The organism is Bacillus sp. YC2 (genome assembly GCF_019891195.1).
Lineage (GTDB): Bacteria > Bacillota > Bacilli > Bacillales > Bacillaceae > Bacillus.
This window is the reverse complement of the sequence record NZ_JAHXDO010000008.1, coordinates 1-57480: the sequence shown is the minus strand read 5'-3', so window position 1 is coordinate 57480 and position 57480 is coordinate 1. Positions and strand designations below refer to the sequence as shown.

General features: G+C 43.2%; 61 protein-coding genes and 1 pseudogene (1 of these 62 only partly in view). 22 read left to right on the top strand and 40 right to left on the bottom strand.

All coding sequences use genetic code 11. The features are described from left to right. The 14 genes from KY305_RS13785 to KY305_RS13720 all read right to left on the bottom strand — a co-directional run. On the bottom strand, window positions 1–232 hold the 5' portion of the coding sequence (locus KY305_RS13785) for a DUF3599 family protein (protein WP_223063021.1). It extends 125 nt beyond the left edge of the window; 232 of the gene's 357 nt are visible here — the first part of the coding sequence; its start codon is at window positions 230–232; the stop codon falls past the left edge of the window. Continuing rightward, window positions 229–612, bottom strand: coding sequence for a protein YqbG (gene yqbG / locus KY305_RS13780; protein ID WP_223063020.1), 384 nt, complete (start codon window positions 610–612; stop codon window positions 229–231). Before yqbG ends, KY305_RS13785 begins: the two co-directional genes overlap by 4 nt. A gap of 20 nt (window positions 613–632) precedes the next feature. Then, window positions 633–1568: a phage major capsid protein gene (locus KY305_RS13775; protein ID WP_223063019.1), complete on the bottom strand. Its 936-nt coding sequence runs from the start codon at window positions 1566–1568 to the stop codon at window positions 633–635. Window positions 1569–1594: 26 nt separating this feature from the next. Further along, complete coding sequence (locus tag KY305_RS13770) at window positions 1595–2437, bottom strand: XkdF-like putative serine protease domain-containing protein (RefSeq protein ID WP_223063018.1); 843 nt, start codon at window positions 2435–2437, stop codon at window positions 1595–1597. A gap of 33 nt (window positions 2438–2470) precedes the next feature. Further along, entirely contained in the window at window positions 2471–3871 is a 1401-nt protein-coding gene (locus KY305_RS13765; RefSeq protein WP_223063112.1) for a phage portal protein, read from the bottom strand. Between the two features lie 48 nt (window positions 3872–3919). Then, window positions 3920–5218: a PBSX family phage terminase large subunit gene (locus KY305_RS13760; protein ID WP_223063017.1), complete on the bottom strand. Its 1299-nt coding sequence runs from the start codon at window positions 5216–5218 to the stop codon at window positions 3920–3922. Next, the gene (locus tag KY305_RS13755; protein ID WP_223063016.1) at window positions 5215–6012 is read right to left on the bottom strand and encodes a terminase small subunit; all 798 of its coding nucleotides are present in this window, start codon (window positions 6010–6012) and stop codon (window positions 5215–5217) included. Before KY305_RS13755 ends, KY305_RS13760 begins: the two co-directional genes overlap by 4 nt. A gap of 114 nt (window positions 6013–6126) precedes the next feature. Next, the gene (locus tag KY305_RS13750) at window positions 6127–6636 is read right to left on the bottom strand and encodes a sigma factor-like helix-turn-helix DNA-binding protein (protein ID WP_223063015.1); all 510 of its coding nucleotides are present in this window, start codon (window positions 6634–6636) and stop codon (window positions 6127–6129) included. A gap of 115 nt (window positions 6637–6751) precedes the next feature. Then, window positions 6752–6958: an XtrA/YqaO family protein gene (locus KY305_RS13745; protein ID WP_223063111.1), complete on the bottom strand. Its 207-nt coding sequence runs from the start codon at window positions 6956–6958 to the stop codon at window positions 6752–6754. Further along, on the bottom strand, window positions 6945–7286 hold the full coding sequence (locus tag KY305_RS13740) for a phage portal protein (protein WP_223063014.1): 342 nt from the start codon (window positions 7284–7286) through the stop codon (window positions 6945–6947). The genes KY305_RS13745 and KY305_RS13740 overlap by 14 nt, the downstream gene beginning before the upstream one ends. A 97-nt stretch (window positions 7287–7383) precedes the next feature. After that, window positions 7384–7551: a hypothetical protein gene (locus tag KY305_RS13735; protein ID WP_223063013.1), complete on the bottom strand. Its 168-nt coding sequence runs from the start codon at window positions 7549–7551 to the stop codon at window positions 7384–7386. Next, window positions 7551–8351 (bottom strand): ATP-binding protein, encoded by an 801-nt coding sequence (locus tag KY305_RS13730; protein WP_223063012.1) that lies wholly within the window; start codon window positions 8349–8351, stop codon window positions 7551–7553. The genes KY305_RS13735 and KY305_RS13730 overlap by 1 nt, the downstream gene beginning before the upstream one ends. After that, window positions 8251–9081, bottom strand: coding sequence for a FaeA/PapI family transcriptional regulator (locus KY305_RS13725; RefSeq protein ID WP_223063011.1), 831 nt, complete (start codon window positions 9079–9081; stop codon window positions 8251–8253). Before KY305_RS13725 ends, KY305_RS13730 begins: the two co-directional genes overlap by 101 nt. Continuing rightward, entirely contained in the window at window positions 9071–9250 is a 180-nt protein-coding gene (locus KY305_RS13720) for a hypothetical protein (protein WP_223063010.1), read from the bottom strand. The genes KY305_RS13725 and KY305_RS13720 overlap by 11 nt, the downstream gene beginning before the upstream one ends. A 188-nt stretch (window positions 9251–9438) precedes the next feature. Here KY305_RS13720 and xre point away from each other — a divergent pair, with 188 nt between their 5' ends. Continuing rightward, a complete protein-coding gene (gene xre, locus KY305_RS13715; protein WP_214801247.1) occupies window positions 9439–9780 on the top strand; it encodes an HTH-type transcriptional regulator Xre in 342 nt (113 codons plus the stop codon). Window positions 9781–9928: 148 nt separating this feature from the next. Beyond that, window positions 9929–10525: an ImmA/IrrE family metallo-endopeptidase gene (locus KY305_RS13710; RefSeq protein WP_396021526.1), complete on the top strand. Its 597-nt coding sequence runs from the start codon at window positions 9929–9931 to the stop codon at window positions 10523–10525. Between the two features lie 38 nt (window positions 10526–10563). On the opposite strand, the gene KY305_RS13705 is transcribed toward KY305_RS13710, so the two are convergent. From KY305_RS13705 to KY305_RS13690, 4 genes are all read right to left on the bottom strand, one after another. Continuing rightward, the gene (locus KY305_RS13705) at window positions 10564–11172 is read right to left on the bottom strand and encodes a poly-gamma-glutamate hydrolase family protein (protein ID WP_223063009.1); all 609 of its coding nucleotides are present in this window, start codon (window positions 11170–11172) and stop codon (window positions 10564–10566) included. A gap of 80 nt (window positions 11173–11252) precedes the next feature. After that, complete coding sequence (locus KY305_RS13700; RefSeq protein WP_223063008.1) at window positions 11253–12203, bottom strand: N-acetylmuramoyl-L-alanine amidase; 951 nt, start codon at window positions 12201–12203, stop codon at window positions 11253–11255. Between the two features lie 156 nt (window positions 12204–12359). Continuing rightward, window positions 12360–12494 carry a PhrA family phosphatase inhibitor gene (locus KY305_RS13695; protein ID WP_223063007.1) on the bottom strand — a complete coding sequence of 45 codons (135 nt, stop codon included), beginning with the start codon at window positions 12492–12494 and terminating at the stop codon, window positions 12360–12362. Beyond that, complete coding sequence (locus KY305_RS13690; RefSeq protein ID WP_223063006.1) at window positions 12484–13620, bottom strand: response regulator aspartate phosphatase; 1137 nt, start codon at window positions 13618–13620, stop codon at window positions 12484–12486. The genes KY305_RS13695 and KY305_RS13690 overlap by 11 nt, the downstream gene beginning before the upstream one ends. A gap of 217 nt (window positions 13621–13837) precedes the next feature. Here KY305_RS13690 and KY305_RS13685 point away from each other — a divergent pair, with 217 nt between their 5' ends. Together KY305_RS13685 and KY305_RS13680 are read left to right on the top strand one after the other, a co-directional pair. After that, complete coding sequence (locus KY305_RS13685) at window positions 13838–14302, top strand: DinB family protein (protein ID WP_223063005.1); 465 nt, start codon at window positions 13838–13840, stop codon at window positions 14300–14302. A 145-nt stretch (window positions 14303–14447) separates the two neighbouring features. Then, on the top strand, window positions 14448–15212 hold the full coding sequence (locus KY305_RS13680) for a sulfite exporter TauE/SafE family protein (RefSeq protein WP_223063004.1): 765 nt from the start codon (window positions 14448–14450) through the stop codon (window positions 15210–15212). Between the two features lie 45 nt (window positions 15213–15257). Here KY305_RS13680 and KY305_RS13675 read toward each other — a convergent pair whose 3' ends face one another. From KY305_RS13675 to KY305_RS13635, 9 genes are all read right to left on the bottom strand, one after another. Then, window positions 15258–15455: a Mas-related G-protein coupled receptor member D gene (locus KY305_RS13675; protein WP_223063003.1), complete on the bottom strand. Its 198-nt coding sequence runs from the start codon at window positions 15453–15455 to the stop codon at window positions 15258–15260. A gap of 118 nt (window positions 15456–15573) precedes the next feature. Further along, window positions 15574–17067 carry a UxaA family hydrolase gene (locus KY305_RS13670; RefSeq protein WP_223063002.1) on the bottom strand — a complete coding sequence of 498 codons (1494 nt, stop codon included), beginning with the start codon at window positions 17065–17067 and terminating at the stop codon, window positions 15574–15576. Then, window positions 17033–18508: a tagaturonate reductase gene (locus KY305_RS13665; protein WP_223063001.1), complete on the bottom strand. Its 1476-nt coding sequence runs from the start codon at window positions 18506–18508 to the stop codon at window positions 17033–17035. Before KY305_RS13665 ends, KY305_RS13670 begins: the two co-directional genes overlap by 35 nt. Window positions 18509–18582: 74 nt before the next feature. Beyond that, window positions 18583–19584, bottom strand: a complete 1002-nt coding sequence (locus KY305_RS13660; protein ID WP_223063110.1) for a LacI family DNA-binding transcriptional regulator — start codon at window positions 19582–19584, stop codon at window positions 18583–18585. Window positions 19585–19652: 68 nt separating this feature from the next. Then, the gene (locus tag KY305_RS13655) at window positions 19653–21047 is read right to left on the bottom strand and encodes a glycoside-pentoside-hexuronide (GPH):cation symporter (RefSeq protein WP_223063000.1); all 1395 of its coding nucleotides are present in this window, start codon (window positions 21045–21047) and stop codon (window positions 19653–19655) included. A 22-nt stretch (window positions 21048–21069) separates the two neighbouring features. After that, window positions 21070–22467 carry a glucuronate isomerase gene (uxaC, locus tag KY305_RS13650; RefSeq protein ID WP_223062999.1) on the bottom strand — a complete coding sequence of 466 codons (1398 nt, stop codon included), beginning with the start codon at window positions 22465–22467 and terminating at the stop codon, window positions 21070–21072. A gap of 193 nt (window positions 22468–22660) precedes the next feature. Further along, complete coding sequence (locus tag KY305_RS13645) at window positions 22661–23839, bottom strand: NAD(P)/FAD-dependent oxidoreductase (RefSeq protein ID WP_223062998.1); 1179 nt, start codon at window positions 23837–23839, stop codon at window positions 22661–22663. A gap of 42 nt (window positions 23840–23881) precedes the next feature. Beyond that, complete coding sequence (locus tag KY305_RS13640; protein ID WP_061523191.1) at window positions 23882–24298, bottom strand: helical membrane plugin domain-containing protein; 417 nt, start codon at window positions 24296–24298, stop codon at window positions 23882–23884. A 385-nt stretch (window positions 24299–24683) separates the two neighbouring features. Next, window positions 24684–25181, bottom strand: a complete 498-nt coding sequence (locus tag KY305_RS13635; protein WP_223062997.1) for a cupin domain-containing protein — start codon at window positions 25179–25181, stop codon at window positions 24684–24686. A 132-nt stretch (window positions 25182–25313) separates the two neighbouring features. On the opposite strand from KY305_RS13635, the gene KY305_RS13630 reads away from it, so the two are divergent. The 3 genes from KY305_RS13630 to KY305_RS13620 are packed head-to-tail and all read left to right on the top strand — an operon-like array spanning window position 25314 to window position 27846. Continuing rightward, window positions 25314–26297 carry a DMT family transporter gene (locus KY305_RS13630; RefSeq protein WP_223062996.1) on the top strand — a complete coding sequence of 328 codons (984 nt, stop codon included), beginning with the start codon at window positions 25314–25316 and terminating at the stop codon, window positions 26295–26297. 54 nt (window positions 26298–26351) lie between these two features. Next, window positions 26352–27092 carry an ABC transporter ATP-binding protein gene (locus KY305_RS13625; RefSeq protein ID WP_223062995.1) on the top strand — a complete coding sequence of 247 codons (741 nt, stop codon included), beginning with the start codon at window positions 26352–26354 and terminating at the stop codon, window positions 27090–27092. A 1-nt stretch (window position 27093) separates the two neighbouring features. Then, window positions 27094–27846, top strand: a complete 753-nt coding sequence (locus tag KY305_RS13620) for an ABC transporter permease (RefSeq protein WP_223062994.1) — start codon at window positions 27094–27096, stop codon at window positions 27844–27846. 31 nt (window positions 27847–27877) lie between these two features. Here the strand turns inward: KY305_RS13620 and KY305_RS13615 are convergent, their stop codons facing one another. Beyond that, window positions 27878–28693 (bottom strand): uroporphyrinogen-III synthase, encoded by an 816-nt coding sequence (locus KY305_RS13615; RefSeq protein WP_223062993.1) that lies wholly within the window; start codon window positions 28691–28693, stop codon window positions 27878–27880. A gap of 220 nt (window positions 28694–28913) precedes the next feature. On the opposite strand from KY305_RS13615, the gene KY305_RS13610 reads away from it, so the two are divergent. After that, on the top strand, window positions 28914–29099 hold the full coding sequence (locus tag KY305_RS13610) for a DUF8096 family protein (protein WP_053573476.1): 186 nt from the start codon (window positions 28914–28916) through the stop codon (window positions 29097–29099). A 40-nt stretch (window positions 29100–29139) separates the two neighbouring features. Here KY305_RS13610 and KY305_RS13605 read toward each other — a convergent pair whose 3' ends face one another. The 4 genes from KY305_RS13605 to fdhF all read right to left on the bottom strand — a co-directional run bounded on the left by KY305_RS13605 (window position 29140) and on the right by fdhF (window position 35223). Then, window positions 29140–30324 carry a macrolide family glycosyltransferase gene (locus tag KY305_RS13605; protein ID WP_223062992.1) on the bottom strand — a complete coding sequence of 395 codons (1185 nt, stop codon included), beginning with the start codon at window positions 30322–30324 and terminating at the stop codon, window positions 29140–29142. 19 nt (window positions 30325–30343) lie between these two features. Continuing rightward, complete coding sequence (locus KY305_RS13600; RefSeq protein ID WP_223062991.1) at window positions 30344–31534, bottom strand: cytochrome P450; 1191 nt, start codon at window positions 31532–31534, stop codon at window positions 30344–30346. 205 nt (window positions 31535–31739) lie between these two features. After that, window positions 31740–32270 (bottom strand): helical membrane plugin domain-containing protein, encoded by a 531-nt coding sequence (locus KY305_RS13595; RefSeq protein WP_223062990.1) that lies wholly within the window; start codon window positions 32268–32270, stop codon window positions 31740–31742. Then, on the bottom strand, window positions 32263–35223 hold the full coding sequence (gene fdhF, locus KY305_RS13590; protein WP_223062989.1) for a formate dehydrogenase subunit alpha: 2961 nt from the start codon (window positions 35221–35223) through the stop codon (window positions 32263–32265). Before fdhF ends, KY305_RS13595 begins: the two co-directional genes overlap by 8 nt. 125 nt (window positions 35224–35348) lie before the next feature. On the opposite strand from fdhF, the gene KY305_RS13585 reads away from it, so the two are divergent. From KY305_RS13585 to KY305_RS13565, 5 genes and pseudogenes are all read left to right on the top strand, one after another. Further along, window positions 35349–35918, top strand: coding sequence for a YjgB family protein (locus tag KY305_RS13585; protein WP_223062988.1), 570 nt, complete (start codon window positions 35349–35351; stop codon window positions 35916–35918). A gap of 102 nt (window positions 35919–36020) precedes the next feature. Further along, window positions 36021–36428, top strand: a complete 408-nt coding sequence (locus tag KY305_RS13580) for a ribosomal maturation YjgA family protein (protein ID WP_223062987.1) — start codon at window positions 36021–36023, stop codon at window positions 36426–36428. Between the two features lie 43 nt (window positions 36429–36471). Then, window positions 36472–36645: a YjfB family protein gene (locus tag KY305_RS13575; protein WP_214801142.1), complete on the top strand. Its 174-nt coding sequence runs from the start codon at window positions 36472–36474 to the stop codon at window positions 36643–36645. Between the two features lie 121 nt (window positions 36646–36766). Beyond that, entirely contained in the window at window positions 36767–36940 is a 174-nt protein-coding gene (locus KY305_RS13570; RefSeq protein ID WP_223062986.1) for a hypothetical protein, read from the top strand. Window positions 36941–37032: 92 nt separating this feature from the next. Continuing rightward, window positions 37033–37107: pseudogene (locus tag KY305_RS13565) on the top strand (hypothetical protein); the annotation flags it as partial. Window positions 37108–37156: 49 nt separating this feature from the next. On the opposite strand, the gene KY305_RS13560 reads toward KY305_RS13565, so the two are convergent. The 6 genes from KY305_RS13560 to KY305_RS13535 all read right to left on the bottom strand — a co-directional run bounded on the left by KY305_RS13560 (window position 37157) and on the right by KY305_RS13535 (window position 44944). Beyond that, the gene (locus KY305_RS13560; protein ID WP_214801136.1) at window positions 37157–37792 is read right to left on the bottom strand and encodes an MgtC/SapB family protein; all 636 of its coding nucleotides are present in this window, start codon (window positions 37790–37792) and stop codon (window positions 37157–37159) included. Window positions 37793–38230: 438 nt separating this feature from the next. Further along, entirely contained in the window at window positions 38231–38524 is a 294-nt protein-coding gene (locus KY305_RS13555) for a hypothetical protein (RefSeq protein WP_223062985.1), read from the bottom strand. Between the two features lie 34 nt (window positions 38525–38558). Beyond that, window positions 38559–38708, bottom strand: coding sequence for a hypothetical protein (locus KY305_RS13550; RefSeq protein ID WP_223062984.1), 150 nt, complete (start codon window positions 38706–38708; stop codon window positions 38559–38561). A gap of 212 nt (window positions 38709–38920) precedes the next feature. Beyond that, window positions 38921–42703 (bottom strand): AAA domain-containing protein, encoded by a 3783-nt coding sequence (locus KY305_RS13545; RefSeq protein WP_223062983.1) that lies wholly within the window; start codon window positions 42701–42703, stop codon window positions 38921–38923. 773 nt (window positions 42704–43476) lie between these two features. Continuing rightward, window positions 43477–44160, bottom strand: coding sequence for an HAD family hydrolase (locus KY305_RS13540; protein WP_223062982.1), 684 nt, complete (start codon window positions 44158–44160; stop codon window positions 43477–43479). A gap of 22 nt (window positions 44161–44182) precedes the next feature. Next, the gene (locus KY305_RS13535) at window positions 44183–44944 is read right to left on the bottom strand and encodes a DeoR/GlpR family DNA-binding transcription regulator (RefSeq protein ID WP_223062981.1); all 762 of its coding nucleotides are present in this window, start codon (window positions 44942–44944) and stop codon (window positions 44183–44185) included. A gap of 254 nt (window positions 44945–45198) precedes the next feature. On the opposite strand from KY305_RS13535, the gene lacG reads away from it, so the two are divergent. The 9 genes from lacG (at window position 45199) to KY305_RS13490 (ending at window position 55716) form a co-directional block, all read left to right on the top strand. After that, window positions 45199–46599 (top strand): 6-phospho-beta-galactosidase, encoded by a 1401-nt coding sequence (gene lacG / locus KY305_RS13530; protein WP_223062980.1) that lies wholly within the window; start codon window positions 45199–45201, stop codon window positions 46597–46599. Between the two features lie 60 nt (window positions 46600–46659). Further along, a complete protein-coding gene (locus tag KY305_RS13525) occupies window positions 46660–46974 on the top strand; it encodes a PTS sugar transporter subunit IIA (RefSeq protein ID WP_223062979.1) in 315 nt (104 codons plus the stop codon). Window positions 46975–46985: 11 nt separating this feature from the next. Further along, window positions 46986–48683 (top strand): PTS lactose transporter subunit IIBC, encoded by a 1698-nt coding sequence (locus tag KY305_RS13520; protein ID WP_223062978.1) that lies wholly within the window; start codon window positions 46986–46988, stop codon window positions 48681–48683. A gap of 29 nt (window positions 48684–48712) precedes the next feature. Next, window positions 48713–49879, top strand: coding sequence for a galactokinase (locus tag KY305_RS13515; RefSeq protein ID WP_223062977.1), 1167 nt, complete (start codon window positions 48713–48715; stop codon window positions 49877–49879). Window positions 49880–49885: 6 nt separating this feature from the next. Further along, on the top strand, window positions 49886–50884 hold the full coding sequence (galE, locus tag KY305_RS13510) for a UDP-glucose 4-epimerase GalE (RefSeq protein WP_223063109.1): 999 nt from the start codon (window positions 49886–49888) through the stop codon (window positions 50882–50884). Between the two features lie 5 nt (window positions 50885–50889). Next, window positions 50890–52386: a UDP-glucose--hexose-1-phosphate uridylyltransferase gene (galT, locus tag KY305_RS13505; RefSeq protein ID WP_223062976.1), complete on the top strand. Its 1497-nt coding sequence runs from the start codon at window positions 50890–50892 to the stop codon at window positions 52384–52386. Further along, window positions 52383–53435, top strand: coding sequence for an aldose epimerase family protein (locus KY305_RS13500; protein WP_223062975.1), 1053 nt, complete (start codon window positions 52383–52385; stop codon window positions 53433–53435). The genes galT and KY305_RS13500 overlap by 4 nt, the downstream gene beginning before the upstream one ends. Before the next feature lie 162 nt (window positions 53436–53597). Further along, window positions 53598–54743: a glycoside hydrolase family 53 protein gene (locus KY305_RS13495; protein WP_223062974.1), complete on the top strand. Its 1146-nt coding sequence runs from the start codon at window positions 53598–53600 to the stop codon at window positions 54741–54743. Window positions 54744–55212: 469 nt separating this feature from the next. After that, window positions 55213–55716: a DinB family protein gene (locus tag KY305_RS13490; RefSeq protein ID WP_223062973.1), complete on the top strand. Its 504-nt coding sequence runs from the start codon at window positions 55213–55215 to the stop codon at window positions 55714–55716. Between the two features lie 900 nt (window positions 55717–56616). Here the strand turns inward: KY305_RS13490 and KY305_RS20065 are convergent. Together KY305_RS20065 and KY305_RS13485 are read right to left on the bottom strand one after the other, a co-directional pair. After that, window positions 56617–56742, bottom strand: a complete 126-nt coding sequence (locus KY305_RS20065; RefSeq protein ID WP_262417764.1) for a hypothetical protein — start codon at window positions 56740–56742, stop codon at window positions 56617–56619. Then, window positions 56732–57480, bottom strand: a 749-nt coding sequence (locus KY305_RS13485; RefSeq protein WP_223062972.1) for a tetratricopeptide repeat protein, incomplete at its 5' end; no start/stop codon positions are given. The genes KY305_RS20065 and KY305_RS13485, both read right to left, overlap by 11 nt.

Sequence of the window (57480 nt, the reverse complement as noted above, 5' to 3'; positions counted from 1 at the left end):
TCGGAAAATGAACGAGAAACCGCTGATATACCTTATGATCAGGCTCAAGCTGGATGAGCTGCTGCTGTTTTTCAGTGAAGCAGCACGGCACGTCTTGTTCATCAGGCGTATCAGGATAAGTGAAAACAGGCTGGAGCTTATGTGCGGGAATTCCGAAGCGTCCGCTCTCCGGAACCGACGCCGTCTCATGATAAATATCACACCTGTCAGTGAGCAGCCGTTCGTAGCTCATAACGTTCTCACCTTTACGCTTGAAGAAACCGGAGAATAGCCGGGCGTGATATAATCACTGAGCAGATGGTACACCGCGGGTTTTTCGATTCCGCCTTGTGCTGCCACTGTATAAGAGTAATCACCTATTTTTTCAGACTGATAGGCGGAAGCGGCTGCTTCATTCTGATTCAAAAGCGCAAAATACTGGGCGAGCTTTATTATCGCGAGTTTCGCTTTTTCAGGGAGCGGTGCGTACATGGGATCAGTAAACTGATGACCCGTCAGCCTTGCCGCTTCTGCCTCCGCCTCCAGAATATCCTGTACGAGCAATGGCTCAGGCCTGTTTTTGACTTGATCATAAACCGAGTACGAGGCAACGTCAGACGGCTGAATTAACATAGCTGCCCCACCTCCATTTGTTATTCTTTGACGTTAATGATTTTTGCGCTTGCATCTTCTTCTTCAAACTTGCTGTCAAGTTTAGCAGTTAAGACAATGATAAATTTCCGGCTGCGAATATCCTTATCTACTTCAATTCTGATATTTCGGGAGAAGCCGAGAATGATATTTTTCGGATGGGTTAAAATGATATCAGACGCATCATACTGAGCATCTCCTTCTCCGACTGTATACGGCTGCAGGTTGGAAACCCCTTTAACAGGGACGCCGAATGCCGAAGACAACCCGCCTTGCACCGCGAGATCCCCTAAGCCGGTTTGACGGTCAGCCACCCGGTCTTTCCATTCAATCTCCATGCCTTGAGATGTATAAAACCTGAATTCCTGAGGAAGACGCAAATATTTAGCAGGCACCGCCTTTAAGCCTTTTTTGAAGGTGGTTCTGGACAGTTCTTCCCCCTTAACGTCAATGACGTGAGAAACGGCCTGCTTGCGGATCCCGTCAAGCTGGGCAAGATATGGATCAGATGAAGATGTATCGCCGTTTACGACAAGTTCTTCAATATCCACTGCCGCCCGTTCGGCTAAAATCTGCATGATCGTCTGCTGCAAGCCGTCTTTTTCAATGTTATTTTCAAGCGTGTCATACGTAATGTTAATTTCCGCGATGACTTCCTTCGTATTCAGCTGAACCGTGCTTGTTGACGGAACGGTCAGCTCATCATTTGATAAAGCCTTTCCTTCTTCAGCGGCCCGCAGGATACGCTGGCCGAAACCGATTTTTTCAAATTTCTGCGAGTCGTTTTCCATTTGGATGACACGCGATTCACTGAAAATGGTCGGCGTGTTCTGCACCATGCGGATAAAAGCCGATGCTTGTGCAGGATTCATTAATCCGCCGCTTTTTAAAGCAGAAAGTGACATTTCCGCTTTTCTGATGATATCTTGATTTCTCACTCTAGAGTTCCTCCTTCTGACTGGGTTTAGAGCAGTCCGCTCCAAATGGATTTTTTGACCGGCTCTTGGCTGCCGCTCATGTCATCTTCCGTCTGTTTTGAAGCCCCTCTTGCTTTTTCAAGCGCTTCAATACGTTTAATAATCGGCGCAAGCATGTCCTCGACAAGCTTTTTCAGCTTTTCATCATCAGACGGCGCAGATGACCCGTCTTGTGCATCCGTGTTTTCCATATTGTCAAGGCGCTTCAACAGCGGATGCAGCGCGTGTTCAATGGATTCTCTCAAGTCTTCTTTTTTCATCTTTTTCAAGTCCTCTCCCTTGCGGTATCTGGATTTACGGTCGCGGTCCAGCAATTGCTTGACCACGCCGAACAAGCCGGCTTGTTTTTCCTCCGGCTCTTCATATACGTCAGCGGTTCCCGCCATGCTGTAGCCAGTAATGATACCGGCTTTAATTTGTTCCCATACTTCATCGGATGCTTTCGTGACAAGCACCCACGATCCTTTTCGGATCTGTGCTCCGCCGATTTGAAAATCAGCCGGTGCGACATATGACTCCACTACCTCTCCGGTGCCGCCTTCAAAGTTATGATTCGTGTCAATATTTCGGGCATCGGCCAGAAATCCATGAGCGGCCTTTTCAATTTCTTCAGCTGTCATATAGTCGCCGTGGGCATCGGGGACATCCGGCTCATAAACAATGCCGTAGACGAGCTTTTGCTCACCGGGCTCGCTTTTCGTAAACACCTGCACCTTTTTTTCAAATGACGGGAGGCCGGCTGCTTTTGTGAAAAAAAATTCCGTCTGGTTCGCCGCCTTATCCACGTAGCTCACAAAGCTGATGACGGCATTTCTCAATTCCCTCGGCACGAGATTTTTCACCCCCTTTAAAGGACTGGTTCATCATTTCGTTGCATTCTGATCTTGCGCCGCTTGTAATGGGGGACGGCTGTAAAACTCTTCCGGCCATTCCTCAAGCGTTTTGCCGAGCACTCTGCCTGCCAGATCACGCAAATCATTAGGCGAGACGGCACCGGCCGTGATGAATGGCGTGAGCACCTTCGCAATTTCAAGCGGATCACGAAAATCAGGACCCTTTAATGTCAGCTGCACATCATGAATGCCCAATTCAGGCAAAAACAAGGTGTTCAGCTTGTTGACAAGCGTTTTTCTCTCCGGCTGAAACACTTGCTCTTCCGTTATTTTCCGGGCGGTATCCGCCGTTGCCTTGTTATATTCCTGCGCCTCGCCTGTATAAAGCGGCGGAAGGCGGAAGGCGGACCGGAGTTTATTTCTGCTCTTGTCGTCATATTCAAGAAACAGCGCATCATCCTGTAAAATTTCTGCAAGCGATTTGATTTCCACGGAAACCGGTGTGATGTCTTCTCCGCCGTGAAGATCTTTTTCCTTGGCGATGCCTTCTGCCTCAATTAACAGAAACTTATGGGCGTTTTCCACCCCTTCCAAATCATTCATATAGTCTTGCAGCTCTTTATACGAGGTTTCAGACAGCATGCCGTTTTCGACTGTAATCGCAGCCGGCACGTGGCGGCCCTGCTTAAAATACATGAAGTTGAGCTCTTCTGCTTTTCGGGCGCCATATAAGTTGACGATATTGCCGACCCAGCGAGGAATGCCGTATGTGCCGCTTCCGATTTTCAGGTGAATGGCTTCGTTTGCCTGGTATTGCTCTGGCAGGGCATTCACATATTCGCCCGTCCGCATGTCCATGATGCGCGGGTCGCCGTATTCTTTGAAGAAAACTTTCCGGCCGTTTTGCATTTGAACATATTTGCGGAAGCGCTTTTGCCTTTTGATCGTTTTGGACGTGTCGTTTTCTTCATAGGAAAACGTGACTTCAACAGGATCGGTAACGCCGCACACCCGCATATTTTTCACATCCAAATATTCGATCCCCGCCGGTTTTCCCGATCCGTCCCGAAGCACCTCCATAAAACCGTTGCCCGTTTTTTCCCGGTCTTCAATCGCATACCCGAGGATCGTCTCGGCTGATTCGTCAAAGTGAAGACATTTGTAAAAACTTTCAAGCTTCGTCCAGTTTTTTTCAGCCTGTTTCTTTTTAACCGGGGCCACATCTGAGCTGTTTATATCAAAGGTGTACTCGACATCAAATCCGAAGCCCGTAATGTTGACCCGATATGCATCAATACATTGCTGAAGGATTGTAGAGTATTCGGCAATCGTTTTCAGCTCTAATATGTTATAAGGCGGAGAAATAATGTCTTCGCCGTAAAGGTCCGAAAATTGATCATCATACAGCTGCTTTGCTTGCGGCGCGCCCATATTTGATTTAAAAACAGTGGCTCTTACGCTTTGATTGTTCGGCACCGTTTACCTCCTCCTTTCTCGATTCGGGCGGGTCCGTTTTTCTGATGAACCTTTCAGATCCGCTACGTCGTAATCATCTAACGCATACCAAATCGCTGAAAGTGTATGGGGATCAATTGAAAATTCATCTTCCGACAGAGCGCCGTTTTTGTTCTTTGCATAGGTTAATGTTTGCAATTCATAAATCGTATGCTGACAGCGGTCTGAGCAATAAATATTTCTGAATCGTTTCAGCTTTTTTGTATATTGCAGCCGGGAGCCGGGAAACTTTTTCGCTGCGACCATGTGAAAGCCTTGCTGACGGAAATATTGAATGCTTTTCGGCTCGGCTGAATCCGCTTTGATCAGCTCTTTTTTGTCTGCGAATTCGCGAAGCTCTTCAGCTGTTTTGTCATCGGTCATTTTGTTTTTATAATATTCCCAGAAAATATAAAGCTCCTTGTTTTCCGGATCTACGGCAAGCCGAATAACGGCGTTGTATGACTCTTCAAAACCAAAATCCATGCCTGTCCGAAACATCGGCTGCCTGATGCCTTCGATCCGCTGTTGTAAAACCTCATGTTTCATGACTTGAAACTGCGGAAACACACGGATGCCGTTTACGCCGAACTGTCCTTTGCGGGCAATTCGGTACAGATCAGGATCATATTGTTTTAAGCTGTCCAGCTGAGCGATGTAGCTTTCAGGCAAAAACATATTGTCGCAGGCGGTGGAATGGTGGTAATACGTATCCCCTTTAATGACGGTGCCTTTTTCATACAGCTCCCGGTCATCCAATACGAACCGTTTGTTTTGCTCATCCCGAAAAAAATGCCGATACGTCCAATTGGAGGTGCCGACAGGATTAGTGGTGCATATCATGTGAAGCGAAAGCTCAGGATGGCGCAGACGGCCGATCAGCTCCTTAAAGCCCTCATACTTCACTTCAGAGCATTCTTCAATCCAAATTAAAGATATATGATGGATGGATTTTAATTTGGCCGGGTTGTCCATGCCCTTGAACATAACCCGGCTTCCGTTTGCAAATCTCAGCTGCATCGGTGAGGATACTGCCTTTACGGCATGTGCCAGCTCAAGCTCCTCGATGATATCCTCAAACAGCGCAAAGGTAGAATCCCGATGCGTATCAAACACCTCGCGCACGACAAGCGCCGTCCGCTTTTCCTGAAGCAGCTTCAAGATCAGCTTCAGCGCAGTGTGATAGCTTTTTGATGAGCCGTAGCCGCCGACGAGAAATTGGTACGTTTCATTCCAATTGAACAAATAATCCTCAAAGCGCGGGTTGACCGCTTTTTCCATCATGTCCGTGCCTCTTTCCGCGTGATCATAATATCAATCGGCTTTTGGGGGGCATCTGTTTTTTCCAGCTTCTGCTGTGCCAGCTTTAATTTTTCATTTTCGATCTTTTGTTTAAATTGATCCGGGAATAAGTCAAAATACAAGGAAAGCTTTTCGAGCGCCTTCATTTTGTCGGCAAGCTTAATGGCGATGCCTTCCTTGCCGAGTTTTGCTTCTGTCACAATCGTGCCGTCCACAAGACCCGAATCTTTTACGTCGACGTAGCTGATCTCCTGCATAATCGGATTGTCATGTTCATCAAACAGCGGCCCTGATTTTCCGAAGGCCTGAACCTCTTTTTTTCCGAAGGTCACATAATCCGTGATGTCGGCGAAAGCGATTTTCACATACACTTGAAGGACGTCCATCGCTTCGATAAACACTTTATTAACCATTTCCTTTTTCATGCGCCTGATTTCTCCGGCGACCTTTTCGTTTTTTAGCAGCCTGCTTCCCGTCACATGTGCGCTGTCCGGAGAATACCCGGCTTTAATCGCGGATTGGGTGGCGTTAAAGCTTTTCACATAATAAAGGCAAAACAGCCGCTGGCGTTCGTTTAAATCATCATTGTCATGAGAGGCGTTGTTTCCGGGGCTTCTCTGTTTTTTATGTAACGCCTCTTTCCAGCGCCCTTCTTTTTTCCATCTGCCTATCGTCCTTGCGGATACGCCGGCTTCTTCGGCTACGGCCCGGTTTGTTATGCTGCCTTTATGCGCTTTATATACTGCAAATGCTTGTTCTCGCTGTGTGTTTTTCATGTTACGGCATCACCGCCACCTCCGACATGGATGTCTATAATAAAAAGCGGCTTTATTCGGCCGCTTTCATGTTTTCGTCTATTCACTTCTAGGTGGCAAACGTATGACAAGATCTTAAGCAGGTGACTGTTTTCTTTCTTCCTGCTGCTTTTGTATTTTTAATAGCGCCCGTTTGATCGTCGTCTGTACGGTTGATTTCTTTACATTCAAAAGCGCCGCTATCCGTTCATAGGAAAAGCACTCTGCTTTGTGAAGGAGAAGCATTTCTTTTTCTCTATCTGTTAACAGGGCTAATGCTTCCCGTATTCTTATCCTGTCTTCTTCAGTGATGCTCCCGCTCGGTTCAAACATCATCGCTTGTGAATAGGATTCTATAATTCTCGGATCTTTAATCAGCATTCTTTGATAAGCATCTCTGCGGTCAATTGCTCTTCTTATGCCGGGCTGCCGGCCTTTCTCAAGCCATTCCGTGACATATTCTAAATCTGTAATGATCGTTCTGATTATTTTTTTGTCCTTCAGCTCTTCTGCCGAAAGTGCTGCTTCATCAGCTTCCTTCAGCTGCTTGTACCATTTTTTCGTTTGCTTCAGCGTGCGTTTATATTCAAATAATAAGTCTTCCATGATATGATCCTCCTCTTTTCGGGAACAAAAAAAGGACACCAATCAATGCACAAATATGCGCAATTGATCAGTGTCCGCAGGCTTTCCGTCTTGGACGTATTCTGTTTTTAAAAATCTAATTCAACTTATAGCCGATTTCGTATTCAACCCGGGCCAGATCTCCCTTTCTCGTTTCGACAAGCGTTTTGCCGTGCTCCGGCGCTTCGGCGAGCCATGCTTCCCCCTTCAGCCCGTCTACAATAATGACGCGCACCTTGCCTTCCTCCAATTGGCTTTGCAATGTCGTTGTTTCGATGTTTGCCAGTTTTTTAGGATTCATGATAAAAGTCCTCCGTCTGTTTTGTTAATTGTATGTCGTTTATGATGTGTTCGAGCTTATGAATGAACTCTTCCTTCCCCTCGGAAAGCTCTCCCTTTAACATGTGAAGAGCCGTTTCAGCCGCTTCATAAAGCTCCGGGGCTTTGGCCATCAATGCGGCGTTTATTTGCTGTGAGTATGAGCTTAAGTTGAAAACGGCTGCAATGAGCCTGCCGTTTGAATAAGGGAATCTCTCCCTGTCCGCTTCATTGTAGGCGGAATAAATGTAAATTGGTTTTTCTTCTCCGCTGTTTACGGCCCGCCATGGGGCGGGACTGTTTTCTAATTGCAATGAATGTCCTCACTTTCCGTCGGCTTCATGCCACGATTCAATTTGCTTTTCGATCCGTTTAGCCCGGAACAGCAGGCAAAAAAGCCATTTTATATATTTATACATGTGCATCCAGCCTCGCTTTACCGGCTTGAACCATTTGCTCCAGCCGGTTGATGACCGGCGTTAAATCAGCGCCTGCTTTGCAGTTTGGGCACGGGTGAAAGACAGCTCCGAAAGCAGTCGCTTTGACAATGACTTTTTTCGTTCGGCACAGTTTACACATTATCTCGCCCCCTCTAATCTGTGGTTCAGTTCATACGGATTTCCTTTAATAATGACTAAATAGTCGCTGCACATTTCATAAATCCTGGTTCCCAGCGCCTCATCAATCCGCACAAGCTCGTCACAGGCAAGCTCGCTGGAAAGAAGGATCGGCTTATGATTTAAGTAGCGGTAATTAATGACGGCATACATCTGTTCAATCTGCCAATCGGTCGCCCGCGGTTTTCCGTTTAACGGTTTAAACAAGTCATCTATAAAGAGCACATCAACCTGCTTCATGCGGGAAAGCTTTGCGTCCAGCAGGTCAAAATCATTTTTTAAATCCGTAAACCCCTCCACAAACGGAAAATACACAACCGGGGTTTGCTTTTGTTTCATGACATCATTGCTGAGAGCGGTAAGAAGATGCGTTTTTCCCGATCCCGGCCGTCCCAAAAGGGCTATGCTGTTTTTCCGGCTGTTTTTGATCCTGTCAAAGTTCTCAATAAATTCAAGCGCACAGTCATAAGCGTCGATGACGGCCTGCGGCTTTCCTGAGGTTCGAAACCCCTTGAAATTCAGCTTCCTGAAGGCATCGGTGATTTCGCTTGCGCCAAGCAAACGCTTCACTTTCCGGTCATCGGCGCAGCCGCACTTCACCCATACATCCGTTCCGTTTTGCATTCTGAGAAACCCGCCCTGATCTTTACAGAGCTGACAGTCATAGCGGCTTTCGTCTGATTCGCCCGGTCTGTCCGCCAGTAATGGACGTTTCCCGTTTTTCAGGTCGGCAAGAATCTGCTCGATTGTTCGTTTTGTCATGTATTTTATTCCTCTCTCTTCTCATTGTGATTGTCTTTTTCGCGATTCGCGCATTCAAGCGGTCTTCTATAAACTTGGCACAGTAGCTGAATGACTTAATCGTTTCAGCTGAAGAGGTGCGCCGCTGTTCAAAGGCTGTAAAGCATTCTCCGAGCCATTTGATTGCTTCGTGTGCTGAAACACCGCGGGAAACAATGCGGGCGATGGCTTGATAATCTCTTGACGATGGGTACACGCTGCGCCCCTCCTGGGCAGACCTCAATCTGATAAAATGTCTGGCAATCTCATTTATTTCATCTTCAGCAGTATAGTTTTTTGTTTTATCTATATCTGACCGGACGTTTTTGTCCTCCGGATTTACCGTAAATGTCTGATCAGAACCTTCGGGGCGGATATATGTGTCCGCTCTTTGCATAAATTTTTTCGAATGCTTAACGGAGATCATCAATCCGTAAGGCGCCCGAACGACTTTGATATATTCATGCTTTTCCAAAAGATCAAGCCATCTTCTGACGGTTTTTTCACTGACGCCGAATACCTCGGCCATCTCTCTTGCTTTTACGGGCTTATGCCCAAGAACGATGCCCCAATTGACTCCATCGTGCTGCTGTTCCCTTGTCGTTGAGCTGATGAACCATAAAAACAGCCATACAGAAGAACCGATCTTGTCGTAATGTTCTGAATTTAACAATCCCGAATAGGTAAAAAACGGATAGCTGTTACCATTCATGCCGTGAATCTCCATTTTTCTTTAAGCTTACATACAACTCATACTGCATTCGGTTCTCAAATCGGAACACCGGAAGTCCGCAAGCGGTAAACGAAATTGAACCGCCTGCTTGCCCTAAAAACTGCTGATCAGCCAAATTGCGGCTGAAGCGGATGATAATCGGCTGCATATGATAACCTCCCGATACTTTTTTTATCACTTTTGATACATTTAGTATCTATCTGATTTCGATTATATACGATACATTTCGTATCATCAAGATATTTTTGATACTTTTTTTATCTTCTCTTTATTTTGATACGTTTTGTATCTATAATCAGAAGTAAATTAGGGTGTTGAAAAAGAGAGGTCATTCGGATGATAGGCGGCAGATTGAAGAGTCTCAGAGGAAAAAAAACACAGGAAGAGATCGCTAATCATATCGGTGTCTCACGGGCCAGATACTCTCATTATGAAAACGGCCGCTCAGAACCCGATTATGAAACGCTGCAAAAGCTGGCCGATTATTTCAAAGTGTCGACAGATTACTTGTTAACCGGAAAAGAAAAGCCTTCAGATGAAGATATGTTTTCAGATCCCGACTTGCAGATCGCGTATCGGGACATGCAGGATTTTTCCCCGGAAAGCAAACAGCAGGCGATTGAATTCATTAATTATTTAAAAGAAAAAGAGAAAAACCGCAAGCCGAAAAAGAAATAATTCACTCTTTTCGTTAAATAAAACGAAAAATAAGCCGATATAAAGGCTGCATGTTTATTTTTAAAAGAAAAGGGAAATGATTCAAAGTCCGATAAGGGCTTTTCTTTCTCACTCAAAAAGGAACATACGTTCGAAAGGGTGTATTCAATTGGGCGATTTTTTAACACATCTGGAGGAATACGTAAAAAACTTATATTGCAGCTTGGGAATGACCGCCCCTCTTCATATTAATATGCAGACCATTGCGAGGGAACTTGATATTTGGATTCACTTTGAGGATACCCCCAGCATGATGCTGAAGCGTGACGGCATGTACAGCATTGTCCTTAATCAAAGAAAGTCGCCTGAAGAACAGTGGGAAGATTTTGCGCATGAGCTGTGCCACGCGCTGAAGCATACCGGAAACCATTTTCACATGAATAAGCTGTTCAGAGAGCTTCAGGAATTTCAAGCCAATCAATTTATGTACCACTTCTGTGTGCCGACCTTTATGCTGTTAAATATGGAGCTTCCCCAGTGGAGAAGCCATGCCGTCACTTTAATCGCAGCTGCCTTCCGCGTGACAAAATCATTTGCAGAAAAAAGGCTGGAGCTTTTTGAACGGCGTAAAGCAGGTATTCAATTTCAGAAGCAGCTGGCCTATCATCTGTCAGGAAAACGAAAAACAGGCGGATATCAGCCGGCGGAACACCGCCTGGCTGCCGCCGAACGCAAAGAAGCTTACAGCTTCAGCAGCTGCGAATAAAAAACGCCGGGCACCCAGCCCGGCGACAGATCCTGCAATCAATCTTCACAGTAAAACACACGTTTTACTGCTTCCACATAACGAAAAAAACAACCATTTTTAGAAAACCGCCGCCCGCCGAATGTAAAATGATCGAAAAATGCCCGGCGCTGGGCAGTGCTCAATTCAAGCTGTATGCCCAATGCTTTTTTGCTTTGATTTACGATATTGGCCGGGTGCGCCCCTTTAAACCTTCCGCTTTCAGCCGCAAGTTCGGCGCTGAATCCCGCCTCACGGAGACTTTCAACAATGGCTTTCGCACCGGCAATATTTGAACCGCCGGCAATCGTGTGCCTTTTTGTTATATCCCGATAGCCGTGAAACGCCAAAGCAGCGTCATGCTGCTTAACCATTCTAAGCGCAATCGGCTCATCAAATCGGGTGCTTGTCAGGTGCAGAAAATGATTATTGCGTTTTTTCATGCCCTCAAATAAATAGATGGAGCAGCGGTCTGAAAAAGCGTGCACGAGCTCGCTTACACCAGGTTCAATTCCTCCCCCATGAGGACTGAAAACGATACGGTCTGCCTCTTGTTTTTCCCGACACACGATGCGGTATTCCGATTCCGCCGCCTGTAACGCATGAAAATGATGATACATATCGTTCATATTCAAGTGCTCTCCTTTACATATCAGCACCAGTTTACGCTACACCGGACAAAATGAAAATAGTTTTCTTTTGCCTTTGGTTAAGAGAGCTTTGCTTCCAATTTTGCTTTTGTCTTCGACCCGTATATTCCGTCAGCTGATAAGCCGGTCACAGATTGGAACCGTTTGACAGCATTTGCCGTTTTCGCTCCGTATACACCGTCCGCTCCATGATTTTTGGCGCCTTTGTCAGGATAAAAATAAAGCGAAGAGAGCGCCTCTTGCACTTGGAGAACCGCGCTGCCTTTCGTCAGAGGGCTTGTCACCTTAAGAATGCCCGTCGGGAGCTTCCAGTGACCCGTTTGGACGGCAGATGAAGCCGCAGAACCAAGCTTGATTGCTTGGCCGATCTTAATCAGATCAGGATTTTGAATATGGTTTATACTTTGCAGCGTCTTCAAGCTGACGCCGGTGCTTTGGGCTATTCCAGAAAGCGTATCGCCTTTTTTGACGTAATAAACGGAGTCCTTATGCACAGACGAGACCGTTTTTATATCGGCACCCCCGTTTACTTTTTTTTCAATCGCAGCCTTCACTTCATCCCAGCGGCCCTCGGACAAAATACGGTGCGGGCAATATTTTCCGTTCCAGTCCTGGTGTTTTCTGATCCGATCAATCCCCCAGCCGCGCTCCTTCAGCAGCTGTGCGATAAATGTAATCGCCAGCTCCTCTGCGGCTCTGTACCGTGTACCGCCTGACTTGCTGTAGCAGATTTCTACAGCAATTGACTTCCGGTTGCCCGTACCGTTTGTGCCGTCTCCCGAGTGCCAGGCATTTCGGTCCAGAGGCACTCCTTGAATCACTTCTTTGTCGTCAACAGCAAAATGATAGCTTGTTGATTCACTGTTGCCGGTCATATAGCTGATTTCATTAGCGGCCGATGCGTCATTTGCCGTGTTATGAATGGTAATATACTCCGGCGTCATCGGATTCGGGCACTTTAATGCGTATTTATCCGCAGATACGAGCCGTTTTTTTACTGCAATACTCACTCTTCATCTCTCCTTATGCCTTTTTCACTGATAGGTGGCATTCGTAGGACGATTGTCCGAGCAGAAAGGCCTTGATATTTGGATATAAATACCGCAATGGGAAGAAGAAGAGCGGAAACTAAATAAGACCCTTCCGAAGAAGGGTCTTCACATATTTTATGTTTGGTTCCGTGCGGCAATGTGGAATGTGCCCTCCGTTTGATCCGCTGAATGGCTTTCATAGCTGATCACCTGAGTAAAGCTGAACCCGACAGCAACAAGCATCAATCCTGACAACAATTTAGATTTCATAGAGACAATCTCCTCTCTGGATTTGTTTTTGGGCGTGCACCATTTTCTCATAAAACGTGAGCGCTTTTTCAGGCTGTCCATGTTCCATGTAGAATTTGGCAGCATCATGCGCCAGTTCTTCTACATACGGATACAGCATGTGTTCTTCCAGAAAATCAAACGTGTGCTTGACGGATGCGTTATCCATTTTCTTTCCGTATAACGCATGTAAAAATTGAAACAGCTCTACAAACAATTCATCATTGTACTCGCGGGCAATGTCCAGTCCCAGGCGGTATTGCTTCTCTGCTTCTGCAGTTGTGTTTTGTTTATAAAGAACCTGTGTTAATGAGTAAATAGAATGCGGAAGATTATCGAACTTTTCTGACTTGCAAATGGAAACGGATGTCTCAAAATATTCGGCTGCTTTAGAGAGGTCTCCCATTTTTTCGTAACAGTTTCCGAGATTATATAAGGCTGAACTGATAAGACGGGGATTGCCTTCTTTTTTTGCAAGATCTAAAGCCAGTTCTAAGTGGGGCAATGCTCTTTCTGGATACTGCATGTCATCATAATTCCCTGCAATAACGAATTCACATTGGATTCTGCGGACGTTGTACGTTTCATACGATTGGTACGTTTCAAGCGCTTGAACGGCGTAACTCATGGAGACGTAGGTTTGTTTCAGATTGTAAAATATCTCGGCCATTTTAAAAGCAAACTCAGCTTTTTCGATGTCGTCAGAGACGAGGGCAAGGTTTTTTTCAGCCCGTTTGTAATACATCATGGCGTTTAAGAACATTTTTTGTTTGAATTCATACATTCCTCGAAAAAAATTAAAATAGTAATCAAGCAATCCTGTCAGCTTGTACTGATTGCCTTCAATGTCTTCCAATAATTCTGAAAACTCAGGCTGAGAAGGGTCCTCTTTTAAGGGCTTGATGTAATCCAGCATAACACGGTGTCTGAATTCCATTAATGAATAATACAGCAATAAATCCTGGTCTTCTTCCATATCCTCAATTTCTCTCTCTACTTCACGTTTGACGCGTTCCGCTTCAAGCACGTGAAACTGTCGGATATGGGTGTACCATTCATTAATTTTGAGCCCGACAAAAGAGGACGGAATAGTCTGCTTCATCCTCAATTAATCCCCCCTTTTGGAATGACCGAGATATGTCATATTTTATCATATTTGCAAGAAAAAGAAGAACGCAAAAAGACCGCAATTGTCGAATTTCGGCTAACCGCAAAGATTCAGCCGCTGTTTTTCCTGCTGAGCCGGGGCATTTTGCTTGTTTCTTACCTCCCAATTGATATAGCATGTCAGTACAGCATTTATCTTTTTAAATGGAGGAAAACACATGACAACTCAAAATCAACTGGTCAGCCACTTTTTATCACATCGAAACGTGACGATTGAATTGGCGGAAAAAATCAGCCGGGAGCATTACGATTACAAACCTGCAGAGACATCAATGTCTGCTGAAGAACTTGTGAAACACATTTTTTCTTCATTCCTCATGTTCGCAACAATCATTAAAGAAGGAAATGGATCAGCGCTCCAAAACATGCCTAAGGAAGAAGAAACAGATCTCATAAAACTGGCGAAAACGCACACAGAAAAAACGGCAAACATTTTGTCAGAGCTGACTGATGAGCAGCTGAACCGCGAAATTGACCTGACCGCTTCTTTCGGCAGATATGTAACTGGAGCCGCTCTCCTTCAGCTTGCCATGGAGCATGAGATTCATCATAAAGGGAATTTGTTTGTATATGTCAGAGAAATGGGCCATACGGACCTTCCGTTTTACCAGCAAAAATCATAACCTGATTATCCGCCAAACCAGCCATATTATGCTGGGCCGGCGGATTTTTTTTATTCATTAAAAAATTCTAAAAATTAAATTGATTATAGCCTCCGAATCATATATAATCTGATAAAAATAGTCGGATTATTCAGGAGGCTTTCAGATGAGTGTAAGCATTTTATTCATGGGTTTCATTGTCGGAACGCTGGTCGGATTGACGGGTGTCGGGGGAGCGGCGCTTTTAACTCCCTTATTGATTATTTTAGGAATCAACCCGTCTATCGCGGTCGGCACCGATCTTTTATATAACTCGATCACCAAACTGTTTGGCGTTGTTTCTCATTGGAAACAAAAGACTGTTCATTTCAAGCTTGCAGGGTACCTGGCAATCGGAAGCGTGCCCAGCGCATCCATAGCCATCGGCGTACTCCACCTGTTCCCCGCTTTTCATCAGCATCAGGAGCAGATTATTAAACACGCTCTCGGCTATGTTCTGACGCTGGTCGCGGCCTCCATTATCCTGCGCCTCTTTTTTGATAAAAAACTGCGCCCGAACCGCTGGCAGCAAAAGCCGCTTGAAGAGAAACGGACACTTATGATTATCATCGGAGTGATTTTCGGCTTCATCGTCGGGTTGACATCGATCGGTTCCGGCTCTTTATTTGCGATCGCCATGCTGTATTTGTTTCAAATGAAAACGTCAGAGATTGTAGGAACAGATATCGCGCACGCATTTTTGCTCGTAACCGCAGCCGGCCTGTTAAACGCCGGCTTTGGAAGCGTCAATTACTTGCTGGCGGCGAATCTGCTGCTCGGCTCAATTCCCGGCGTGCTCCTCGGCAGCTTCTTCTCGCCAAAATTCTCCCCGCGCCCGCTGCAGTTTGTGATGGCGACGATTATTTTGATAAGCGGGTTGAAATTAATCTAAAAAAAAGCGTCCTTTACAGGATCGCTTTTTTCCTTCTGACTGCTTTTAACTGAATGAAGAACTTACCAAAATGTAAAAAACAAATGAAACAATATACACAATAAATGACCCCATCATCAATTTCACAGGCTTTTTTGACAAATTTAAAACGCCTTTTACTCCTCCATTGAGAATTATTCCGATAAAGGTAAATAAGGTAACTCCTAAAGCGATCATTGAAACAACGAAAATGATTTGCTCCATTTGAATTTATCCCCCATTTTTTGTGCCCTATTTATTCATTATATGTATCATAAGAAATCCTTTCAACCAATTTTACCCAGAACATTCAAGGCGACCCTTTCACAGATCGCCTTTTCCCTTATAACGTCACACCTGACTTAAAAATCGCGAGCTCTCGAAAATCGTTTTTTTCGTTATTGACAAACTCACCGCTTGCGACTTGTATGATGTATTGAATAAAATCTCTTAGAATATCATCCTCTGCTGTTTGTTCTTCTGTTAATTGGCCTGCATTATAGTCAATCCAATGGGGTTTTGATTGGTAAAGGTTTGTATTCGTTGACACCTTTACAGTCGGAACAAATGTGCCGAAAGGTGTGCCTCTCCCGGTTGTAAACAGTACGATGTGGCAGCCTGCTGCGGCGAGTGCTGAGGAAGCGATTAAATCATTGCCGGGCGCACTAAGCAGTGTCAGTCCCTTTGTTTTCAGTGTTTCGCCATATGCCAGTACATCAGAAACAGGTGAAATTCCGGCTTTTTGTGTGCAGCCAAGCGACTTGTCTTCAAGCGTTGAAATACCGCCTTCCTTGTTCCCGGGTGACGGATTTTCATAAATCGGCTGCTCGTGCTTTATAAAATATTGCTTGAAATCATTGATCAAGCGGACCGTTTTATGAAACACTTCTTCGCTGGCCGCCCGCTGCATGAGAATCGTTTCAGCGCCGAACATCTCAGGCACCTCAGTCAAGACGGTGCTTCCTCCCTGTGCAATCAAGTAATTTGAAAACCTCCCTAATAAAGGGTTTGCAGTAATGCCGGAAAAACCGTCAGATCCGCCGCACTTTAAACCTATGCTCAATTCTGACAGCGGGATATCTTCCCGTTTATCCCCTTTCGCTGCTTGATGAATCTCCTTTAAGAGCGCAGCACCTGTCTCGATTTCATCTGTGACAGATTGTGATTCGAGAAATTTTACCCGTTCCCCGTCTATCTCTCGGAGCGCTTCTTTTATCGCCGACAGCTCATTATTTTCACAGCCGAGCCCCAATACAAGCACACCGCCGGCATTGGGATGGCGAATGGCGTTTATTAGGATTTGTTTCGTATTCTCATGATCATCGCCAAGCTGTGAGCATCCGTATTGATGCTTTAATACTAAAACATTATCAAATGGCGCAATATCTCCCGCTTCCTTTACGAAGCGCTGAATGATTTTCTCGGCGACGCCGTTTACACAGCCGACTGTGGGGACAATCCACAGTTCATTCCGCACGCCGGCAGTGCCGTTTTCTCTTCTGTAGCCTTTAAATGTCCGGTTTTCATTTGTAAAGGGATTGTCTTCGAAAACCGGTGTGTAGGCGTATGTCTGCACATCAGATAAATTTGTTTTTACATTATGGACATGAATATGCTCGCCGATTGAAATGCGTCTTGTCGCGTGTCCGATCGGAAAGCCGTATTTGATAATGCCGCTGTTTTCTTCTATTGTTTCAAGAGCAATTTTATGCCCCCGTTTCATATCGTCTTTCACTTCAATGACCAGACCGTCTATATGAAGCATTTCCCCTTTTTTAATATCACGCAAAGCGAGAAGCACATTATCGTTTGGATGAATTTTCATGATCTCTTTCATTTGACACTCCCCTTTTCATACAGCACTCTTTTAGCGCATATTCCATTCCCCGCTCATGAATGGTTCTGAGGAAAAAAGCAGTACGTTCGGTCAGTTCCGGAAGATCATTCAGATTCATTCCCCATAGGCGCTCCTCACCTAAAATTGCAGCAGAGGCCTGAACCATATCCTCTTTTTTGGCGGACCAAACCGCTTGAAAGAAAGCAAGGACATCCGCATCGTCCTCCGGCTCATACCGGCCGTTCCAATATGAATAAATGAGAGCGCTTAACGCAAACACCAGCCGCTCCGGAAGACGGCCCTTCTGTTTGACATAGGCCTGAAGCGTCGGAAGATTTCTCGTTTTGAATTTGGACACGGCATTGAGCGATATACTTTGTAAATAATGTTTTAGATATGGATTTTTAAATCGGTTTAAAACGTCCTCCGCATATGGTGTAAGTTCCTTCATATTTAACACAGGGAGAATTTCTTCACTTATCAGCTCTTCGACAAATCGGCCGGTCACATTATTTTCTGCAGCTTCCCGAACGGTGTGTAATCCGTATAAAGAGGCAACCGGCGCCATTGCCGTGTGGGCGCCGTTTAAAATTCTGACCTTTTTCGTCCGGTACGGAGTGAGATCACCGGTGATAATCGCGTTCAGCCCGGCGGCGGCAAAAGGGAGTTCATTTTGAATATACTCAGGCCCCTCTATCACCCATAAGTAATATTGCTCGCCCGCCACAAGCAAACGGTCTTCATATCCGAGAGAAGCTGTGAGCTCCTCCGAGGCGCCGACAGGAAAACCGGGAACAATCCGGTCTACTAAGGTATTACAAAAGAGGTTTGCATAATGAATCCAATGTGTAAAACCTTCCTCCAGCTTCCACAGCTCAGCATATTGAAGAACGGTTTCCTTCAGTTTCCGGCCGTTTTCTTCAATCAGCTCACACGGCAGCACTATACAGCCTTTTTCAGCATCGCTTGCAAAAGCCTTGTAACGAAAATAAAGAAAAGCCGTTAATTTCCCAGGGAATGTTTTTTGCGGCATATCCTCCAAACGATCCCCTTCATCAAATGTAATGCCGGCTTCTGTCGTATTTGAAATAATAAAACGCAGCTCCTCCGCCTTTGCCAGCCGTTTAAATGATGCATAATCAGAAAAAAGATCAATGCCCCGGCTGATGGATTTTACAATCGTATGTTCATTTACGGGTTTTCCATCCTTCATTCCCTGCAAAAAAAGCGTAAACAAACCGTCCTGCTCGTTTAATATTTTAATTTTTCCAGATCCCCTCGGCTGAACGGCGACAACGCTGCCGTTAAAATCCGTCAATTGATTCAATTGATCAATCTGCCAATCCGCAAAAGCCCGCAAAAAGTTGCCTTCCCCGAATTGAAGAACTTTTTCCGGATATTGAATGAATTCCTTACACAGTGTCTTATTTAAACGCTGCAAGCTGTTCGCCTCCTTCACATTTTTGCACACGTTAACATTTTTCAGTGTGGAAAACCGAGGTGTATGCATACGGGTCATTGCTCAAGCTTTCTAACAGAATCCCTTATCATAACCTCGGTATTTTCATAGATTTTTTCCGCCGCCATGCTCGGATCAGCGATCAGCGCTAAAATCTTCTCGGCGCCGAGTTTACTGATGTTTTCAACGGGCCGCTTCACTGTTGAAAGCCTTGGCGTCATGTATTGGGAAATGCCGATGTCATCAAATCCGATGATCGATATGTCTTTGGGAACCTGCATCCCTATGGCAAAAATCGCATTCATTGCCCCTATGGCCATGTCATCATTTGAACAAAAGACAGCCGAAGGAGGAGATTGAAGAGACATTAGCTTTTCCATCGCCTGATAGCCGCTTTCCATATCATAACGCCCTTTTACACTGTATTCCTGCTTGATCGGAACATGATGACGGATCAGCGATGACAAGTAGCCTTCTTTTCGCTGCTGGGACGATTTAAATCCTTCCTTTCCTTCAATAATGGCGATGTCTCTGTGGCCATTTTCGATCAGGCAGTCAACGGCCTGCATGGAGCCTTCTTTATCGTTTGATAAAATATTGGTGATGCTCCTGTCATCAATATCCCTGTTCAGCACAACGAGCGGGATATTTTTTTCGCGGATATGATAAATAAAAGAATTATCGGTATCGCTTTGGCTCATTAAAATGATGCCGTCGTATCTCATAGGGTTGATAGTGTCATAGCTTTTAAGATCATCAATGCCGCGGACGAACAAATTGTATTCCTCGCTGATGACGCGGTTTACCCCTTTTATGGTGTCGGAAAAGAAGCTGTGTGAAGTTCCGTTTGTGATGCTTGTAAAAAACAGTCCGATCGTATGAGATTTTTGCATGGCAAGGCTTTTCGCATTGACATTGGGTGTGTAATTCAGCTGTGCAGCAAGCTTTAGTATTTTCTTTTTTGTATGTTCCTTAATGTAAGGGCTTCCATTAAGCGCCCGGGAAACGGTAGTGTGGGATACATTGGCTAGTTTTGCGATATCTTTTATGGTTACCATCGGTTTTCCTTTCTCCATCGTCATCTGACATTTATTTCTATTGTACCATTAATGGAGGGCCCTTAAAATCACAAATGATGAGGTTTGGCGCTGTTTAACTCCTGAACGAGTTCTGCGTGCTGTTTGTCTGTCAGTTTATACATGAAACCGATGATCAGCATGGCGCACAGTAAAGCGGCAGCGGGATATAAAAGCAGCAGGCCTTTTATTCCTATTAAGGTGCCGGCTGTTTGGGAGACATTTGGGACGTAGCCGATTAAGCTCAGCCCAACACCTGAAAGAAAACCGGACAAAGATTGGGCCAGCTTTCTTGAGAAATTAAACAGCGAATAGGTGGTGGCTTCTTTCCGCTCGCCCGTTTTCCATTCGCCGTAATCAATAATATCTGACACAAGCGCCCACGTGATGCCGTTCGGAATGCTGATGCCGATAAAAGCAATGCTCGCTAAAATCGTAAAAACGTATACATTTGCCGGCAGACAGAAATTCACTGCATCAGCGGCGGCACTGACGGCAAAACCGATGATTACCGTTTGCTTTTTTCCAAACCGTTTGACAAGCTTCGGCAGAAACAGAACGCCCAAAAAAGAAGATCCGATAATTATAAAACTCATGTAGGACATAAGCTCTGCGTTGTGAAGATTGTACTGCGCGAAATACACAAGCATTGCTGATTTAATGTTATAAGCCGATATCGAAAAAATCGTCATAAAAACGACTGTCAATAAAGGTTTATTGCCGATAAAGCTTTTTAGAACGCCCCCCGCAGACAGCTTTTCCTTCGGGGCGTCGCGGACGATGATTCTTTCTTTACAATTTCGATAACAGATCATAAAACCTGCGATCCCGATGACGGCCATCATCCCCATGACAGCGGGGTATCCGATGTGAATGTTATCGAATTGAACGAGGATCGGGATAACGATGACACTCGTAATCAATAGCGCCCCAAGCGATCCGATCTGCCGAAATGCGGAGAGCGCGGTTCTGTCCTCCGCATCCTGTGTAATGGCGGCGCCGAGTGACCCGTACGGGATGTTGACGAAAGAATAGGCGACACCCCAAAGCATGTAGGATGCATAAGCATAGACGAGCTTCCACGTTACTGACACATCCGGTGAGACAAAAATCAATACGGTCAGGATCGCAAGAACAATACTTCCGAATAACAAATACGGCCTGAACTTCCCCCTCGGACCGATATTTTTTCTGTAATCAATAGCCGAGCCGACAATCGGATCAGTTACAGCCGCGAACAGCTTGCTGACTAAAAATATACTGCCGGCGAAGGCTGCCGGGATGCCTGCAACATCGGTGAAAAATTTCAGCAGATATATTTGCCCAAGGTCAAACATAAATCCGTTTCCGAAATCTCCGAAACCGTAGGACACTTTTTCCTTTAAGCTCAGCTTATGTCCTTTCACTTCTGCGGGTGATGCTGCAGCGACAGGCACATTATTCATAAGTCACCTCTCCGGTTAAATTTTAAAAACCGAAATATTCCTGTGCATTCCGGCAGCAAATTCCCTCGACAATTCCCCCTAAAAGCTCCATATCGTAAGGCGCTTCCCCATTCTCTGCCCAGGTGCCGATCAGGCTGCAGACAATCCGCCTGAAGTATTCGTGGCGTGTATAGGACAAGAAACTTCTTGAGTCAGTAAGCATGCCGATAAAGCTGCTGAAAAGCCCTGTATTTGATAATGCTTTCATCTGTTGCAGCATTCCGTCCTTCGTATCATTAAACCACCAAGCTGTGCCGAATTGAATTTTCCCCGGCGTTTTTCCATCCTGAAAGCTGTTCATCATGCTGGCAATAATATAGTTATCGTTAGGATTCAGTGAATATAAAATGGTTTTTGGCAATTGCTGTTTCATTTCTGCGGAGTTTAGAAGCTGTGCCAGAGGTTTTGCGATATGTTCATCATTTATCGAGTCATAGCCTGTGTCAGGACCGAGGGTATTGAACATTCTCGTATTTGTGTTTCTTAATGCGTTGATATGAAACTGCATCGCCCAGTCCAGTTCAGCGTACAGACCGCAAAGAAATTGCAGCGTCCATGTTTTAAATTTCATTTCGTCTTTAAAAGACACATGCCCTCCGCTTAATCCGGCAGCAAAAATGCCTGCCGCTTCGTCTTCGGTTGTTTCGGCATATACCATTTGATCTAAGGCGTGATCGGACACCCTTCCGCCGGCAGCATGGAAAAAACGCACACGTGATTCTAACGCTTCTAAAAACGTTTTATAGGAAGTGATGGAGATTCCCGCAGCTTTCTCAAGCGCCTTAACCCACTCGGCAAAACCCGGCCGGCTGATCTCGAGCCCTTTATCCGGGCGGAATCCCGGTAAAACTTTTACAGGGAAATCGCTTTCTTTTAACAGCATATGATATTCCAGCGAATCAACGGGATCATCTGTTGTGCAAATGACTTTTACATTCGATTTTAAAATGAGGTCCCTTGCGCCAAAACCTTCTCCTTGCAGCAAGGCGTTCGTTTTTTTCCAAATAGAGTCGGCTGTTTTTTCATTCAGCACGTCATAAATGCCGAAGAAATGCTGCAGCTCTAAATGAGTCCAGCTGTACAGCGGGTTTCCTATTGCCATCGGCACTGTTTTTGCCCAAGCCGCAAACTTCTCTTCATCTGCAGCGCTTCCGGTAATGAAGCGCTCCTCAACACCATTCGCTCTCATGAGGCGCCACTTGTAGTGATCACCGTAAAGCCATGCCTCCGTAATCGTAGCGAATGTTTTATTTTCATAGATTTCCTTGGGGCTTAAGTGACAGTGATAATCAATAATCGGCATTCCTTCCGCATATTCTTTGTACAGTTTGACAGCGGTTTCATTATCCAGTAAAAAATCGGTTCCCATAAATGCTTTCATCTTCTCACCCTTTCTAATAATGTTAACGTTAACAAAACGATTCCTTTTCATTTTATCTTTCTCTTTTTCATATATCAATCACTTTTATTTGATTTTTCAAAATAATCCATCACCTCTTATTACAGAAAAAAAAGACATTGCCGTCAGGCTCTGAATTCAGAGCGCCGGGCAATGTCTTTAAACAACTAAAGGATTAGTAAGCGAGACTGAATAACCCTTTAATATGTGTTAAGTAACGTACGTTACTAGCTTCTTTCATTAAAGATGCAGGAAGGCCTTTCAGCGGAGTAGAGTTCGCTCCAATAATGGCAACAGCGTCTTTACGGCCGAGGCTTGCAAGCGTACCAGAGTTTACAGGCTTGAATGTTTCAAGCGTTTTTCCTTCTAAGTAAGCGAATAGGTTGTAACCGATCAGCTCACCCATTTGCCAAGCGATTTGCGCTGTCGGCGGGTACGGACGGCCGTCCGGTGCGAAGTATACCGCGCTGTCTCCGGCAACAAATACATCTTCGTGAGAAGTAGATTGTAAGAAATCGTTAACTGTCGCGCGTCCGCGGTTCACTTCAAGACCTGATTCGCCGACTAATGGGTTTCCTTGTACGCCGCCTGTCCAGACAAACGTGTTAGCAACGACTTTTGATCCGTCTTTCAGATCAATTACGTTTCCTTCAACATTTGTAACAGGAAGACCTGTTAAGAACTCAACGCCGCGTTTTTCAAGGCTTGCTGTCGCGCGTTCGATAAGATCATCCGGAAGAACAGGAAGGATTTTCGGACCTGCTTCAACCAATTTCAGTTTGATTTCTTTTGGATCTACGCCGTATTTTTTCGCCAGGTTCGGCATGATGTCAGCAAGCTCACCGACAAGCTCGACGCCTGTTAAACCGCCGCCGCCGATAAGAATTGTTGCATCAGCTTCGTTTTTCGTTTTAGAGTACTCACGCACACGGTCTTCCACGTGATTGTAGACTTTATTGGCATCAGCCGCAGATTTCAGCACCATGCTGTTTTCTTCGAGGCCAGGAATGCCGAAATAAGCCGTCACTGAACCAAGACCGACAACAAGGGCGTCATATGTTAATTTAGAACCGTCACTAAGCGCAACTTCTTTCTTATCAACTGAGAAAGAGCTGACTTCCGCGATTTTAAGATCAACGTCCTTACCTTTTAAAAGTTTTTCAAGCGGCATAGCAACCGCTTGTTCAGATACGTTTCCGGCTGCAAGACGGTGCAATTCCGTAATGATTTGGTGAGTCGGGTATTTGTTCACAACGGTTACACGGGCTTCATCTTTACTGTAATGTTTGCGAACGGTTAGAGCAGAAAGAATTCCGCCGTAACCAGCGCCTAAAATGACAATATGTTTTGACATCGTATATCCTCCGTCCTTTATATCAATTTGTGCGGTAGTTGATTATTTTTGTTTTTCAGACATGATTTGCAGGTAGCTTTGAGCAAAACGGAAAAGCTTTTGCGCCTGTGGGTCTTTCAGCATTTTCAGCAGGCCGAAAATTCCGATCACTTCATTGCTTGCATCCGCGCGGTCTTTTGCTTCGATCGCAGTAGCAGCCACTTCTTTCGCTGTTTCTTTCACAGGCTCAAGAATTTCTGTAAGCGCACCCACTGTATCGCTCTTCAATACTTCGTCTGTCGCTACAGACTGTGCAAAATCGTAAGACTTCGTTAAAATATTAACTAACTCAGTCAGTTTTGGAAGCTGGTCTACTAAAGCAGTCAGTGATTCTTGAACTTCCGGTTTTAACAGCTGATCAATGAGATCGCGTTGGCCTTGGCTGACAGATTCATTTGTTTGATCGATTGTTTCTGGCATATCCGATTCTCCTTTACTATAAGCAGTATGCTGATTTTTTTGGAAAGGGTAGCCTTCCCCATTTCACGCAGAAAGCATGAAAAAACAGGATTGTGAATTCATGCACAATCATTTACAAAAATAAATGTTTACTACCCAGTTTTTCACTTTGCCATATTCAGTATTATTTTTATATCAACAAAAACAATTGAATAAGTCAAAATTCCTTTTTCCTCTCTGAAAATAGCAAACATAAAAAACCCCAATTTGATTTACTTCTATATGATAACACTTTTTGAACAAAATTTGAACGTGAATTGTTTCGTTTATGAAATTATTTATATGGAGGCAGAGTTATAACGTTTCTTTGACACTATTTTTTTACAGGCAATCCGTTTCTCTCCTGTCATTTGTCCCAAATCTCTAAAAGCGGCGCTTTATGTCCCGTAAAAGGGTCATGCTTCGGAAGCGGGACGCGGCTGATTTCTTTTACTGCGCTTTCACTTTTTTCTGTTTTTATATCATACTTCCGGCCGCCGGGATAAGCACCCATAACCGTAAAATCAGAACTTCCGGTCATTTTTTTGTGGCCGGTTCCGGCAGGAATGACCGCAGCATCTCCCGTTTGAACGCTGATATCGGTTCCGTTTTCGCCTCCGAATCTCAAAACAGCGCTGCCTTTTATCGTAATAAGAACTTCATGAGTTGTGCTGTGAAAATGATGATAAGGAAATACACCTCCCGTCCAGCTGTTTGACCAGTCATGTTGACGGAGGATTTTCTCCGCTTTCTTTACCGTATCACCATCGAAGATCCCTTTATAAATCACAAGCGGGAGCTCGGGGTTGTTCGGGATGCGTCCGTCATCTTCAAAATAAAATGTTTGGATGTCCTCTTTCTGCATGGTATCACCTCCGTACTATTTTGTATTCCACAATTCTTCGTCGGTTAAAACGCTATTTTTTGATATTCCATTGCGAAGCATTCCGGTGAATAGTATAGTATAAAAAATAATGTGCCAAAATGAGGGATTTTAATGAAAGCAATTGTGCTCGGAATATTGTCATCTCTGTTTTTTGCAGTTACTTTTATTTTAAACAGGGCAATGGAGCTGTCAGGCGGGAGCTGGATGTGGAGCTCTTCCCTGCGCTTCATTTTTATGGTTCCGTTTTTATTTATGATTGTTGCGGCAAAAGGGAAATGGGGGCCGCTTTGGCTTGAAATGCGGAGCAAGCCGTTTTTTTGGCTGAAGTGGAGCTTTATCGGTTTCGTGCTTTTTTACGCACCGATTACCTTTGCGGCAGCTTACGGCCCCGGCTGGCTCATCGCCGGCACGTGGCAGATTACGATTGTCGCCGGAGTGCTGTTATCTCCTTTTTTCTATGAGAAAAAAGATTCACCTGCCGGCCCAATTTTTGTTAGGCAAAAGATTCCTCTTATCTCACTTGTTACTTCCGTCATTATCTTGATCGGAGCCGGGCTGATTCAGCTTCAGCATGCTGGCTCACTATCGGGCCGCACGCTTTTATTCAGTGTTGTGCCAGTCGTGATCGCAGCTTTTGCCTATCCCCTCGGCAACCGCAAAATGCTTGAACAATACGGAGGAAAACTCGATACGTTTCAGCGCGTGCTCGGCATGACGCTTGCAAGCCTTCCTTTCTGGCTGCTAATCGCAGCTTTCGGATGGCATTCAGACGGTCTTCCGGCTCCGGGCCAGACGTTTCAGTCCTTTATCGTCGCTGTCAGCTCAGGAATTATCGCGACCGTTTTATTTTTCCGGGCCACTGACCTGGTAAGAAACGAGCCGCAAAAACTTGCCGCTGTCGAGGCGACGCAGTCGGGCGAGGTTCTTTTCGCTCTGATTGGCGAAATCGTCTTTTTATCCGCGGCTTTCCCGTCACTTCTTTCTTTTGCCGGGTTATTCATTATTATTGCCGGAATGGTTATGCATACTTTCGCTTCCCATCAACCAAGTCCGAAACCTGCGGAGAAACCGTCAGCCAATCTCACAGAATCCTAATTTTTTTAAAAGAGCCGTTTCCATACGGCTCTCCTATGAAAGGTGTAATACTCTATGAATGAAGAACACATTCCCGCAATTTCTTTTCTGTCAGTCAATAAAAGCTACGAACAAAACGATACCCGCTATGACGTACTGCGCGATGTAACAGGTCATATTCGAAATGGCTCGATAACGGCCATCATAGGGCCGTCGGGTTCAGGGAAAAGCACGCTGCTGTCGCTGTGCAGCCTTATGAATTCACCGGATAAGGGCGAAGTGCTTGTATTCGGAAAAGAGGTAAGGAATTGGGATATCAAAGAGCTCAGAAAAACGGCCGGGCTTGCTTTCCAGTCTGCTCCTGTCATAGAGGGTACGGTGCGGGACAACCTCCTGCTCGCGGAAAAGCTCCATCAGACACAGGCTTATACACCTGAAGAGCTTGCCGATTTTACAGATCTTCCTTACGAGCTGCTGGATCGAAACGCAAAAGAATTGTCAGGCGGACAGCGCCAAAAGCTTTCATTAGCCAGAACGCTTGCGAATCCGCCGTCCATTTTGCTGCTGGATGAAATCACGTCCGCTTTAGACCCTGCATCGGTTCTCGTGATTGAGAAACTTATTACGAGCTGGCATCAGCAAAAAAAGCTGACTGTCTTATGGATTACCCATAACCTCGAACAAGCCGAACGGATATCCGATACGATATGGTTTATGGCGGAAGGGCGGCTTTTAGAAACCGCAGACACCGAAACATTTTTTAAAGATCCGAAACACGAAGCGGCCAGAGCGCTTTTACAAGGGAGCGGCCGATAATATGGATTATCTTTCTCTTTTATTTACCAGTGTTTTTGTCATCATCGCTTTATTTTTATCTAAATCTTTTAAAGCCGGCGTAGAAAAGGATATGATCATCGCAACCGTAAGGGCGGTAATACAGCTTTTAATTATCGGTTATATCCTATCGCTGATTTTTCACGGCGATCACCCGGTGTTTATCATTTTAATGGTGCTTCTCATGCTTACTGCCGCCTCGCAAAATGTCGTGAAACGAAAAAAAATGCAGATCGGCTCATTTTGGCGTGTTTTCCTGACGCTGGCTATCGTAGAAATTGTAACACAGGGAATTTTATTGGCCCTTCACATCATTCCTTTCACCTCACGATATGTCATCCCGATAAGCGGTATGGTGATCGGAAATTCTATGGTGCTGTCGAGCTTGTTTTTAAACCGCCTCGGATCAGAGGCTGAAATGCGGAAAGAAGAGATTCAATTGGTTCTTTCTCTTGGCGGAACACCTAAGCAGGCAATCCGGCACATTTTAACGTCGAGTATGAAGCTCAGTATGATTCCGACGCTTGAAAGCCAGAAAACATTAGGCCTCGTCCAGCTTCCCGGCATGATGACGGGACAGATTTTAGCCGGCGCAGATCCTATACAGGCGGTGCGCTTTCAATTGCTGATCGTTTTTACGACCATGGCCTCCGCCCTGCTGACATGTGTCATATTAAGCACCTTGACTTACCCTTCCCTTTTCACAGCTCACTGGCAGTTAAAAAAAATTCAATAGGAAAAGAGCAGGCTCTTTCCCTATTGAATCATCAGGAGTTGAGAGATTCATAGTAACGGGACAGCTCGATAATCATCGCCCCCATCCGCTCAATTTCCGGAGCAAGGAGCCTCATTATCCCTTCATCGCGAATGGCTTCAGCGGTCACTTTTCCGACAGCCGCAGCCAGAACGCGTTCTTCGAATACTTGTTTTATTTCATTGGCTATCCCTTTCTCTCTTGCATAATCAAAAAGGGAGCGCACTTGAATGGCTGTCGTAAAACACACCGCGTCAATTTCATGGTTCATCAGCTCCCGGCACAGCTTATCAACGGTTTCCCTTTCAGGCGGAATGTGCTGATAAGGCAGGATAGGGAAAACCTGCGCTCCCTTTCCCTCAAGAAAATCTGTTAACACAGGTGCTTTCTCACCATGGAGCTGTATCATTACCTTTTGCCCTTGGAACTCAAACCGCTCCAGAGAACGGATCAGCCCTCTTGTTGTTCCGTCTTCATCTGAAGCTGACGGTGTCATGCCGAGTTTTTTCAGAGCTGCAAAGGTTTTATAGCCTCTGCAGCCTATTTTTGCTTGTTGGATGGCCAGCAGAAACTCTTCTTTCAGACCGATTTTTTCTGAAACTGATCGTAAGGTTTCCATTCCGATTCCGGTTGTAAATATGGCCCAATCTGCTTTTTCTTTAACAAATCTCCGCACATCGGGTTCAATTTGTTCTTCGGCCAGGTACACGGTCCCTTGGAGGGAGCGGATAACTGCGGTGCCGCCTTGTTTTTCAATTAATGTGCTGATTTCTTCTGTTTTCCGCGAACCGCCGATTGCAATCCGCTTACCGTTCAATCCTTTTCCCATCGCTGTACTCCTCTTCCCTTCAGATGCCGGACAGCCGCTCGGTTTTTCTGAAAACTGGCCATCCGATTCTCTCTCAATTTTGCTCATCCATTTCTATTGATGATATCATTTATTTTTACGCAATCGTGAGGGAAAATCAAGACAGCCCCCGTTGAATCCCGCATGCGGTTGCTGTATGATTAACCGCAGAACGATTAGATTGGCGGAGGGGTTTTCAATAATGGAAACGAAAAAAGAGTTTGAAACAAAAGGGTATGATACATCAGTGATTTATGAGTTTAACGAATATCCTGACGCGCATAGCGGACGCTGTGATAATTGTGACTATACACTGTTTAAAAGCTCGGTAAAAGGCGGAAAATTTTTGCGGGAATGCCGGAGATGCGGGATGAAGAAAAACATTTAACAAAACAGGCAGCGGAATCTGTCCGCTGCCTGTTTACATATCAATTTTCCACAACCGCCTCTTTTATAAAATCTTCAATTGCGGCTGCAGCCTGTTTAGCGCCGCCGGTTTCTTCAATTTTCTGCTGCATGTTTTTCACCCGGCTGAGGATGTTTTTATCTTGGTAAACCTTCTGAACGTCTTTTTGCAAACGGGACACACTGACCTCTTTCGGCGGCAGATGGACACCGAGGCCCAGTTCATCTACGCGCATGGCGGTTACCTCTTGTTCTTGCATTTGCGGAACCACAACGAGCGGGACACCCGCATTCATCGCTTCCATCGTACTGTTCATCCCGCCGTGAGAAACGAAGAGCCGGGCTTTTTCCAATATATCAAGCTGCGGGACGTGCTGGCGGATGATAAAGTGATCAGGCACATCGGTAAAGCTTTCCGGATCAATTGATGTGCCGACTGACATGACGACACGCCATTTTGAATCCCGAAATGCGTCAATGCACATTTGATAAAATTCAGGCCATGCATTAAATGCCGTTCCGAGTGAAATGAGCATAAGCGGCCGGTCATCGGCATTCTCAAGCTCCAGACTTCCTGTATTTGTGCGTTCACCAAGAGACGGGCCCACAAAACAGAAGCTGTCATCAAAGGTTTCTTGTTTCGGCTGAAATGCCCTCGGCATAAAGACGATATTCAGTTTTTCAGGCTTAAAGAATTCTTCCATGGTCATATGTTTCACTTGCTCATTTTCGACCTCTTCCTGATACTCCTCTATCGCTTGTTTTGCCGCTTCAATTATATTTTGGTCTTTTTTTATTTGAAAATGCTCATTCATCGCATAACTCGGGCAGAATTTCACAGCCGGAATGCCGCATTTGTCGGAAAACAATCTTCCGGAAAGAGCGAGAAAATCATAAAGAACGGCGTCGGGGAGATCATCTTTGTACAGTTCTTCCAGCTGCGGGAGCACATCAGCCGCTTCTTTCAAAAACATCACAAAGGCATCGCTTTTATTCACCTGCTCTTTTATTGTCTTAGGGTCAGGCTTAATGCTCGTGCGGTATAAAACCGGGACGGCGCCGGTTTGTGAAACGGCATGTGCGAAGTCCTCCGTCGTAGCATATGTAACTCTATGCCCTAGTTTGACAAGCTCCTCCGCTACCGGCAATGTGGGATTGACATGGCCGTGAGCGGCCACATTGATAATGGCAATGTGATTTTTTTTCATGGTTTTCTTCTCCCCTATTTTAATTTGTCTTAAGTTCAAATGCTGTTAAGCCGTACATGACGCTGTTTTGAATCGGCTCAATCCGGACGGGCTTCAGCTTGTGATATGTTTTTAAAAGCCCTCTCAGCGCGACTTCTGCTTCCAGCCTGGCAAGCGGCGCGCCTAAACAAAAATGAATGCCGAATCCAAAAGAAAGGTGCGGATTCGGTTGACGGCGGATATCAAACACTTCGGCATGCTCGAATTTCTTCTCATCACGATTTGCAGACGCAATATAACCAAGAACCATTTCCCCGCTCTTCAAGAGGCGGCCGCTCAGCTCAATATCGTGTTTGACCGTTCTCCGGACAAACGGAGCGGGAGCGCGAAAACGCAACGTTTCTTCAATGACCAGCGGGATGAGCGAAGGATCCTGTCTCAGCTCTTCGTAAAGTCCCGGTGTTTCTAATATGCTGTATACCGTATTGGAGATGAGATTGGTCGTTGTTTCATTTCCCGCCACCAAAAGCAAGGTGCAAAACGGGATCAGATCTTCTCCTGAGAGCTTTTCTCCTTCCGCTTTAATTAAAATAGAAATAATATCCTGGCCGGGCTGTTTTCTTTTTTCTTCTATAATCCTTGCAAAAAATGAGGCCAGTTCCCGCTCACATTGATCCCGTTCTTGCTGATTCACTTTCGCCGCTTCAGGACTGTCATCCTTAGGCGTGCTGACAAGAATGTCCGACCATTCTTTAAATTGGTCCATATGCTCGGACGGAACACCCAATAACTCCGAAATCACGATGACCGGCAAAGGATAAGATAAATCTTTCACAATATCAATGCTTCCCCTGCCCTGTGCCTGTTTCAGCAGGTCATCGGTGATTTGCTGAATTCTCGGCTCCCATTCTTTCAAAACCCGGGGAGTAAAAGCGCGATTGACGGCTGATCTGATACGGGTATGCTTTGGCGGGTCCATATTCAGAATGGAATTTCCGATCGAACTGGTCATTTGCGGCATATAGCTGGAGAATGCCTCTTTATCACCAATGACTTTTTTTACATCATCATACAAAAACACGCTCCATACCTTGTTTTCTTCATCAAAATGAACGGGGTTTTCCCGCCTCATTTCTTCGTACCACGAAAAAGGGTCATATGCGTCTAGGCCGTTCTTTCCTTTCATCAGGGTTCTCTGGATCGCTTGTCTCGGATTCTTAAGCTTGCTCATGTTTTCTCACTCCTGATTGTGTCAATTTTTGAACTTTTGACGCCTTGATTTTTATCGTAGCACATCTTTTCAATTTTTTTCTATTCATAACCTTAACTATTAACATAACACAACAAAAGTCATAACAACGGGCGTGAAATTTATCCCAAGAAACCGTTCACAGCGCACAAAAAACCCGAGCCGCCTTCAGGCTCGGGAATGATCGTTACTCATTTGTATGGTGCTTTTGATTTTCGGGAGGCTGCGTGTTTCTCTCCATATCACTTGTATCCCCGCCCATTCCCTTTAAAAAAGAAAACAGCAGGGTGACGGCCTTGTTGATGTCCGGGTCTTTCAAAGCGCGGACGATATCAAAATAACCTGTCTTCTTATCATCGTCTTTTTCTTCAACAGCCTTTGTTACGCCCGCGTTGATTTTGACGATGAAAGGCTCAAGCTGTTTAACATCAATCATGCCGAGCACGCCTGTCAGGAGCAGGAGGTTCTTTAACGTATTGGCGGTTTCTGGCGTGTCAGCTTTCTTCACCATAATGTCCATCACTTTGTCTCCCTGTCCGAAAAGCCCCCGCAGAAGGGCCAAAACGCCGCGCTCATTCATATGATGAAGAATGTGCAGGGATTCTAAAATAGCGTCCTTATTGTTTAAAAGGGCAGTCTCAATTTCTTCTAAATCCCGCCTGCGTTTCTCCTCGTCCGTTACGGTCTGTTTGCGAATGGTCTTGATCGCCTTAGCCATTGTTTTGCTTTTTCCCCCTTTTTACCGCGTCTCCCGGAAACACATAATCCTTCCGCGCCCATTTCCGCTGGACTTGAACTCCGATCTGCGGCTGCGGGTTTCCGTGGCGGAAATTGATTTTCGGCAGCGGATTGATGCCTTCTTTCTTTAAGATTTCCATCTTGGCGGATGTTTCTTTATAGGCCGGTGTATCAGTATCCTTATCAGCATAGCTGCTCGTTAACAGATTGACGGCTGCATCATTCGAATCGTTCATCGGCAAATACACTTGCTTGCCTTTGACACGGTCTGTGATGACGCATTTGACCTTCACATTCCCATACGGTGATGTCAGGCGGACGAGCGTTCCGTCTTCAAGCCCTCTTTCTTCTGCCAATTCAGGCGATACTTCTAAAAACACACTCGGTGTTTTTTCAGAAATCCCTTTTGATTTATAAGTAAGGTTGCCTTCATGAAAATGCTCAAGCAGACGGCCGTTATTTACATGGATATCGTATTGTTCATCAAATTCCTTCGGCTCCGTCCACTGAACGGGATAGAGAATCGCCTTGCCGTCAGAAAACGGAAATTTGTCCGTAAATAAAAGCGGTGAATCGGTTCCGTCAGCCCCGACCGGCCACTGCAGAGATTTATAGCCTTCAAGACGTTCATATGTGACTCCGGCATAAAGCGGTGAAAGCATCGCTGCTTCTTCCATGATGTCCGCGGGATGCTCGTAATGCCAATTTGCGCCTAACCGATTTGCGACATCCATAATGATTTTCCAATCCGGTTTTGAGTCGCCAAGCGGCTCAAATACTTCGTAAAGGCGCTGCACCCGGCGTTCCGTATTAGTAAATGTGCCTTCTTTTTCAAGGCTCGGGCTTGCGGGAAGCACCACATCGGCAAACTCAGCCGTACGTGACAGAAAGATATCCTGTACAACGAAGAAATCAAGCTTTTCAAACGCAGCGTGGACGTGATTAATATTAGAATCAACAAGCCCCATCTCTTCGCCTTTCAAGTACATTGATTTCAGCTTTCCTGAATGGATGCCCTCAATCATTTCATGGTTTGTCATGCCGATTTCTTTCGGGAGATCCGTTCCCCAGCCCCGCTCGTATTTTTTGCGGGCCTTTTCGTCCGTTACTTTTTCATACCCCGGGAAGCTGTCCGGCATACTGCCAAAATCACTGGCCCCCTGCACGTTATTATGGCCGCGCAGCGGATAAGAGCCGGAACCCGGTTTTCCGTAGTTGCCGGTCACCAGAAGCAAATTAGAAATAGCGGTGCTCGTATCACTGCCTCCGATATGCTGGGTGACACCCATCGCCCACAGTGCGCACACACTGCCGGCCTCATGAATCATATGGGCGATTTTGATCAATGTGTCCTTGGCGACGCCGGTATGTTTTTCAGCGTATTCCATCGTGTACGGCTCGAGGCTCTCCACAAACTCATCTATCCCATTAACCCGTTCACGCAAAAATTCCGAATCCGCCATATCATGATCGAGCAAGTATTTCGAAACGGCGTTGAGCCATACGATGTCAGATCCCGCGCGCGGCTGGAAGAACAGGTCTGAACGCTCAGCCATCTCATGTTTTCTCAAATCAGCGACAATCAGCTTTTGTCCGTGCAGCTTATGTGAACGTTTAATCCTGGTGGATAAGACGGGGTGCGATTCAGATGTATTTGAGCCGATAATCAGCACAAGCCCCGCTTTTTCAATGTCTTTAATGGATCCTGAATCACCGCCGTAGCCGACCGTTCTGAACAATCCGGCTGTCGCGGGAGATTGGCAGTAGCGTGAACAGTTATCGACATTGTTGGTTCCGATGACGGCCCTTGCAAGCTTTTGCATTAAGTACGATTCTTCATTGGTGCACTTCGAAGATGTAATAAAGGCAAGGGCGTCAGGGCCGAATGTTTCTTTGATATCGGTAAATTTATCGGCAATCAGCTCAAGCGCTTCCTCCCATTCCGCCTCCCGAAACGAGTCTCCTTCGCGGATCAGCGGTTTAGTGAGACGCTCTTCACTATTGACGAAATCCCAGCCGAACTTCCCTTTGACACATGTTGAAATTCCGTTGGCAGGCGCCTCCGTCTGCGGTTCAACCTTTAATATGTCTCTTCCTTTCGTCCATATATCAAAGCTGCAGCCGACACCGCAATACGTACACACGGTTTTCGTTTTTTTGATTCTTTCGTCTCGCATGGCTGATTCCATGTCTGATATGGCAAGGATGGAGCCGTATCCGGTTTCAACGCCTTTTGTGATGTCAATCATCGGACGAAGCGTCTCTTTATTGATGCCTGTTAAATACCCCGCCTCGCCTTCCATTCCTTTTTCCATCATGGCATTGCACGGACAGACCGTTGAACAGTGCCCGCAAGACACACATGAAGATTCATTGATCGGCACATCATTGTCCCAAATGACCCGCGGGCGTTTGCGCTCCCAATCTATCGTAAGGGTTTCGGTGACCTGTACGTCTTGACACGCTTCAACGCAGCGTCCGCATAAAATACACTGATCAGGATCATATCGGTAAAACGGATTTGATTCGTCTTTGTGGTACGGCTTTTGATCAAACGGAATGCTTTGGTGGTTGATTCTCATTTCTTTCACCGTGTTATGTACTTCGCATCCCCCATTGTTGTAATCGCAAACCGTACAATATAATTCATGGTTATATAAAATCTTGTCCATGCCGATAATTTGCGCTTTTTTCACATCTGACGAAAGTGTGTCAATTACATCTCCGTCCTTTATGTTCGCTGAGCAGGATCTCACCAATTCTCCATTTACATTAACGATACAGGTGTCACACGTCTCAATCGGGCCAAGGCTTGGATGATAGCATACTTGCGGCACTTCGATTGAGCTGTTGTTTAAAAGCTGCAGCACGGTTTGTCCGTCTGCCGCCTCCATCTCAACACCATTGATTGTTACCTTCTTTGTATCAGGCATTTTGATTTCCCCTTTCTGCACCCCTTTATACATCATTTATGATTCCCCAACCGGCCATTCAGTAAAACATCGCGTTTAGCCCGGAAGACCTTCGGGTACAAGAGAAAAAAAGGAGGCATTAGCATATGTTGAAGAAAAAACCGCTCATCACGGGGTTATCGGCAGTTATCCTGACAGGAACCGTTTTCGGTGCCGAAGCGTTTTCTGATTCAGAGCCCGTTCATGCCGCGGCTGCTTCAGAGACACCTGAACAAAGTGCAAAAGAGCTGGTGAACCGCCTTTATCAATCAGCCTTCAAAGGAGAAATGCCGCAAGACGTTAAAGGCTTGAAAATAAATCAAAGCACAAAGCAGGATGTGTATGATAAAATCGGCGAGCCTGAACGGAAAGCGGACGGCAGCAATCCATTTGACCTGTACAGCTGGAATATGGGACATCCCGGCTATGGATTTTCCTACCGCAAAAACGGAACAATCTCAGAAATCCGCTATTTCGGCACCGGTGTTGAACGCCGCTTTAACCTTGGCAGCGTAACACCTGACGTCTTAAGCAAACAAATCGGCAGCGCCGATAAAATCCTTGCCGTACCGGGAACTGGTGAAACGGATTATGTTTACAATACAGGGCATTACGAACTCCATTTTGTCATCGGCAGCGGACAAAAAGCCGATCATGTGAATGTAAAAGCCAGATAGCACAAATAAAACAGCGGCCTTGGAGCCGCTGTTTTTCATAGACAGCTTATCCATAATTCCTTACAATACATGGGAGAACCTGTGTAAAGGGGAACAAGTGACGTGAGAAGAAATCGATTGGCATATGGCGCTTTGACCATACTCATCATTGCGCTCGGCTTATTATCCAGAACAGCATATATGACTGCCCTGCTTCCCTATGCTGTAAACGCTTATCTGGGGGATGCTCTGTGGGCCGCGATGATCTTTACGGGATGCGGTTTCCTGTTTCGGCACACACAAACAAAAACAACCGCTGTTATAAGCCTTTCGTTTTGCTATCTGATTGAATGCAGCCAGCTGTATCACGCGGCGTGGATCGACGCCATCAGAAACAATCCGCTCGGCGGGCTCGTCCTTGGCTATGAATTTGTTTGGAGTGACATCATCGCATATACAGCCGGGGTGTGCGCTTCTGCCTTTCTAGAATGGACAATGAAAAGCAAAAGAAGCCGGGGGCTCTCTTTATAATTGGCGTAAGCTGCCGATATGAAGAAATAAGGAGGTGGAATTTGTGGACATTCCCGCATTATCAATCGCTATGCACCAGACATCTCTGGCGCAAAATGTAAACATCGCTTTAACAAAAACGGTCTTACAAAATGCTCAGACTGCTTCGGAGGAGACTGTGAAAATGCTCTCCCCCCAGCATCCGACATCCGGCCATTCTATCGATCTGAAGGTATAAAAAAAGGCTGTCAGGTATATTCTTGGCAGCCTTTTCTCCTCCCTTGGAATTGTACGTACACCATATCAGCGGAATAGGCATATGGTATAAAGAATAAAAACTTCTTAGGGAGGTTTTCCTCTTGTACGATCCTTTATTAACTGAATTTGCGCCCGGTGACGAACGGGTTCCTTATTATTATCCGAGGCCGCGCCCGCCTTATTATTACCCGAGACCCTATCCATACTATCCAAGACCGTACCCATACCCTTATTATCCGCGTCCCTATTTTCCGTACCATCCTTGGTATTATTGATGTTGAACACCCGTATTCCAAACAGAATATGACCTGTACTCCGATCCTTTTCCGCCCGGATAATGGTGTAATTTTGTCCTAAAAGAAAGAAAATGGCGGCTTCAGCAGAAAAACACGGCCTCCCCCATCCGGATACGATCAAATTGAGCACGGCTTTAGACAAATGTCTGAATCGGTATGATAATCGCAGAAAAGGGGATTGCCCCCTTTTTTTTGCTATTCAACCTTTACAGACACCATGTATGGGACGGATTGAACGTTCTCCATCACTGCCGCTTTTCCGCTCCTGCTTTTCGCTCTGCCCTTCACTTCAAGAATACCTTTATTCAGCTCATAGGAAGTAATGAGAATACCTTTCGCTTCAAGTGATTTTAAAATATCATACGTAGCGGCCTGCTCCTCCGCTTGAAAGCTGATCACTAAAGAATAGGCTGCCGATCTAAAAAGAAAATTTAAAAGTTCTAGACCGATTAACGCTAAAATCGTGCCGCTGATCCCGATGACATACATACCGGCTCCGACCGTCAAGCCGATTCCAGACGTTGCCCAAATTCCCGCCGCCGTCGTGAGCCCGCGCACAACATGCCTTTGCAAAATAATTGTGCCGGCCCCTAAAAATCCGACGCCGCTAACCACCTGTGCCGCTACCCGGCTCGGATCAAAAGATGTATGATCTTTGGACAACAAATCAAAAAAACCGTATTTGGACACAATCATCATCAAGGCGCTGCCGACAGCAACTAAAAAATGTGTCCTCAATCCGGCCTCCTTCGCCCTGAACTCCCTTTCCAAACCGATGAGAGCACCAAGCAACCCGGCAACCGCTAAACGAATCACAAAATCAAGTTCCATCGTCTCTCCCCTTTCCTTATCTTCTTACCCGATCTTACAGCACAATCATGCGGTGATCTTTTTTCAACTATCGGTATAAGGAGGTTTTATGAAATATATTCTTTGGTTCTTTAAATTATTGTTATTGATTTGCGGAGGATATAAAGCATCCGTTTCCCGGTGCCTTATTTGCCTGCACGACAAAACAAAGGAATATGAAAAAAGAAAATACATAATGTTTCGCAAGAGAAGAAGAAGGCCCAAGCGGTTTATCCCAATTGGGCAGCGCCGAAAAAGGCTGGAAACTTAAGGGGCAGGAGGGACTTATCAAAACCTTTGAAAAAAACGGAGAGCGTGTTTCTCTTTTTTACGGCACGGGAGAAAAAGGTGTCATTGAAGAATAATTATTACAAAAAACAGGATGAAACCCGCAAACCGGCTTGTCTTTTTCGGCGGCCATTACCTCTTCGAATCTAAAAAAAACATCTTCACCGTCAGCATCTCAGTAAAGGTGAACCGCTTATCCTGATTCAAAAAAAATAACAACGGCACTCCCCTCACAGCCATTTTACCGAGTATCGCGATTTCATCAGGCAGGGTAATCGCAATGCCCCTGCACAGTTCATCGAGGACAGGAGCAGGTTGATACAGCTGAGGTATCGTGAGAAATTCTATGTATTGGCAATAGGCTGCTGAAAACGCCGCCTCTTTGCAAGCCTCATCAGCGTCCCCGCGCCCATTTCGTCCCCGCAAGAGACGTCACCACGATATAGGAAAAACTTGAGAATTATAGGATCACCCAGCTGAAAAATAGCTCCTTCACCATCACCCAGTCTTTTGCTGATAACGTAACGGACGAATACGGATTATCTTTAGACTCAAACCCGAATGAATCGTAAAATACCGAAACGATAAACAGCCTCCAGGATTCCGGCAATAGGCAGTGTCTGTTGGAACCGGAGTTTTCCCAATTGTAAAAATCGCAGGCATAGGTATAGGGATGTCGTTTGTAATTTCATATTGTCTTGCTTTCTTGTGTAAATATATTAATCTTTTTAAAGAAGCATTTTCAAAACAATCCTCGAAAAAATGGCTAGAGTCATGAAAATTTGTCTCTAACCACCTTGATTATTCCCTAAATGAAAAGACCTACTGTTGTACCTTTTTATTTTTCTTAGCCAAATAATGTTCTTTTATATAGTGAATATATTGCGGATTTGTCAAGATGCAGCTCACTTCATCTTTCGCCCTTTTCTGACCATTATTAGACAGCCAATTATGTGATCCGATTATTAAAAATCCATCATCAATTAATATTAATTTTGTATGCAAAGGCGGACAGTAAATAAGCTGATTTCCCAAAGTATGATATAAATATTCTAAAGCTTTTTTTGTACCTTGATTAGCATTCTTATTATCTATATCGACTATTTTCCCCAATTTATCTAACGACAAACCCGTTTCCTCAAAACCGAACATGACTTTCACTTTTACTCCCCTATTTAAAGTCTCATGGAGCAACGTGAAAAATTCCCCGTTTACGACGTAATTTGTAATCCATGGCGAAATAATTGTAATTGACCTTTCTGCTCTCTTTAACGCTTCACATAGGAACTTGTAGTGCTCTTTCGGCCCCAATAGTATGCCGCTTTTAACATACTGTTTTATATAAAGCCCTATTTGTGAAGTTAATGTGTACTTTATTTCGTCACTGAATATTTTTAAAGCCTTTTCGAGTTGTAAACCGTCTTGATTAATGTTTAAAGAGTTATTGTAAATTGAATATATGAATCCTCGCTCTCTTATTACAGTCATTGCTAATTTTAAATAATTATTAGAATCAAGTGCTGCCTGAACATTTCCAACATATATCACCTGCTCTTTTCCTCTGGTAAATGCGACATTCAGCAGATTCGCTGTACCACCTATGAATTTAACTTTACTGATGTTGTCGATGGAAGCGGAAATAATAATCACTTTCTTCTCCTGTCCCTGGAATGTATGAACAGTCCCAATATCGATACCTTTTATTTCCTTCTTTAGCTTTTCTGCTTGATTTTTGAATGGTGTAATAATAGCAATGTCAGTTTTGAATGATTCACCATACTCCTCTATAAAATTATCAATGATCCTTTTACAAACTGTTACCTCCAAAAGGTTTGTATTATCTTTTCTTTGAATACCTCTTACGTCAAAAGCTACTAAATTTCGCCCAAACATTTTTTGATGGTTATCTTCATTTACAATTTTCAGCTTCCTACTATAAACATATTGATTAGAAAACTGAACAATGCTATTTTCACATCTTCTATGTTCATTGAGTATAATTCCGGCATGTTTTGCATCAAATTTTTCATAGATATCAGACTGATTGTCTGAATAACTTTGTACACTATTTCTTTCAATACAAATTTTTCGTTTTACTTCTTCATCGATTTGATTATATTTTTCAATTAAATTATTGTTTTGTAATCTTATTGGCTCTAATTGATGAACATCACCAACAATAATCGCTTTTCTTGCTCGATACAATGGACCAATTAAATAATGAGGAAGAATTTGACCCGCTTCATCAACTAACAGGTGATCAAATAACTCACTGATCATATGGAAGTTTTTAGAATGAAATGAATGTAAAGTTGTTGTTACAACTGGAAAGCAAATAAATAAGGTTTCCCATAATGCTTTCAAACCCTTTTTAAAGTCTTGCTGAAACTTTTGTTCAGGATTATAAAAGGAAGAAAACCACCTGTTGTCTTCAGTTATTTTTTCAAGGTTTTCCGTAATTGCTTTTTGATGTTTTTTTATATATGCTTCATGGACTTGCAATGAAAGATCAAACAGTCGTTTTCGTAGTTTTATGACTACTGTAGAATTTACAAGGCTATAAACATCATCAGTGTCTCTAAGCGTAAAACCCAAATCCTTTTCTAGTTCTTTTTTGCAAGAATTAAAATTCTGAAGAATGACGTATTCATTATGGAGCGCATCTTGCTTAAGTTCAATGTGAGCAAAGTCTTTTTGTAAAACTGTTATCTTTTGATTTCCTTTTTGAATCTCTGAGTATATCGATTCATATTCTTTATGTTCATTATTAAGCCTAGCTAAATCATAGATTAGCTTATGCTCTGTCTGTTTCAATGTATCCTCAATATCCAGTTTTGACGGAAACATCTTTAAAAATTGTTTTCTTTTTTTGGACAAAATGCTGAAAGGGTTGAATTTCTTATAACGATCAAATTGCTCAAAGGCGATATAAAGTGATTTTTTCTTCTCTTCGTTTTGTTGTAAGGAATGTTGTAAATACTCTATGTGAACTTGGCTTTTCTTTATCTTTTCTTTTAATTCTATTATCCTTTGCTTACATTGGCTGATTAATTCTCCTTTTGAAATTTTCGCTTGCTGCAGGCTTTCATATTCTCCTTCTAATGCTTTAAGGGATTTATCCTTAAGTCCATTTGACACCATTGCTTTTTGCTCTTTTAGAAAATGTTTTAACTTTTCTTCTAATGACAATAATCTGCTATAAACATTTTTGAATTCCCCAACAATAACTTCTTCATTTTCAGACCCTTGATCAACTTTTAGACCATCAATCAATACACCCATTACTTGATCTTTAAACATTTCCACATTCTCTTTTTTTCCGAGCCTTGCGCATATAAGCCCTTTAATATCTGTTTGCTGCCGATTTGTTATATATTTATGAAAATAAGGAATTTCTTCAAGAAGTTCTTTTCCAATATTATCAACGGCTTTGTTATTCGTACTGGTTATAACCATTGAACGCAAATTCTCACCGCCGAAAGGAGATTGAAATACTTGGCGTTTTGTTCCTTTGTTAATGACGTTCCAATCCTGATTCCAAATTAAGATTAAGTCATTTGCTTTTTTTACTAACTGATCAGCAATAATCTCTTTTAAAAGAGTTGTTTTTCCAGTTCCCGGCGGCCCGTTGACTGATAACAATTGATTGTTTTCCGCATTTACAACAACATCCCATTGCTTTCTATTAATTGCATATTTATCGTTATAGCTTCCAAAATGGAATTTGAATTCATCTTTTATGGATTCATAATGAATCTTTTTTCGGTCAGGATAAATCCCCAAATATTTCATAAAGGTTTGTGGCGGGACTTCATCCTTTACTTTTTCTTTTATTAGTTTCATTTCGTTTCTAAACTCAGAGTCGATAATTTCATTAAGTCCATCGGTCGTTATAAATACTTTATTAACTTTGCACCAACCTTTATATTCTTTAAAGGACAGAATTGATTGTCTTTTTTTAAACATCTGCTGAATTAAATCTTCAATAATCGAGATAATCTCGTAAAGGTTTGTCTGTCCTTGTATATTATGTATTCTCTCTATCAGCTGTTTAATCTCATCTTTGTATAAATCTTCAATCTCTTCCACATTATTTTCGGTTGCCTCAGCTATAATAATTAACAGGCAGTTTTTTGCTAAACTAAAGTCCTGTACTAATATATGTCCTTCTTTAATTTCCACATTAAATGTCAGCATAGGCTGCTTCTGCTTTTCTTTTTCAAGCAATGGATAACAAATAATTATATCTTTTTCTTCCAGTATCTCATTTAAATATTTATCACATTCTTCTTCTACTCTCTTTATCTTAAACCTCAATTTCTCATATAGAATTTGTTTATTGTTCTCTAGCAAACAATCTTTAACGGCAGTCTTTACGATCTCTTTGTCTGTTAGTAAGGTAATGAAACCTTTCTTAACTTTTGAAATGATGTAATCGTTTATCTTGTCACATTTTTTATGGAAAAGAGCTGATTCAATTTTTGCAGGATTATTTAAAATACTCTCTGAAAAATCACTGCCTTTTATATTTTTTAAAGAGCTGTTCATAAAACGCTCATTTGCTTCATACTCACAATAATAATCCAAAATGTTTTCCAACAACATTTTCAATAACCTCACTAAATTTTTTTTATTCAATATATTTGTTACATTAATTAAAGCTTTTAAAAAAATACACTTTTCAGGTTTAATTTTTATATCGTCATTTAAGTTTCAGCATTTAAGGCTACAGTGAGAGCAAAGCATATTTGAAGCGAAAATCAAGGTGTTATAGATAGGAATGAAGGCTCTATTCACAAAGTTAATAAAGAAACTAAAAATCAAGCAGATCGAAAAGTATTCAATCACAAAAAAAATTGGGTTATTTTATGTTTTTACCCCAAGTGTTATGATGATTTATTAAGCTATGTTTGTTAATCGTAAGTTTTAGGAACCAAAATAGGAAAAGCTGTATCACTGTACAACCCCCAATAATTGTATGGTCACGCAATAAAAAAAGAAATTGATTAAAAAAACACAACATTCAAATATTACCATTCCTCTAGAAAGATTGTTCAATAATTTAAAAGTTGAATCAATTTCTCCAAACAGTCTGCAACTACTAGTGAATTTATACTTAGTTTACCCAAGAAAAAAGAAAAAACCCTTGTTGTACAAGGGGATAATCAGGTTTTTTTATACGTCTCTAATAAGAGATTTAGTTTTATTCACAATTTATTTTGCGGGATCTTTCAGCTTAACTCTCCTCTCTCGAGTAATGACAATGACAATAAAAATAATTTATTTAAAGCTTATCCTTTCGGGAGCTATCCCCGGATTCAAGAAACCTCATGCGTCCTCCCAATACTCAAAAAGAGATCCGGTACCGTATAATTTTTTCAAACAGATGAACCAGCAATTACATCAAAAAACGCAGTAAAATCAGTGATAATCCCACCGCTCGCCAGTTGCTTTTCCTCAAATAACGAGCGGTTTTTTCCCAATGGATCAATGGCAATAATCTTGCCGATGCCTGCTTTCTTAGCCGCTGTAAGTCCTGAGAAGGCATCTTCAATGACTAAACATTCGTTTGGCATAAGGCCTAATTTACTCGACGCAATCATAAATATGTCCGGTGCCGGTTTGCCGGGAAAGCTTCCGTCATCAAACGTTACTTTGTCAAAATCAAACCACTGGTCTAAATGAAAAACGTCAAAGTAAAATTCAACATTTTCCTTTACCGTAGCGGTCGCAATGGTCATTGGCATTTCTGATTTTTTCAGCTGGTTCAATATATCCGCAAGTCCCTTTGTCAGCCTTAGTTCATCTTTGTTTTTAAGGCATAATTCTCTATAATAGGCTTCTTTTTCAAAAGACATTTTTTCGATTTCCTCATTTGTTAAATCTTTCGAAATAAAATAAGTAAGAATTTCCTTGTTCGTTCTTCCATGAATGTTAATTAAAATGTCTTTATCCGAAATCGCTTTTGGCGAATACTTCTTTACCATGAAAAACCATGCTTTTTCATGTAAATGCGAATCTTGAAACATAGTGCCGTTGAAATCAAAAATAATCCCTTTCATTGAATCGCCCCCCTGCCTTATTTTATTTTTTTGCGATTTTGACATCTACATATTGTTCGTAATGGATTTGAACATCCTTCATCACTTTATCATCTGTAATCAGGTAATCCATATCATGCAAATTATAAAAAACGTAAAAATCTTCCCGGTTGAATTTTTTATTATCAACCAGCAGAAATTTAGTTCTCGAATTATTCAGCGCAATTTGATGTGCTTCTCCTTCTTCAATGCTGTAAGAAGAAATTTCATCATTATGTATACCATTTGCACTAATGAACGCCTTTGTAAAATTGAATTTTTGCAGATTGCCGTTGACGATGGGACCGACGAATGCACCTGTATTTTTTCTGAAGTCGCCGCCAATCAAGATAATATCGGCAACATCACCATGCTTTAAAATATCAAACACAGGATAGTTATTGGTAATAATTCGGATTCGTTTATGTAAAAGGTGTTTAGCTAAAAGTTCAATTGTCGTACCCGGCCCCAGAAAAATGGTATCGCCGTCGTTAATATAGGATGCTGCCAGTTCTGCAATTGTACTTTTTTCCTCCATTTGAACGCCGAGTTTTTCGTGATGCGATAATTCCTGATCAATTGAGTAAGAAATACTCTGGGCGCCGCCGTGAATACGCACAATTTTCCCGGCTTTATCAAGTTCATCTAAATCTCTTCTGACTGTCATGTCGGAAACATCCAGTCCGTCAATAATGTCACTCACCGTAACAAACCCTCGGGAGTTAACGATATCGATGATTTTTAATAATCGTTCTCTTTTTAACATGTTCAATCATCCCCTTAACTTTAAACACAATTTAACACACGCGCAAACTCCGGTCAACAAAAACAAACACAAATGAACATCTTTACAAACTCTGTCACGCCAATTAAAATCAGCACTAAATCTATAATTAGAGCCTTCATTTCTCAATGAAACTATTGACAACAAAAATGTATGCGTTTACTATTAAACAAAAGATAACAATTGTAAACATTAATAAACTTAATTTTTACATTGTTTTGAGGAGGATTCCAGTAATGCTCAAATTACCTCATGATTTTATTTTAGGCGGCGCGACTGCAGCGTATCAAGCAGAAGGCGCAACAAAAGAAGGCGGCAAAGGACCTGTTGCCTGGGATGAATTTCTTGAAAAACAAGGAAGATTCAGCCCTGATCCGGCGAGTGATTTTTACCGTCAATATCCGGAAGATATAAAGTTATGTGAAAAATTCGGAATTAACGGCATCCGGCTTTCCATTGCCTGGACAAGAATTTTTCCGAACGGCACGGGTGAAGTCAATCAGGAAGGCGTAGATTACTATCATCATATATTCGCAGAATGCCAAAAACGAAATGTCACTCCTTTTGTCACGCTTCATCATTTCGATACACCGAAAGAATTATTCGATAAAGGCGATTTTTTACATCGTGACACAATAGAAGCGTTTGTTAACTATGCGGAGTTTTGTTTCGAAGAATTTACCGAAGTCAGATATTGGAGTACTTTTAATGAAATTTATCCCGTAGCCACTAACCAGTATTTACTGGGTGTTTTTCCGCCGTCTATTGAAAGCGATCTCACAAAGGTCATTCAATGCTTACATAATATGATGGTGGCGCACGCAATGACCGTTAACCTATTCAAGGAGGGCAGCTATCCTGGCGAAATCGGCGTCGTTCACTCGCTGGAGACAAAATATCCCGCCAGTGACTCAGAAGAAGATCGCCACGCCTGTTTCCTTGATGATGCGCTATCAGTCAGACTCCTCCTCGATGCAACTTACCTCGGTTACTATTCAGAGGAAACCATGCTTGCTCTAAATGAAATCTGTCAAGCAAATGGAGCTTCATACGAGTTTTTAGACAGCGATTTTGAAATCATGAAAAAGGCTTCAACGCGAAATGATTATCTCGGCATTAATCATTATCAATGCCATTTCGTTAAAGCGTACAACGGAGAAACCATGATTCACCATAACGGAACCGGAGACAAAGGCACTTCGGTTTATAAAGTAAAAGGGATCGGCGAAAGAATCTACAAAGAAGGGCTGAAAAGAACCGATTGGGACTGGCTCATCTACCCTGAAGGAATGTACGACATCCTGATGCGTATTAAACAAGATTATCCGCAGTATAACAAAATTTACATTACCGAAAATGGCATGGGGTATAAGGACGAATTTGAAGACGGCATCATTATGGATAAAGCAAGAATCGAATACTTAAAAGTGTATTTAGAAGCGATCAGTAAAGCGATTACTGACGGCGTCAATGTGAAAGGGTATTTCTTATGGTCCTTAATGGATTTATTTTCTTGGACAAACGGATATAACAAACGTTACGGTCTTTTCTATGTCGATTTCGAAACTCAGAAACGATATCCGAAAGAATCCGCCTACTGGTACAAACTGGTGAGTGAAACAAAAACGATTATTTAATGATGATACATGGTGAAAAGGATCTCTTTTCATCATGTGTTGCCTTAGGAGGTTTTTTTAGTGACTAAAGAAGAATTACAAATGCTCGGTTTTGAAATTGTGGCTTATGCCGGAGATGCCAGAAGCACGCTATTAACATTACTAAAAGAAGTGCGTGCCGGAAACTTCGAAAATGTGGAAACAGGATTAGAAAGTGCCGATGAAAATTTACATCTCGCCCACAATGCGCAAACGAAAATTTTAGCGGAAGAAGCCCAAGGCAAAGACATGGAATTAGGTTTTATTTTTATACACGGGCAAGACCACTTAATGACAACTCTGCTTATTCGGGATCTCATCCAAGATTTTATAGAGCTCTATCGAAGCCGCCAATAAGGAGTGGAATAATGAACGGTATCATCAAGCAAATCGAAAAGGGAAAACCCTTTTTCGAAAAAATCTCTAGAAACATTTATTTAGGGGCGATCCGTGACGGCTTCTTAACCGCCATGCCTGTCATTTTGTTTGCAAGTATTTTTATTCTAATTGCTGCTGTACCGGAAGTATTGGGCTTCTCCTTCCCTGAAAGCGTATCCAAATGGCTCTGGAAAGTGTATAACTATTCAATGGGAGCCCTTGGTCTGATTGTTTCGGCAACCACAGCAAGATGTCTGAGTGAATCAATGAACCGCAGATTGCCAAAAAACAAAGTGATGAACTCCCCCTCCGCGATGCTTGCTTCTATTGTTGGGTTTCTTGTTTTAAGCGTTACTCAAATTGACGGCGGTTTTTCAACAGAATATTTAGGTACAAAAGGTCTTTTAGCTGCTTTTGTCTCTGCATTTATTACGGTGAATGTTTATAAATTCTGCGTGCTGAAAAATATCACAATTAAAATGCCCAAAGAAGTTCCGGGAACCATTTCACAAACGTTTAAAGATGTCTTTCCGTTCGCCTTTTCCGTACTGACAATGGTGATCATAGATTTAATCGTCAGAAATATGCTGAACGTGTCTTTCGCAGAAGCTCTCACTGCTCTGCTATCACCGTTGTTTACTGCTGCTGATGGTTATCTGGGAATCTGTATGATTTGGGGGATGATGGCCCTTTTCTGGTTTGTCGGCGTACACGGGCCTTCTATTGTAGAGCCGGCTATCGCGGCTATTATTTATGCAAATGTGGAAGCAAACTTGCAGCTTCATAATGCCGGTGAACAAGCATCCAACGTGCTGACAGTCGGACTTGGAAACTTCGTCGGCACAATGGGAGGAACCGGCGCAACCCTTGTTGTTCCATTTATTTTCCTTCTTGTTGCAAAATCCAAACAATTGAAAGCAGTCGGAAAAGCGTCTGTAGTACCAGTATCTTTTGCAGTGAACGAACCTCTTCTCTTTGCTGCACCAATGATTTTAAATCCTTATTTTTTCATCCCATTTATTTTAACACCGATGGTTAATGTCTGCTTGTTTAAGTTTTTTGTTGATGTGATCGGAATGAACAGCTTTATGTATGTTCTTCCATGGGCAACGCCTGCACCAATCGGCCTGATTCTCGGAACCGGTATGGGACTCTCGGCTTTTATTCTTGCAGCCGTATTAATTATCGTCGATTTCCTTATTTATCTTCCATTCTGTAAAGCTTATGACAGCGAATTAGCGGCAAGAGAAGCCAAAAATACTGAATCGGAAATTGCTGCTGAAACTTCTCACACAGCACAGGCAGCAGAAGATACAGCCTCTGTCATAGATACAAATCTTCAAATGAAAGAATCTTCACCGGCCCTGGAACAAAGCACCAATGTTTTAGTATTATGCGCAGGCGCAGGAACGAGCGCCATGCTTGCTAACGCACTGACAGAAGGCGCTGAAGAATACAATGTGCCGATCACTGCCTCAGCAGGCGCCTACGGATCTCATTACGACATCTTGAAAGACTTCGATATTGTCATTCTAGCTCCGCAAGTAGGCTCTTATTATGATGACATTAAAGAAGATACAGACCGCTTACAAATTAAACTCGTCGCCACAAAGGGTGCAGAATATATCAACCTCACCAGAAATTCGGAAAAAGCTATTAAATTCATACTGGAACATACCGCTGAATAAAAATCAGACTGTAAAATTGGAGGCTTGTCATGGAAACAAAACTTTTGAAAACAAAATTCGAAGACGTTTTCAATCGGCAGGACGGAGAATTATTTTTCGCACCGGGACGGATTAACCTTATCGGGGAGCATACGGATTATATTGGCGGGCATGTTCTTCCATGCGCCATTACACTCGGGACATATGCTGCATGTGCGAAACGGGAGGATCATCAAATTCGGCTTTACTCGGAAAACTTCCCGGACATCGGCATGGTATGTTTCGACCTTCACGATACAGCTTACAAAAAAGAAGATAACTGGACCAATTATCCGAAGGGAATGATTCGTTACCTGCAAGAAGCCGGCCATAAAATAGACAGCGGATTGGATATTTTCTTTAACGGGAATATCCCGAACGGCGCCGGATTAAGTTCCTCTGCTTCAATTGAAATGCTGACAGGCGTTGTCTTAAGAGACATATTTGACCTGGATCTTTCTGATCATGATTTAGTGTTAACCGGAAAAAAAGTTGAAAATGAATTTATCGGTGTCAATTCCGGAATTATGGATCAGTTTGCGGTACAAAAAGGAAAAAAAGATATGGCCATTCTATTGGATTGCGAAAAGCTTGAATATGAAATGATACCGGTTGTTTTAGATGGATATAAAATCGTCATCATGAACACGAACAAGCGCCGGGAGCTTGCGGCTTCAAAATATAATGAGCGCCGCTCTGAATGTGAAGCGGCTCTTTTGGAACTGCAGCAATATCAGAAAGTGAACTCACTTGCACAGCTTACAGTGAAAGAGTTCGAAAAATTGGAAACTTATCTGTCTTGTGAAACGTTGCGTAAAAGAGCCCGTCACGGGGTCAGCGAAAATGAACGGACCCTCTTAGCCGCAAAAGCATTAAAAGCGAACGATTTAAAAACCTTTGGGGAACTGATAAATGCGTCACACAGATCTTTGCGTGATGATTATGAAGTAACGGGTGCCGAATTAGACATATTAGCAGAAACAGCCTGGGAAGAAGGAGCCCTCGGAGCAAGAATGACAGGCGCGGGTTTCGGCGGCTGTGCAATAGCGATCGTGGAAAGCGAAAAAACCGACAGCTTTATCCGGGGCGTTTCATCTAAATATCTTGATCATACAGGACACGAAGCTTCATTTTACATAGCAGATATTAGTGATGGAGCGGATAAATGGAAGGAGTAATAGATGATGACAGTTCTGGTTCTGGGCGGAGCAGGTTATATTGGTTCTCATGCCGTCGATCAGTTAATTAACAAAGGATATGAAACGGCAGCAGTGGATAATTTGCAGACAGGCCATAGAAAAGCCGTTCATGAAAAAGCACGGTTCTATCACGGTGATATTCGCGATAAAAAGTTTCTTCGCTCTGTTTTTGAAAAAGAGAGCGTGACAGGGGTGCTCCATTTTGCGGCTCATTCCCTTGTCGGCGAATCTATGAAAACTCCCCTTTCCTACTTCAATAATAATATTTACGGTACACAAATTACACTGGAAGTGATGAAGGAATTCGAAGTAAAAAACATTATATTCTCTTCTTCCGCCGCTGTCTACGGCGAACCTGAGCGTGTACCCATTACAGAAGAAATGCCGACGAATCCAGAAAGCGCATATGGCGATACAAAACTCATAATGGAAAAAATGATGAAATGGTGCGATATTGCCTTCGGTATAAAATATGTTTCTCTCCGGTATTTTAATGTTGCCGGAGCGAAAATGGACGGCTCCATCGGCGAAGATCACAAACCCGAAACACACCTTGTCCCTATTATTTTACAAACAGCGCTCGGTCAGCGTGAGGAGCTTTCGATATTCGGTAATGACTACAATACAAAGGACGGCACGTGCGTACGCGACTATATCCATGTCGTTGATTTAATCGATGCCCACATTCTCGCGCTGGAATACTTGAAGAACGGCGGGGCCAGCAACATTTTCAACTTAGGTTCCAGCACGGGATTTACAGTCATGCAGATGGCGGAAACTGCACGTGAAGTGACTGGCAGGGAAATTAAAACAAAAGTCGCGGAAAGAAGAGCAGGAGATCCAAGTACACTTATTGCCTCAAGCGATAAAGCAAGAAACATTTTGGGATGGAATCCGAAACATACAAGTGTCTCGGAAATCATCGGAACTGCATGGAAATGGCATCAAGGGCATCCAAACGGATACAATGATGAATTCAATTAAGGTGGATGGTAATCGTGATTTTTGAATCAGTGGCAGGGTTTTTACAAGCCAGTATCGCCTCAGGTGATATGGACGAAACGGATGTTATCTACAAACGAAATCGGCTTCTTGATTTACTCAGACTGACAGATTATACAGAGCCCAAGCGGATAAAAAAACAAAGCCGCCTTCACTGTCTGGACGAAATGGTCGAAGATGCGGTGAAGCGAGCAATTATTAACGATACACTGGCTGAAAAAGAAATGTTAGAAAGCAAAATAATGGATGTCATTACACCGGCGCCTTCGTTTATCAATGCCAAATTTAACGAACTGTTTTTAGATCACCCGAAAAAAGCAACAGATTATTTTTATCAGCTGAGTAAGAACAATGATTATATTAAAACGCGTGCGATTCAAAAAAATATTGTTTACAGTTCAAAAACGCCTTTTGGAGAACTCGAAATCACAATCAATCTATCAAAGCCGGAAAAAGACCCTAAAGAAATCGCCGCGGTGAAAAACAGTCCGGCGGGCGGCTATCCGAAATGTCCGCTTTGCATGGAAAACGAAGGATATGCCGGAAGATTAAATCACCCCGCGCGTTCGAATCATCGCATCATTCGATTTGACTTAGCCGGCGAAAAATGGGGATTTCAATATTCCCCATATGCGTATTATGGCGAGCATGCGATTTTTCTGTCAAGCGTGCACAAACCGATGAAAATCAATCGTGACAGTTTCAGAAAGCTCCTTTTGATTACGGAGAAATTTCCGCATTATTTTGTCGGCTCAAATGCAGATTTACCCATCGTAGGAGGATCGATTCTTTCCCATGATCACTATCAAGGCGGAGCCCATCATTTTGCAATGGCAAAGGCGGAGTCCCTTTACCCTTTTGAAATGCAGCATTTTCCGCAAGTTCAGGCAAGTGTCGTGAAATGGCCGATGTCAGTTATTCGCCTCCGGGCAAAAGATCCGGACATGCTGACAGATGCGGCAGCTGCCGTTCTTGAAAAGTGGCGCACTTATACAGATGAAGCCGTTAACATCCTTGCTAAAACAAGTGAATGGCATAATACCGTTACCCCCATCGCAAGACGCCGGGGAACAGATTTTGAAATGGATCTCGTCCTCAGAAATAATCGCACGACTGAAGAATACCCTGATGGAATTTTTCATCCGCATCAAGATGTTCAGCACATAAAAAAAGAAAATATCGGTTTGATTGAAGTGATGGGGCTGGCCGTTTTACCGCCGCGGCTTAAAAACGAGCTACTGGAAGTAGAAAAGTATTTGCTGAATGCATCACATGATATAAAAGAAATCCATCGATCGTGGGCTGAAAAAATCAAAATGGAGTATGACGTTACTCCCGAAAATGTAACCGCTGTCTTACAAACAGAAGTAGCGAATGTATTTTTACGCGTACTGACTGATGCAGGTGTGTTTAAAATGACGGACGATGGAATTCATGCTTTTAAACGATTCACAAAATTACTTGAGGATGGTGCCAAAAAGTGAAAATCACGAAAACAATTTTTGGACATCTTGAAAACGAAGAAGTTGTCGAATATGCCCTTGAAAATGACAACGGGTTAACACTCAGAGCTTTGAATTACGGAGCAATAGTCACATCTATCGAAATGAAAGATTCGAAGGGCAATTTAGAAAATATCAGTTTAGGCTTTCGGACGCTTGAAGACTATTTGACATACTCGCCGTATTTTGGAGCTCATGTCGGACGGGTGGCCGGACGGATAGCAGACGGCCAATTTGAAATTGACGGAAAACCGTTCGTTATTGATCAAAATGAGGGAAATAATCATCTTCATGGCGGAAAACACAATTTCAGCAAAAAAATCTGGGGCGCGGAAACAAGCATCAATGAAAATAGTGTTTCACTCGTTTTTCGTTACACCAGTCCGGACGGAGAAAATGGTTATCCAGGAACGCTTCATGCCGTCACTGCTTATACGCTGACAAATAATGATGAGTGGGTCATCGATTACCATGCGGAAACAGACAAACCAACCCTTTATAATCCAACCAATCACATTTACTTTAATTTATCGGGATCTGTCAAGGAGACGATTTTAGATCATCACCTCTTTGTCAACAGCGAGTCTTATGCCCCCCTCAGAGAGGACGGCATTCCGATCGGAAACATCATTCCATCAGCCGGCACCGTTTTTGATTTAACCGCTCCGGCACCGATTCGTCGGGCTGCCGAAAGCAATGACGAGCAAATTACATTCGTAAAGCAAGGGTATGACCACCCCTTTGTACTCTCTCATAAAAAAAATGAGCCGGATGCGATTCTTTCCCATGGGAAAAGCGGCCGGGCCGTTTATTTGTTTACGGATGCCGATGCAGTCGTCATTTATTCAGGCAATAAGCTAAAAGGAAACTTTACTATCGGCGGTTATCCGGCCGGAAAATACAGCGGGATTACCATGGAAACGCAAGCATTGCCTGATGCAATCCATCACGAAGATTTTGGCGACATTGTGTTAAGACCGGAAAAACCATTTTCTTCACGGACAATTTATCAATTTAAAGTAACTGAATAAACGAGAGACATGTCATTAGCCTTTTACTAGAGAACACGGCGAGCCAAACCAATTAAACAAGACAGAACCCCCCTCTTCTCAGAAAATCGCTGGGTTGACTTAAGAGTAAAAACAAGAAGCAGCCGGGGCAATAAAGATTTTATATCCCAGGAGGTCATTTTTATGTTAAAAAACCATGTAAAACGTTTTTTGATAAAAATCATCTGTCTATCTCTTGCTTTCACTGGTTTTGCGATTTTCAATGTTTTTCAAAAGGCAGAAGCGGCGGCTCCTTTTGCTTATGGAGCTGACATAGGCTGGATGAAACAAATGGAGGATGAAGGGGTACGCTGGCTGGATGACAACGGAAAGCCGGCAGATTCTTTACAGATTCTGAAAGACCACGGCATTAATTCCGTCAGGCTGAGAGTTTTCGTGAATCCGCCAAGCAGCTATTATTGGCTGAAAGACGGCACAACCTGGACAATGCTCGGTTATAGTGACAAAGCCGGCGTGCTTGCTGCAGCAAAAAGAGCAAAAGCTTTAGGAATGAAGGTAATGGTTGACTTCCACTATAGTGATGTTTTTGCAGACCCCGGTCACCAGATTAAGCCGAACAAATGGGCCGGATACACCAATACCCAGTTACAAACAGCCGTATATAACCATACTTACGATGTCATAAGTGAATTAAAAAATCATGGCATCTCTCCTGATTGGGTGCAGGTCGGAAATGAAATGAACTCAGGGATTATGCTGCCGGATGGCAGTACGAACGATTTCAGTAAATTAACTGGATTCCTTAATAAAGGCTATGACGCAGTAAAGGCGGCCAGCCCCTCCTCCAAAGTGGTCAGTCATTTAGCACACGGGACAAACAACAGTCAATTCAGGTGGTGGTTTGATCAATTCTTCAAAAATGGGGGCAAAACCGATATTATCGGTGTTTCATTCTACCCCTATTGGGAAGGTAAGCCCTACTGGGAACTCACCTGTGATTTATCGTCCAATTTAAATGACATCGCATCACGCTATAACAAAGAAGTGATGGTTGTTGAACTGGGCGGAGACGAAAATAACCCTAAAGATTCATACTGGACAATCAGCGATACAATAAAAGTAGTAAAAGCCGTTCCGAACGGCAAAGGGATCGGAGTATTTTATTGGGAACCCGAGGCCCACTCAAGTGTTCTTTCAGATGGTTATCCATTAGGCGCGACTGCCAAAGTTTCTAAAAACGTCTTGAGATATACAACCGCTATCGATGCTTTTAGTGACGCAGCGAAAGGAAAAACTGATCAATTACAAAAGATGATGCATGACACTTGAAACCGGCGGCTGCCCAAAATTGCATCGGGCAGCCGCCTGCTTCGTTTTACACTCATACTCTGCCGGATACTTTTGTAATCTTTAAGTAATGGTTTCTGTTCGCATCACCTTCCGCCTTGTCTATTGCGCTCAGGTCTAAATGATTGCCCGTGAAATTCTTTTCACTAAGGGTAAAATCATACCCAGCCAGCGTAATTCCACTAAGTCATTTTAAAGTCATCAATATGATATAGTCTCATTCTTTTGTATCCCCATAAGATACTCGTTATTTGTTTGAGACTGCTGTCGTCGTCAGTTGTTATTAATGCATGTATTCTAAATGAGCTTTAAAATAAGTGGTGATGCTAATAAGAATGTTGCGATGCCTTTTTCCCTTAGATCATTCTTGTCTAAAGTGTTGTTCTTTTCAATTAAACGGGGAGGTATAATGTAACTATAGGTTCATAAAAAAATCATAAGGAGGATTCTTGTGTTTCAAACCTTAGACCATTTTTTAAAATCTTGGGAGTTCGAATCCGATGCTACACAGAAACTACTAAATAGCCTGACTGATGAATCACTTAAACAAGAAATAACCTTACAAAATTGGACTTTAGGACGCATCGCTTGGCATACTGTTGCTGCCATTAACATCATTACCTCAAACACAGACTTAACGTTTCACGCTCCAACTGAAGATTATCCTGTTCCTACTTCTGCTCAGTTTATAGCTGACAGCTATCATCAAGCCAGTACTGCATTTGTACAGGCATTAAAAACCCAATGGACTGACAATACACTTCAAGAACATATCAACTTTATTGGTCAACAATTGCCGAATGGTTCACTTTTGATGTTTTTGATTCAGCATCAAAATCATCATCGAGGACAAATGACGGTTCTTATGAGACAAGCAGGATTAACTGTTCCCGGTATTTACGGTCCTGCAAAAGAGGAATGGGAAAAATTCGGTTTGGAACCCCCGCAAATGTAATCAAATTAATTACATAAAGAAGTTAACCTATCACACTGTTTATCATTGATATAAACATTGCTGCGCTATCAGGATTACAAAGAACTCATTGATAAGGTGACTATATTCGACTTCTTCCATTTTCGCTAGATCCCCTATTCTCATTTAATGCCAAACATTGAAAAGGATGCTTCAACATTTATTAGCGGTGTTTTACAAGGCAAACAAAAAGAGGAATCAAATTAAATTGTGACTCCTCTTTTTTGTGACTCCAGTGTAAGTGTCCAGCAAGCTGAAACCAGCGACCTCTACCCTGTCAAAATAGCGATTAGCTTCGGAACTGTTATTTTTATACCTGATAAATACTTATACCTCAAGGGGTTGCAAATTAAAGATCTGATCTTTTCTGATTAAAAATAATGATTGTTGGCAGGTTTGGACAACAACTCGCCAACAATTTTCCATTTAAAACCAGAGAATGAATTCACATCCTTTCAAATATTTTCTCCATTGAAAAAAAGGAACTTTAGTTCGTATATAATTTGTTCAAGGAGATGAAACCAAAATGGCCGGTTTTGAGCGTAAAGCGTATCGAATTATTTTTAATATGACCCGCTTCGGGAAAAATCCCTCCATGGAACAATTGAAAAGGAAAACCGGGAAAGATGAACGAGCTATGAGGTAGCGCATATCGAGGTGGGATAAGAAAAAAGCAGATGGATGTTTTGATACATTATAATGAAGAAACTAAAAAAACCTTTTCCGAAGAAAAGGCTCATGTTTGAAAACGGTCAGAAGCTTGCATTGTATCTTGATTTTGTTTTTCTACTAAGCTTACTCCGAATCCAGATACCAAAGTCAATGACAGTCCCAGAATAATGAACACGCTTTTTTTAAAATTCATACAGGCACCTCGCTTTTTCACGTCTGATTCCGGTCAGACGAAACTTGATATGATCCATCATTTGTATCACCAAATGTTGTAAGGCCGATTCCGGAAATTAAAATGACAGCTGTAATGATAAATACGCCTTTTCTAAAATTCATACAGGCATTCTCCCCTCTGAATTTGTTTTTGCGTTTGAATCATTTTTTTATGATAATAATATGATTTGTCATATTGCTCGGACTCTGCATAAACAGCAGCTGTATCAAGAGCAATATCTTCTACATACGAATAGTTTTTATTCTTCTCTAAATAATCAATTGTAGTTTTGATCCCCATTTGATCTACAGCATTAATATATAAAGCCTCCAAGTATCTCTGTAGAGATTCAAACAGCTTATCTCCTTGGTATATCGCTGATGAAAGTCCCTTTTTGCTAACTTGAATCGCTTCGCTTGATTTTCCCTGCTTAAATAGAAACTTTGCGTATGTAAACAAGGAATGCGGAAGGTTGCCTAATTTATATTTCTCGGATATCTCCACAGCTTTTTCCAGAAAGGTTTCAGCCTTCTTATACTCTTCTAAGTCTCCGTAATTCTTCCCTATGTTGTAATAAGCTGAACTGAGCAGCCTTTCATTATTTTTTAATTGTTTCGACAACTCTAAAGCTTTTTCTAAATGCGGTAAACTTTTTTCATAACGTTTAAAGTCAACATAATTTCCCGATATGACAAAAAGACACTGGACTTTTCGCACCTTATAAAGCTCATATTGATTATAAATGTCCAACGCTTGTTTGACGTGATGCATGGAAACATGGCTTTGTTTCATACCGTAATAAGCCTCTGCCAGCTTAAAATGAAATTCCGCTTTTTCAATTTCATCATGAACGTGCACGA

What these genes read in the sequence shown, in the direction of transcription:
- yqbG (WP_223063020.1), bottom strand. Translation starts at nt 612, where the DNA reads ATGTTAATTCAGCCGTCTGACGTTGCCTCGTACTCGGTTTATGATCAA.
- KY305_RS13765 (WP_223063112.1), bottom strand. Translation starts at nt 3,871, where the DNA reads ATGGGCGCGCCGCAAGCAAAGCAGCTGTATGATGATCAATTTTCGGAC.
- KY305_RS13760 (WP_223063017.1), bottom strand. Translation starts at nt 5,218, where the DNA reads ATGATGGAAAAAGCGGTCAACCCGCGCTTTGAGGATTATTTGTTCAAT.
- KY305_RS13755 (WP_223063016.1), bottom strand. Translation starts at nt 6,012, where the DNA reads ATGAAAAACACACAGCGAGAACAAGCATTTGCAGTATATAAAGCGCAT.
- KY305_RS13750 (WP_223063015.1), bottom strand. Translation starts at nt 6,636, where the DNA reads ATGGAAGACTTATTATTTGAATATAAACGCACGCTGAAGCAAACGAAA.
- KY305_RS13735 (WP_223063013.1), bottom strand. Translation starts at nt 7,551, where the DNA reads ATGTGTAAACTGTGCCGAACGAAAAAAGTCATTGTCAAAGCGACTGCT.
- KY305_RS13730 (WP_223063012.1), bottom strand. Translation starts at nt 8,351, where the DNA reads ATGACAAAACGAACAATCGAGCAGATTCTTGCCGACCTGAAAAACGGG.
- KY305_RS13725 (WP_223063011.1), bottom strand. Translation starts at nt 9,081, where the DNA reads ATGAATGGTAACAGCTATCCGTTTTTTACCTATTCGGGATTGTTAAAT.
- KY305_RS13720 (WP_223063010.1), bottom strand. Translation starts at nt 9,250, where the DNA reads ATGCAGCCGATTATCATCCGCTTCAGCCGCAATTTGGCTGATCAGCAG.
- xre (WP_214801247.1), top strand. Translation starts at nt 9,439, where the DNA reads ATGATAGGCGGCAGATTGAAGAGTCTCAGAGGAAAAAAAACACAGGAA.
- KY305_RS13705 (WP_223063009.1), bottom strand. Translation starts at nt 11,172, where the DNA reads ATGAACGATATGTATCATCATTTTCATGCGTTACAGGCGGCGGAATCG.
- KY305_RS13695 (WP_223063007.1), bottom strand. Translation starts at nt 12,494, where the DNA reads ATGAAATCTAAATTGTTGTCAGGATTGATGCTTGTTGCTGTCGGGTTC.
- KY305_RS13685 (WP_223063005.1), top strand. Translation starts at nt 13,838, where the DNA reads ATGACAACTCAAAATCAACTGGTCAGCCACTTTTTATCACATCGAAAC.
- KY305_RS13680 (WP_223063004.1), top strand. Translation starts at nt 14,448, where the DNA reads ATGAGTGTAAGCATTTTATTCATGGGTTTCATTGTCGGAACGCTGGTC.
- KY305_RS13675 (WP_223063003.1), bottom strand. Translation starts at nt 15,455, where the DNA reads ATGGAGCAAATCATTTTCGTTGTTTCAATGATCGCTTTAGGAGTTACC.
- KY305_RS13670 (WP_223063002.1), bottom strand. Translation starts at nt 17,067, where the DNA reads ATGAAAGAGATCATGAAAATTCATCCAAACGATAATGTGCTTCTCGCT.
- KY305_RS13660 (WP_223063110.1), bottom strand. Translation starts at nt 19,584, where the DNA reads ATGGTAACCATAAAAGATATCGCAAAACTAGCCAATGTATCCCACACT.
- KY305_RS13655 (WP_223063000.1), bottom strand. Translation starts at nt 21,047, where the DNA reads ATGAATAATGTGCCTGTCGCTGCAGCATCACCCGCAGAAGTGAAAGGA.
- uxaC (WP_223062999.1), bottom strand. Translation starts at nt 22,467, where the DNA reads ATGAAAGCATTTATGGGAACCGATTTTTTACTGGATAATGAAACCGCT.
- KY305_RS13645 (WP_223062998.1), bottom strand. Translation starts at nt 23,839, where the DNA reads ATGTCAAAACATATTGTCATTTTAGGCGCTGGTTACGGCGGAATTCTT.
- KY305_RS13640 (WP_061523191.1), bottom strand. Translation starts at nt 24,298, where the DNA reads ATGCCAGAAACAATCGATCAAACAAATGAATCTGTCAGCCAAGGCCAA.
- KY305_RS13635 (WP_223062997.1), bottom strand. Translation starts at nt 25,181, where the DNA reads ATGCAGAAAGAGGACATCCAAACATTTTATTTTGAAGATGACGGACGC.
- KY305_RS13630 (WP_223062996.1), top strand. Translation starts at nt 25,314, where the DNA reads ATGAAAGCAATTGTGCTCGGAATATTGTCATCTCTGTTTTTTGCAGTT.
- KY305_RS13625 (WP_223062995.1), top strand. Translation starts at nt 26,352, where the DNA reads ATGAATGAAGAACACATTCCCGCAATTTCTTTTCTGTCAGTCAATAAA.
- KY305_RS13620 (WP_223062994.1), top strand. Translation starts at nt 27,094, where the DNA reads ATGGATTATCTTTCTCTTTTATTTACCAGTGTTTTTGTCATCATCGCT.
- KY305_RS13615 (WP_223062993.1), bottom strand. Translation starts at nt 28,693, where the DNA reads ATGGGAAAAGGATTGAACGGTAAGCGGATTGCAATCGGCGGTTCGCGG.
- KY305_RS13610 (WP_053573476.1), top strand. Translation starts at nt 28,914, where the DNA reads ATGGAAACGAAAAAAGAGTTTGAAACAAAAGGGTATGATACATCAGTG.
- KY305_RS13605 (WP_223062992.1), bottom strand. Translation starts at nt 30,324, where the DNA reads ATGAAAAAAAATCACATTGCCATTATCAATGTGGCCGCTCACGGCCAT.
- KY305_RS13600 (WP_223062991.1), bottom strand. Translation starts at nt 31,534, where the DNA reads ATGAGCAAGCTTAAGAATCCGAGACAAGCGATCCAGAGAACCCTGATG.
- KY305_RS13595 (WP_223062990.1), bottom strand. Translation starts at nt 32,270, where the DNA reads ATGGCTAAGGCGATCAAGACCATTCGCAAACAGACCGTAACGGACGAG.
- fdhF (WP_223062989.1), bottom strand. Translation starts at nt 35,223, where the DNA reads ATGCCTGATACAAAGAAGGTAACAATCAATGGTGTTGAGATGGAGGCG.
- KY305_RS13585 (WP_223062988.1), top strand. Translation starts at nt 35,349, where the DNA reads ATGTTGAAGAAAAAACCGCTCATCACGGGGTTATCGGCAGTTATCCTG.
- KY305_RS13560 (WP_214801136.1), bottom strand. Translation starts at nt 37,792, where the DNA reads ATGGAACTTGATTTTGTGATTCGTTTAGCGGTTGCCGGGTTGCTTGGT.
- KY305_RS13545 (WP_223062983.1), bottom strand. Translation starts at nt 42,703, where the DNA reads ATGTTGTTGGAAAACATTTTGGATTATTATTGTGAGTATGAAGCAAAT.
- KY305_RS13540 (WP_223062982.1), bottom strand. Translation starts at nt 44,160, where the DNA reads ATGAAAGGGATTATTTTTGATTTCAACGGCACTATGTTTCAAGATTCG.
- KY305_RS13535 (WP_223062981.1), bottom strand. Translation starts at nt 44,944, where the DNA reads ATGTTAAAAAGAGAACGATTATTAAAAATCATCGATATCGTTAACTCC.
- lacG (WP_223062980.1), top strand. Translation starts at nt 45,199, where the DNA reads ATGCTCAAATTACCTCATGATTTTATTTTAGGCGGCGCGACTGCAGCG.
- KY305_RS13520 (WP_223062978.1), top strand. Translation starts at nt 46,986, where the DNA reads ATGAACGGTATCATCAAGCAAATCGAAAAGGGAAAACCCTTTTTCGAA.
- KY305_RS13515 (WP_223062977.1), top strand. Translation starts at nt 48,713, where the DNA reads ATGGAAACAAAACTTTTGAAAACAAAATTCGAAGACGTTTTCAATCGG.
- galE (WP_223063109.1), top strand. Translation starts at nt 49,886, where the DNA reads ATGACAGTTCTGGTTCTGGGCGGAGCAGGTTATATTGGTTCTCATGCC.
- galT (WP_223062976.1), top strand. Translation starts at nt 50,890, where the DNA reads ATGGTAATCGTGATTTTTGAATCAGTGGCAGGGTTTTTACAAGCCAGT.
- KY305_RS13495 (WP_223062974.1), top strand. Translation starts at nt 53,598, where the DNA reads ATGTTAAAAAACCATGTAAAACGTTTTTTGATAAAAATCATCTGTCTA.
- KY305_RS20065 (WP_262417764.1), bottom strand. Translation starts at nt 56,742, where the DNA reads ATGAATTTTAGAAAAGGCGTATTTATCATTACAGCTGTCATTTTAATT.